Genomic DNA, 57,190 nt, shown 5'->3' with positions numbered 1-57,190 from the left:
CCCTTTGAACCTGATTTGGTTAATACCAGCGTAGGGAAGTGAAAAATTAGAGAGATTCTTTATCTTATCTATATTTAAGCCACTTTCCATAGAGGAAAGTGGCTTTATTTATTTTGAAAGGGTGATATGAAGTGGCGACTAAAAAAGTTTTTCTGGCAGGGCCTTTTAAAAGTTTAGTAGATGAGAAAACTGGATTGATGAGTGCGTATGAGAGGGGAAAGCTGGAATCATTAATTTCCTTTTTTGAGAATGAAGGATGGCTGGTTCATAATGCTCACAAGCGGGAAGGGTGGGGGAAAGATTTCATGACACCCCTTCAATGCACTAAAATTGATTTTGATGAAATAAGTACTTGCGACCTTTTTGCAGCATTTCCCGGATCACCCGCTTCTCCTGGAACACATATAGAAATTGGATGGGCTTCCGCCTTGAAAAAAAAGATCGTGCTATTTCTAGAAAAGGACAAGGATTATGCTTTCTTAATTCAAGGGTTACATGCAGTGGCGGATGTTGAGTACATCAGCTATAAAGATACAGATGATTTATTAGAGAACATTAAAAATACCTTTGCAGCATATAAGGCGGAATCTCAATGAGAAAGAGAACTTTTCATGAAGCATATACGGAAACGCTGTATGACATCTATCACAACCCTGAATTTTTCAATTCACCGCGCGGACAAAAAAGCAGAGAACAATTGAACTACCATCTGACTCTGGAAAATCCAATAGAACGTGTCACTTATTTATCCTCAAGAAAAACTAATATCGTGTTTAATTTTGCTGAAGTGCTATGGTATTTATCGGGGAGTAACGACTTAGATTTTATCAGTTATTACAATAAAAAAATGCCTTCATACTCAATGAATAAAAAAACATTAACAGGCACTGCGTACGGGCCTAAAATATTTGAATTCGGAAATGCAAAACTAAATCAATGGAATAGAATAAAAAATCTTTTGACACAAGAAGATATTGATTCAAAAAGGGCATTTATTCAAATATTCGATGCTTCGGAACTCTTCGTTTTAGAAAATATAGATGTTTCCTGCACAATCGGTTTGCAGTTTTTTGTGAGGGAAGGCGAATTATACATGTCTTCTGTCATGCGTGCAAATGATGCTTTTCGCGGGATGATCAGTGATCTTTTCTCATTTACCTTCATGCAGGAATTAATGGCCAGAGAACTGCGTGTAGAAGTCGGAGAATATTTTCATAATGCGGGATCAATCCATATTTATGATTCAGATCATGAATGGGCGAAAACGGTGCTTGAAGAAGCTGAAAATCACCATGATATTCCGGAATTTGAATTTCCGAAAATGCCTGAGGGAAATAACTGGCCGTCCATTGAAACAGTCTTAAAGTACGAAGAATTACTTAGGAAAGATCAAATTTCTATGACAAAAAACGATATTGAAATGCTTGATTTACCTGATTACTGGAAACAGATTCTTTTCCTTTTCAGTATATACCAGCATATTGCATATAAACGTGATATGGATCATTCTCTATTTCAAAGTTTACTTCCTATATATCAATTTTTCGTCAGGAATAAGTGGTTTCATTATTTCTCAACTGAGCAAAAGGAGGAAATTCAATGAAAACTTCATGGAAAGAAGACAGTGTTGCTGGTAAATTCGATGCTTATAATGACGTTTTAGAACAAACGTTAGGTTTTGAGTTTGTTTTTCGTACTTTTGATAAAGCGGAGATTAAAAAGGTGCTCGATTTCGGATGCGGTCCAGGAAAGGTAGCTTATAGGCTGGCTGACAGAATAGGCTGCAATGTGATCGCAGTCGATGAATCAAGGAAGATGTTAGATATAGCAAAGGCAAAAAGACAACATCCTCATGTGGACTATCATTTAATTGAACACGATAATCTTTCCTTCTTACCAGATCACTCAGTTGATGCTGCAATGGCCTGTTATGTTTTTATTAATACGGATAGTGACCAGCGTATCAAAGGTATCATAAATGAAATTTTTCGTGTGTTAAAACCAGGAGCTTCATTTGTCATACTCGATACGAATCCTGATTCAACCGGAATTGAATTTTCAACCTTCCGCAATGGAATACCGGGGAAAGAATATTCTTACGGAGAAGAAAGAAATGAATGGCTCCATGTTCCCGGACAAGCAGATTTAATTTTAAATGATTTTCATTGGCCGAAGTCAATGTATTATAAACTATTAACTCATGCAGGTTTTGAAAATGTAACTTTATCAGAACCAACGTTAAACGATATTGACCAAGAGCATGTAAAAGCCATAGAGAAAGAGTTTCAATTTAATAATTGGAAATGTGAAAAGGAATATCCGCCTTTTGTCATTTTTAAAGCAGTGAAACCTGCCTGAAGGAGGAGTGTAAGTTGACGGATATTTATAAAGCGCTTTCGATTGCTGGGACTGATCCTTCCGGAGGGGCGGGAATTCACGCGGATTTAAAAACATTTCAGGAACAAAAGGTATATGGAATGGCAGTTATTACATCAGTTGTTGCACAAAATACACTTGGTGTGAAAAGTTTTGAGGAGATGTCTCTTCAGAATATATCTCAGCAAATAGACTGTGTCATGGATGATATAAAACCGGATGCTGTCAAAACCGGTATGCTTGCAAGTATAGGAATTATTGAATTGCTGGCAGAAAAGTTAAAAGACGCAAATATTCAATCGTATGTGATGGATCCGGTTATGATTGCTAAAAGCGGACATCATCTGCTCCATAAGGACGCCATTGATTATTTGAAGAAATTATTAATACCCCAAACAACTGTTATTACACCGAACATTCCGGAAGCGGAAGTAATCATCGGAAAATCAATCGAGACTGTACAGCAGATGCGTGATGCGGCGAAAGAAATAGTGGAGGTATACGGGGCAAAAAGTGCTGTCGTAAAAGGGGGGCACCTGAACGGAGAAGCCCGTGATATTTTGTACTTTGACGAGGACTTCGAGGAATTTGTTTCTCCCCGCTTTGATACAAAGCATACTCATGGAACAGGCTGTACGTTTTCAGCTGTGATAACTGCAGAGCTGGCAAAGCAGCACAGCATACCGGAATCAGTGGCAACTGGAAAGGAATTCATTTCAGCAGCCATTAAACATCCCTTAGGAATCGGGAAAGGACAAGGCCCTACAAATCATTTTGCGTATCGCTCAACTATTAACCAAGAGACAACCGCTTAAGGAGTGTTATGATGATCTCCAAGAATTATGATGTATTTTTATTTGATTTAGACGGAGTGATATATATAGGAGATAAAGCTTTACCAGGAGCTGTGGCCTCTTTAAAACGACTCCGTGAAGAAAAGAAAGCCATTCGCTTTTTAACGAATGATCCTTGTGTTACAAGAGAAACGATTGTGAAACGCCTTCATAAACTGGGGATTTCAGCAAGTATTGATGAAGTGTTTACTGCGGGGTGGGCAACAGCTGATTACCTTGTCAGTGAAGGAATAAAGAAGGCATATATATTGGGAAATGACCAACTTAAAAGTGAAATTCAAAAGGCCGGTATTGATCTTACGGAAGATCAGGCGGAGGCTGTCGTCATTGGATGGGATCAAAATATTACATTTCAGGATGTGCATAAGGCAGTAAACCTCATCCGCTGCGGGGCTTCATTTATCGCTGCAAACGGGGATAAAACATTTCCTGCCGCTAACGGACCAGCTCCCGCGACAGGCGCTATAGTCGCGGCTGTTAAAACAGCAGCTGCTAAAGAGCCGATTATAATTGGAAAACCGGCGTCTTCAATATTTGAAAAAGTACTCGAGTCTTTTGAAGATAAAGAGAGATGCGTTATGATTGGGGATACGCCTGAAACAGATATTGTCGGAGCAAACCAAATAGGCATAACTTCCGTATTAGTTTCTGAACAAAATACTTTATTTCCTGCAAAACATGATTTTAGAAATCCGGATGTTGTGATCCGCGATCTGAAAGACTTGTTCGATAATGAAATAAAGGCAGAAGTACGTAAAAAACCGGATTTCCAATGGACAGAACAAGTGAAAGCCGGAGTCGCTGGAATTATGATTAAAGAATCAAGTTCCGTTTTATTAATGAAGCGTGCTGATAATGGTTTATGGGGCATTCCTTCAGGACATGTGGAACCTGGTGAAACAGTTGAACAAGCAATTATAAGAGAAATAGAAGAGGAAACTGGATTAGTGGTGAAAGTCTCTAAAATGATAGGCGTCTATTCTGATCCGAGTTCACAAACCTTTATATACCCTGACGGCAGAGTCAGCCATTTTATTACCAATTGTTTTCAATGTGACGTCATCGGCGGTACTTTGAAAAAGTCCACTGAGGAAGCCATGGAAATCAGATATTTTGATATCCATGAATTACCTGAACATCTCTTGCCGATGCACCCGAGATGGCTGGATGATGCTTTGGAAATGAAAGAGAATGCTTTTATTCGATAAGGAACAGTATGTCAAAAATACTTTTTGGGGGTTATTTACAAGGATTAACGGTTTTCAACCCGTTTTTCTCGGCCGCGTTCCAAAAACACCAAGTGTCACAGACCCTTGGTGTTTTTTAATTCCGGCAGAACCATAATGCAAGAGCAGCAGAAAAGAAGGTATAATGGGCGGGGAAGAGGTGTCAGCCAATGAAAATAACCAGAGAGACATTAGAAAAACAGCAAATTTGGATATATGGTGTGACTCTTGTAATCGGCGGAATAGCGGGGATCGCCGGGAAAGATTCAGGACTCAGCTGGGGATGGACGATATCACCGCTTATCGCTGTTCTCATGTATGCCATGTTTGCCCAAATCCCATTCTTGAAGCTGAGGGAAGCCTTGTCAAACCTCAAGTTTATGGCGGCTTTATTGATCGGTAATTTCTTAGCTGTACCTTTCGTTGTATGGGTGTTAACCGCCATTTTTCCTCAATCTCCTCCTATATTATCAGGGGTTTGTTTGGTATTGCTTACACCTTGTATTGATTACGTCATCGTCTTTACTCAGCTCGGCAAAGGAAATGAGAGATTAATACTGGCTTCCACGCCAGTTTTGTTCGCCGTTCAGATGGTATTGCTTCCGTTATACTTGTGGCTGTTTATCGGGAAAGAAGTGATAGGGGCTGTTCATGCGGGGCCGTTTCTGGAAGCATTCTTATGTTTAATAGCGGGACCGCTGCTGGCGGCAGTGATGACACAATTGTGGGCTGATAAGAAGCCGGCGGGAGAAAAGGTGTTGGAGTGGACGGCGTGGCTGCCTGTTCCTTTTATGGCTCTGGTCTTACTGGCGGTCGTCGCCACACAAATCGGAAAGGTCATCAGTGATGCTGGCATCATTATACGTGTGATTCCGATCTATCTGTTATTCCTGCTCATTATGCCGTTTGTCTCCCGGTTTATTGCATATGCGTTCCGTCTGGATACAGGTGAAGGAAGAGCATTGATCTTCAGCACGGGCACAAGAAATTCTCTCGCAGTCCTTCCGTTAGCGCTGGCTCTGCCGGATGCTTGGGCCTCATTAGCCGCCGCTGTTATCGTCACACAGACGATTGTTGAATTGATAGGCGAATTGGTTTATATAAAAGCGGTGCCCGGATGGCTGCTGAAATAAAAAATAATTTGAACTGAAAAAAACATACCAACAAATATTGGTATGTTTTTTTATGTCGATTATAAAGTTGAAATATCAATGACGAAACGGTAGCGGACATCGCTTTGGAGAACCCGTTCGTACGCTTCGTCAACTTGATTGGCCGGTATCACTTCAATTTTAGGAGCAATGCCGTGCTCGGCGGCGAAATCAAGCATCTCCTGAGTCTGCGGAATACCGCCGACGAGTGAACCCGCAATGCTGCGGCGGCCCGTGATTAAGGAGAACACACTGTATGAGTCCGGCTTAGCGGGCGCTCCCACATTTACCAATGTACCGTCAATGCGAAGCAGGGATAAGTAGGCATCTACGTCAAGGTTCGCGGATACTGTATTTAAAATAAGATCAAATCGTCCGGCCAGCTCAGTAAATGTATCCGGATCGCTTGTTGCAAAGTAATGATCGGCTCCAAATTCAAGCGCTTCGTCTTTTTTGTTCATTGAGCGGCTGAGGACGGTGACCTCTGCGCCTAAAGCGTGCGCGAATTGAACGGCTAAATGTCCGAGCCCGCCCATTCCGACAATCGCCACTTTTTTGCCGGGGCCGGCATTCCAGTGTTTCAGCGGAGAATAGGTGGTAATGCCCGCGCACAATAGCGGGCTGGCAGCATCCAAATCCAGCTGATCCGGAATCCGGACAACGAATCTGTCAGTGACAACTATTTTTTGGCTGTAGCCGCCGTACGTAGGGTTTCCGTCGTAGTCCAGGTTATTATAAGTTTGAACAACGCCTTTTGTGCAATATTGTTCGTCTCCGTTCAGACAGTATTCACATTCCCCGCAGGAGTCTACAAAACAGCCGACACCCACACGGTCGCCGACGGCAAATGTGGTGACTTCTTCACCCACGGCTTCCACAACTCCGGCAATTTCGTGTCCGGGAACCATCGGAAAGATTCCGCCGCCCCATTCATCGAATGCACTGTGGATGTCTGAGTGACAAATCCCGCTGTACTTAATATCAATCAGGATATCGTGCGGCCGTAATGCTCTTCTCTCAATCGTTGTCCGCTCAAATTTAGCTTTTGCATGCGGAGCGCTTAATACACGAGTCGGATGATTATTGCACATGGTTATCTTCCTTTCCAAGATAAAGTGATGAATCCTCTGTTCGATTTTACTTTAAATGTTAAAGCGGACTTTAAGTCAAGGAGTTTGGTTTATTTTTTTATGAAATGATATTCTATAATGGCACGCTTATGAAAGGTATGAAGGACGGGTGGTAAAAATATGAAGATTGCGCAGGCTGCAAAGCAGGTTGAGTTATCAGCCGCAACGCTTAGGTATTATGAAAGTATAGGACTGATTCCTCCGGTAAAACGCGATGAAAGCGGCATCCGCGATTATGACGAAGATGATGTGAATTGGATTCAATTTATAAAATGCATGAGAAGTGCCGGGCTGTCGATTGAGGCGCTGATTGAATATACCGCTTTATTTATTGAAGGAGCCGATCATACGATCGAACCCCGAAAAAACATCCTTATAAATGAAAGGAAAAGGCTGACGGAGAAACAGAGGGAAATTGATGAAACCATAAAACGATTAAACAGGAAGATTGAGGATTACGAAGATATCCTTGAAAATGAAGCGAAACTTAAAAACAGATTGAAAGCTGAATGTATTTCTGAATGAAGAGAAGGTGTCCCGGACGCGGGGCCGCATGAAATGTACCAAGGGAAACGAGCCTTGGTTTTTTTATTTTCTAAAGAGTGGAAACAAAACAGCTTTTTCTATCTTATCAATCATTACTTATCCTTTTTTCAGCTTGACTTTTTTACTGCAGACTTTTAAAGTGTGAAATGTTGCTTAGACTGTGATTAGCGACTTTAATGCTGAAAAGAGGTGGTTTACCCAGATGAACAATAAAAAGAACCCTTGGGCGTTATTGCCTTTAGTCTTATTCGTAGGGCTTTTTGTCGGCTCTGGTCTGGTGACCGGAGATTTTTATAAATTGCCGATCTTGATTGCCGCGATCATTGCGTCAGCTTTTGCGCTGTTATTTAACCGGAAGAAATCGCTCAATCAAAAAATAGAATGGTTCGCTTCCGGTGCGGGACATCCTGATATTATCATTATGGTAATGATTTTTATATTGGCAGGTGCCTTTGCTTCGGCGGCTGAAGCGATGGGAGCGGTGCATTCAACTGTCAATCTTGCTTTGAGCGTTATTCCGCAGCAGTTTTTGCTGCCGGGGCTGTTTATCATTGCTTGTTTCATTTCTATATCGATGGGAACATCAATGGGAACGATTGCGGCGGTTGCGCCGATCAGCGCCGGTTTGAGCGGCGAGCTTGGCATCTCCAGCGCGATACCGATTGCGGCTGTGGTCGGCGGAGCTATGTTTGGAGATAATCTTTCTTTTATTTCCGATACGACCATCGCGTCAGTCCGGACGCAAAAAACACAAATGATGGATAAATTCAAAACGAACTTTCTGATTGTTTTGCCTGCTGCCATTGTGACTGTTATTATCTTATTTTTTATTCCGGCAGGCCACGCCGGCCATACGGGTGCTGAATCTTACAACTGGATTAAGGTGCTTCCTTATGTCGCCGTGTTGGTTTTTGCGTTAATCGGTATTAATGTGATGGCTGTCATATTCGGCGGATTGGTTTTGACGGGAATCATCGGATTAGCGGGCGGCAGCCTGACGCTTGACTCTTATTTTAAGGCGATTACGGATGGAATTGCCGGAATGAGCGATCTGATCATCCTGTCCATGCTGATTGGCGGGATGGTCGGCGTGATGAAACAAAACGGCGGGATCGACTTTTTACTGGAGTTCATCACGAAACGAATCCGTTCGAAAAAAGGCGCCGAAGCCGGCATTGCCGGACTGGTCAGCGTGACGAATCTGGCTGCTGCCAATAATACGATCTCCATTATCGCAGCCGGGCCGATTGCAAAGAATATCGCTGATAAATTCAACATCGACAACAGAAAATCGGCAAGTATTCTGGATATCTTTTCGTGTATGATACAAGGATTGATTCCTTACGGCGCGCAGCTGTTATCAGCCGGGAAATTCGGGAATATTTCACCCGTCAGCATCCTGCCATACTCTTTCTATCCCGTTTTAATCGGAATCTGCGGCATCGCCGCCATTATATTTGGACTGCCGAAATTCACAAGAAATACGAAATAAAAGATAACAAAAGGCGCCGTTCGGCGCCTTTTTTCTTTCATGACAGCCAAGCATTTCTCAAAAGCTGTACGCCCTGTGTGATCTGATCCGTATCGAGATGGGCGAAACCTAACTTTATGATCGGCGGTTCAGGCTTTCCGGCAACGAAATAAACGGCGGTAGGATATACCTTCACTCCGTACTGAAAAGCGCGTTCGATTAATGTTTCTTCTGTATAGTTCAGGTGAACTCTCATCAATATATACAAACCCGACTGGTCGCCGATGATCGTCACATGACCGCCGAACTGCTGCTTTACATATGAAATCAAGTGCTGCATTTTTCGCCTGTAAACAATGCGCATGCGCTTAATATGGCGGGTCCATTCACCGGCCTTCATCAATTCAGCCATGGTCAGCTGGTTAAGCGAAGAAGCGGTGCTTTCGAAATGAATAAACCGTTCTTTATACCGGTGCAAAAGGCGCTGCGGCAAAACCATATAGCTTATGCGGATGCCCGGAAGAAAGGATTTTGAGAAATTCCCTAAATAAATCACCCGGTCTGATTGAATGGAAGCAAGAGCGGGAAACGGCTGCTGCGTGTAACGGAATTCACTGTCATAATCATCCTCAAGAATATAACCCTCTCTATGATTCACCCAATTGATCAGAGTTTGGCGCTGCTGAATGGACATGCTTACGCCGTAAGGGCTGTGATGGGATGGGGTCACATAGATTAATTTTTCTTTCATTGCATGTAATTGAGAAAAATCAGCTCCGTTTTCATAGACAGGCATCGTTTCCAGAGATAGCCCGTGAAATTGAAATGCCGCTCTGGCACCGTCAAATCCCGGGTCTTCAACGATCATTCCCGAAAAATCCTCTTTCAGAATCCGGCTGAGATATATCAGCATCTGCTGCGTGCTGCTGCCGATGATAATGGAATCCGCATCTGTTTTCACTCCGCGGGATTCCAAGAGATAAGCGGCAATTTGTTCACGCAGGTCTCTCTCGCCGAACGGTTCGCCGTACAGGAAGCTTTTCTCTGATGTCAAAACTTGATTGTATAATTTTCTCCATGTTTTCAGAGGAAAATGCTTTTGATCGACGGCTCCGGCGCGAAAATCAATCAGGGCCGGCTGAGTTGATTCGGTTTTCTCAGCGTGGACAACATCGTTTTCTTTTTGAAATAAAGAAGGTTCTACTTCATTTGCAAAATAACCTTTGCGTGTTTCTCCGCGAATGTATCCCTCCGCTAAAAGAAGATCATAAGCCATCAGCGTTGTATTGCGGCTTACCCGCAGGGAATCCGCCAGCTCCCGAATCGAAGGCAGCCGTTCATCTGCCTGAATATTTCCCTGCTCAATCAATGCTTTAAATTGCTCGTAAATTTGTTTGTATTTCGGGGTGTCGCTTCCGAAAGCGAAAATCATATTTTTCATCAGATGTTCTCCTCTGACATGTGTATTTATTTGAAACTGTATCTTTTTAAATGTCAGTTGATATCTTATTATAGCGGAAAGCGCTTTATCAATCCATTTCAGAGAGGAGAGTTTTGTATGTATATTCCGGCTCCATTTCAGCTGAGTGAAGCTGAAGCGTGCGATGTCATCAAAGAGTATGGTTTCGCAGCATTGTTTTCAACGGCGGGAGGCATGCCGTATGCAACCCACCTGCCATTGATGATGAGTAAGGATAACGAATGCTTATACGGTCATTTTGCATTGCCGAACCCCCAATGGAAAGAGATTGATGGCCAAAACGTGTTAGCCGTTTTTCAAGGGCCTCATTGTTATATCTCGCCTAAATGGTATGAGACGAATCAGGCTGTTCCCACATGGAATTATGTGGCGGTTCATGTTTACGGAGAGGCGGAGCTTTTGGATGAGGAAGAAACCGTGCAGTCGATGAGTGATCTCGTATTGAAATACGAAAGCCCCGACAGCCCGTACAAATTAGAGGATGTCGATGCGAAATTGCTGGCAGGCATGAACAAAGGGGTAAAAGGCTTTAAAATCAAAATCAGCAAAATAGAGGGGAAAGCAAAGCTGAGTCAAAATCATTCAGCTGCAAGACAAGGGCTGGTCGTACAACAGCTCAAACAGATTCCTCATACAAACGAACAGCTCATTTCCGGCTTGATGGAAGAAAACATCAAACGGATCACTGCGAACAACTGACAAGCATGTTAAAAACATACCGGCAGCATGCGCAGGTTATGAAGCTTTTCTCAGGATGAATAACGACTCAAACAGCACATAAATCAATGGCGCCATTAAAATGAAGAAAGAATGAAAAATAGCATACGGTATGAGTTAGTAAACGATAAGTTTCAATAGAATGGTAGACGGTTTATTGAATGTCCAGCGGTTCTTCAAGATATCAGTCATACAAGCTAAAACAAGGCCGACCGTCAAATATCCGGCTGCGATGTAAAGATAAATAAAAAGGTAAAACGGGTAAGAAGACAACGGCGGTGTGTCTTCCTGTGTCATTTTTAAACCCACATAAAAGACCAATAAAAAGCAAACGGACGAAACGAGAGCTAACAAAAGGTGTTTATATAAATACTTCTTCATGTGTTCACCTGCTTATGGCGCAATTATTTCTTAACATATTATGACATGGTTTTACCGCTGCTGAAAGAATCGGCAGCGGGCACGCGCCCGTCTATATGAGCGGGGCGTAAAGAATCAATATCATCTTTTCATGAATCGGGATTTTTTGTTCGGATGGATGTAAAGAAGAATACACCCCAAAAAAAGCTGTCAGCTTGGTCCTGACGGCTTATTTTTGGTGAAAGGCTTATTTCTCCGTGGTGAAATAAAGCAATGCGATGACCGGAAAAGCGATTCCAATCCATAATGTGATACTCCACCCGCCTGAGGCGTATGCCCATCCTCCGATTGATGATCCTATAGCACCGCCCAGAAAGAAGATGGCCATAAATAATCCGTTTAATCGGCTGCGAAATTCAGGTGCCAACGAAAAAATGGCACGCTGACTGAGTACGAGATTGGCAGATACACCCATATCCAACAGGATAGCTGCGGCCACCAGAACTGCTATGCCGACGTGAGGGCTGCTTTGAATCATGAGCGGGAGTAATAAAGAAACGATGACAACACCGAGAGCGATTCCGGTGGCAAGCCGGGTCAAGCCGCGATCAGCCAGACGGCCGCCTATCGGTGCAGCCGCTGCACCTGCAATGCCCGCTAATGCATACAGCGCGATTGCCTTTTGAGAAAAATGAAAAGCAGGACCGGACAATAATAAAGGTACAGTCGTCCAGAACAAGCTGAAAGCGCCAAATACAAACGCATGATAAATGGCACGGCGGCGTAAGACCGGAGTCGTGCGCAGCAGCTTCCACATTGAACCGAGTAAGACGGTGTAGCTTGTGTTTGCTGTTGGTTTTCTGGCAGGAAGCACTTTTGATAAGACGATTGCCAGGACAACACTTAACGCGGCGGATAAAGCAAATATGGCATTCCACCCCCATATATCAGCGACCAGACTGGATATCGGACGGGAAAGCATAATACCGAGCAGCAGGCCGCTCATCACATTGCCGACAACCCGGCCGCGTGCGGCGTCCGGTGCAAGGTATGATGCGAACGGAACTAGCACTTGGGCTGCAATTGATCCCAGTCCGATGAAAAACGCAGCGGCTAAAAACAGTGTTCCATGCTTCGCAAATGCTGTCAGTGTCAAAGCGGCTGCGCTTAGAAGGAGCGATACAACGACAAGTTTTTTGTTTTCGATAATGTCTCCCAAAGGGACGAGAAACAGTAAGCCGGCAACGTATCCGATTTGAGTCAGTGTGACAATCAATCCTGCGCTGCTTGGAGAAAGCCCGATTGCCGCACTAATGAATCCTGCCAAGGGCTGTGCATAATAAAGATTAGCGACAATGATACCGCATGCCGTTGCGAGAAGAAGGGTTAAACCAGGTGAAATTCCCTGATCTGCTGTTTGTTTGTTTTCTTTAGCCATATGAATGAACTCCTTTTTAAGTGGTTTTTATGATGCTTTGATAAATGATTTGCTGATTCATCTCCTTTACGCAGAGGCTTTGGGAGTCTATGTTTCATCAAGATTTCCCTCAAGTTATTTTATAAACTGAACGTTTAGTTTCATTATAAGCAAATGATATACTAAACGTTCAGTTTTGTAAATAGGTTTCTGTTTTCTTTTTTTATACAGGTTAAGTATACTGAACGTATCGTTTATAATTCGGGAAGGAATGATTCATGTGCAGAGTAAACGAGGACGGCCGCGCGATGAAGGAACACATAAGGCGATTCTTTCTGCAGCCTATGATCTATTGTTGGAAAATGGCTTTGACGCGGTGACAGTCGATAAAATTGCTGAGCGTGCCAAAGTAAGTAAGGCAACGATTTATAAATGGTGGTCAAACAAGGCTGCCGTTATCATGGACAGCTTTCTTTCGACCGCTACGGACAGACTGCCTGTGCCCGATACAGGATCAACAGTGCAAGATATATTGACCCACGCCACGAATTTAGCAAGGTTTTTGACGAGCCGGGAAGGAACCGTTATTAAGGAATTAATCGGTGCGGGGCAGCTGGATGCAAAATTGGCGGAAGAATATCGCACGAGATTTTTCAAGCCCCGCCGCCTCCAAGCGAAAGGCCTTCTGGAAAAGGGAATTCAAAAAGGTGAATTAAGAGAGAATCTTGATATTGACGTAAGCATCGATCTCATTTACGGACCGATTTTCTATCGTCTGCTTATTACAGGTGATGAGGTGAATGATTCCTATGTGCATGATCTAGTGATGAGTGCGTTTAAGGGAGTTCAGCCTGCCTGAAAAATAGCCGGATCATGTGAAAGAGATACAGACTTCTGCTGCCTACGGGCGGAATATAATGAAAAGGCCGAACAAGTTCATTGTTCGGCCTTTTCTGATTGATTTGCGAACTGCCGGGCGGCCGCCACGCAAGCGATAACGCCGGCATTCACCGCCGCAAGTTCCCATCCTGCTTTTTCATGGAGAATCATGGCGGCCAGTAACAGTCCGAAGAAAGGTTGCAGAAGCTGCAGCTGTCCGACCGCGGCGATGCCTCCCTGGGCGAGTCCGCGATACCAGAATACGAAGCCGATCAGCATGCTGAATATTGAGACATATGCAAGACTGAGCAGTGCGGGCGCGCCGATGTTTGACCATGAGTCCGGCATGAAGCAGAAAGACAGGATGAACATAAGGGGAAGCGATAAAACGAGTGCCCAAGAGATCACCTGCCAGTTGCCAAGCCGCCGGGAGAGGCGGGCGCCTTCGGCATAACCGAGACCGCACACGATAATCGAAGCGATCATGTACGTATCACCGAGCGGAGAGGATTCTCCTCCTTGCAGCAGAGCATATCCGGCTACGAGGATGCTGCCGGCAGCCGAGAAAATCCAAAAGACCGGCCTGGGCCGTTCGCCTCCTCGCAGTACGCCGAAGATCGCCGTCGCAAGCGGGAGAAGCCCGATGTAGACAATGGCATGAGCGGATGTGACATGCTGAAGCGCTAAGGCTGTAAGCAGCGGGAAACCGATCACGACGCCGAGCGCTACTGTTATTAGTGAAATGATGTCGCTTTTGGCAGGGCGTTTCTCCTGAAAAATGAGGAGCAGAGCGCCTGCCAATATACCGGCTATCGCGGCGCGGCATACGGTGAGAAATACCGGGTCAAAGTCCGCTACAGCCAAGCGGGTCGCAGGAAGCGAGCCGCTGAAAATGAGCACGCCGATAAATCCGTTAATCCAGCCGTTTGCGGCTTTCTTCATTCCAATCACTCCAATATATATTTCTAAACCCATTTTCAAAGTTTATAATGACTATAAACTGAAATTGGCCTTATACAAATGGCCAGTTTTTATAAAAAGAAGAATGCCAGTTTGGAGGGAGCAAAAATGGATATCACGCCATTTTTAAATAGAGATCTGGATATTCCGCTTTATCAGCAGCTTTATCGGCATTTTAAGGAAAATATGCATCAGGGCCGTCTTCCTAAAGGACTGAAGCTTCCTTCAAAAAGGCTTTTGTCAAGTCAGCTTTCCATCAGTCAGACGACTGTGGAGCGGGCCTATGAACAGCTTGCCGCCGAAGGCTATATTGTCAGTAAGCCGAGAAGCGGATGGTTTGCCGATTATGACTCGGACGCCGTCTATGTGAAAAAGCCGGGCGCTTCGCCTGTTCAAACAAAGGCGAAGGAAGACCGCCAATGGATTGATTTTCACTACGGCACTGTGGATGCCGCTCATTTTCCGTTTTCAGCATGGCGCAAAAGTATGGTTGCAAGCTTAGATCAATACGGGCATGAGCTGTATCGGCCCGGGGATGATTTGGGCGAGCTTGAATTGAGAACGCTCATTTCGGAGTACTTATATCAGTCGCGCGGGGTGAATTGCCGTCCTGAACAAGTGATAGTCGGCGCCGGGAACCCTGCTCTTTTGCAAATGCTGTGCAAAATATTTGAAGCAAATCTATCCATCGGATATGAAGATCCGGGTTATCCGAGAGCGAGGGAGATTTTTAAAGCCAATCACATGAAGATCATTCCGATACCCGTCGATGATGAAGGAGTCTGTATCCGGAAGCTGAATGAAGAGCGGCCGCGTCTTGTATATGTCACGCCTTCTCATCAATTTACATTAGGAACGATTATGCCGGTAAACAGAAGGATTCAGCTGCTGAAATGGGCGGCGGAACATCAATCGTTCATTATAGAAGATGATTATGACGGTGAATTCCGATACACCGGCCAGCCGATCCCATCATTGCAGGGGCTTGATCAGCATCACCGTGTCATTTATATGGGGACGTTTTCCCAATCTCTGCTTCCTTCGCTGCGCATCAGCTATATGATTCTTCCTTTGCCGCTTATCGAAAAAGGCAGGGAAATCGCTTCTTTATATAAACAGACCGTCTCCTGCCACAGTCAGCTGACGCTGGCTCAATTTATCAAAAGCGGAGAGTGGCAGAAACATATTAACAGAATGAGAAAGCTGTACCGGAAAAAAAGAGCGGTATTATTAGAGGCCGTGCGGCGCGAGCTGGGACAATACGTCAGGATTCGCGGAGAAAATTCCGGGCTGCGGATTTTACTTGACGTTCAGCTGCCTTTCAGCGAAAAAGAGCTGATTGAAAAGGCGGAGGAACAAGGCGTCAAAATCTATCCCGTGTCTCTCACCTATCAAAAACAGCTCCCTGAAAAAACAGTTTCTCTCGGTTTCGCGGGGGTTTCTGAAACCGATATACAAGAAGGCATAAAAAAACTGAGAGCCGCCTGGGCGCTGTAAAAGGCAGCTCACAGTTTAAAATACTGAAGCTTGAGTCAGGGGTGCAGTCTCAGCAGCAAAACGATTTATAGGACGGGCAGGCGGAGCGCCGTATCAATATTTTGCAAATTGAGCCGGACTTGTTCATTTGTGTTCCACGGGTGATACCAGCCTTTTTCCATCATATAGCGTGAGATTTGCTCGTGCATGTCAAGGGCTTCTTCTAAGTGCCGGGTGAGGATCGCTTTCACTTCAGGCGTTCCGGCTTCCGTCGCCGCCATCGCATAGTTTCTGACACCGCTTTTTGCCGAATTCAATAAATCCATTGCGACAATTTGGTCTGTCAGTGCATTCATTCCCGTCAAGTATTCAATAATCGGATTCATTCGTCATTCATCTCCTCATTCATGCTGTGCATCAGATAAAATCGAGGCAAACTCCTGCAATTGCCTTGTTGATGTATCCGCATCCTGCTGCATGATTTCTTTCAGCTGCGGATCGGATACGAGCGCTTTCATGGTTTTGGATTTCGTCAGACAAAGTGACTTAAAAGAAGCCATCTCCTGAATTTCGAGTAATTCATGTAAGGCGCTGGCCATTTCTGTAGCCTCCGTTCTCTAAGGTTTGAGTACAACTTTTATGCAATCATCTGTTTTCGTGTCAAACATCTCATAGCCGTGCTTCGCTTCACTAAGCGGAATGACATGGCTTACAACATCGCCCGGATCAATTTTGCCGGTTGACACCAGTTCAAACATATACGGCATATAATGGATAACCGGAGCTTGTCCTGATCGGATATTGACGTTTCGCTGCATGATATCGCCAAGAGGAAAACCGTTATATCTGCCGCCGTACACGCCCGTAATCTGGATCGTTCCGCCTTTTCGCACCGCTTGGGACGCGATGACCAATGCGCTCATCGCCCCGCCCTGAAGTTTTAATCCGCTGGCGAGGAACTCAAGGTCTGTCATTTTCCCGTCCATGCCGACGGCGTCAATGACAACGTCGGCGCCGCCTTTGGTGATTTCCTTCAGGTAGCTGCCCGTATTTTCGTGGTCTTCGAAGTTCACGAGTTCCACTTTATTCGTCCGTTTCGCATGCTGGAGACGGTAGTTGACATAGTCTACGGCTATTACGCGTTTCGCTCCCTTTAACCAGCAGAATTTTTGAGCGAACAGACCCACAGGCCCGCAGCCGAGAACGATGACCGTATCGCCTGCTTTTACGCCGGCATTGTCAACGCTCCAAAAGCCGGTTGTCATCGCATCGGCAATAACACTCAATTTCTCATCCGGTTCTTCACATGTTTCGGGGACTTTAAAATGAGTAAAGTTCGCAAAAGGGACGCGTAAATATTCGGCCTGGCCGCCCGGATAGCCGCCGGTACTCCCTGAATAGCCGAAATAAGCGCCCATATCGCCGTTTTCATTTGATTGGTCACATTGGCTTTCCAGGTGATTTTTACAATAAGTGCATTCTCCGCAGGCGATATTAAAAGGAATAATGACACGGTCCCCTTTTTTGACTTTCGTCACGCCGGGGCCGACTTCTTCCACGATGCCCATCGGTTCATGCCCGATGATGTAGTCTTCCTGCAAGTTCGGGATGAGTCCGTGGATTAAATGTAAATCAGACCCGCAAATTGCCGTACTTGTGACTTTTATAATCATGTCATCGTGTTTTTCAATCTTCGGGTCAGGCACGTCTTTGACGACGACGTTTTTAACTCCTTGATACGTTACGGCCTTCATGCTGTAATACCTCCAGTGTTAGTGTTCATCAGGTGTGCGGTCAAACATCCCTTTTCTGTTCGTTTCAACGGGAAACAGGTTCATGTTTCCGACCATGAGGGTATTTTTCGCAGAGAGCTGATCCAGTTTATACTGTTCGCTCAGATCATGCGGGTGAAACCACTTTTTGCTGACCATCAAGTCTGTAATTTCCTGATGCATCGCGATTCCTTGCATGAGCTGTTTGCGCAGCAAAGCTCTTACATCAGGTGAAGCGGTTTCTGTTAAAGCGACGGCGGTATTTCTGATGCCTTCTTTGGCGCGTATGAGAAAATCCATTGCGAATGTCATGTCCGCAAGTTCAGGGACATGTAATGAATTGATCGGATCTAAATGGTCATGATTCAATGATGCTTACCTTCCTTTCAATTGATGATCGAAGTCGGCCGGTTTTGAGGAACGGGAGCCTGAAACGTTGCCCGTTCATAAACCGCCTGCAGATCAGCCAGGTCTTGAGAGGCTTGCTGAACGTCTTTTTCCATTAACGTTTTCAGATCCTGATCAAACACAAGCCCTTGCATGAGCTTGGATTTCGCTACACAAAGCGTCTTGAAGTTAATGATTTCATGTAAGTCAAGCGACTCGTGAGCCGCTAATTCACGCTTTTCCATAATTATCTTTAAACCTCCTCTTCTCAATTACGTAATTAATTTCCCCTGAGAAAAGAGGTCTAGTCTTACAAATTTTGTTTATCAGAAAAAGCGGAGAGTCAAAAAAAAGAGGAAGCACAATCGCTTCCTCTTGTTCACATGGAATGGCTGTTGGTGTCATGAACGTTTTTCTGATGCGCGGGCGGTTTTGCCGCGCGGGAGACGAGACCGCTGAAACCCGGGAAAGGTCATAAAAAAGATATGAACAAAAAAGCAGCTTGCGAACAATCCCGCAGGCTGTTTTTTCTTTCACCCGTCATGCAGGAACAGAAGGGGAAGGTGAGAAGAAGGCACTTATGGTATGATGACAAATAGAATAAAACCTCGTGAGGCCGGTCGGCTAAAAGGAAGTGGACAGAGATTGTTTGGTACAAAACATCAAGAAGACTATGTCTCCCGTGACAGACGCTCATTGCATATGCTTGCGCTTCGGGTGCCCGGTCTGGCGTTTATTTTTATGGTATATGCCGCATCAGTCTCTTTGCAGTACATTTATGAAAGCTGGACGGTTTTTTTGCTGCTGTTATTCACGATATTGATCGTCATTTTTACCGTGCTGCACTGGCATTCCCATCGCTGGGTGAAGAAAAAGACGTTTCTTTATTTCATCATACAGGGATTTATCATATATACATCGGCTAACTTGATGACCGGCGGCTATATCGCGGTTGTCGTCGGTCTCTATGCCTTTTTAATCGGGCAGATTATCGGAATGGCGGATAAGGGAAAAACGCTGCTCATACTCTATCTTTTCATTTTAATGTCCATAACAGCCCTGCACCAGGAGCATCCGCATCATCTGCTACGTTTCATCGTTATCGCCGCTCCCATCATGATCGTGATTATCACGTATGCGGCCACATTTTTCGCGCAAGTTGATGAAAAAATAAAAACACAGATGACGCTTGAAAAATTAGAGCTCGCTCACCGGCAAGTGAAACAGCTGACGCTTCAGAATGAAAGACAGCGGATGGCGAGAGACTTGCACGATACGCTTGCTCAAGGATTGGTCAGCTTGCATATGCAGCTTGAAGCGGTGCATGTTCATCTTTCAAAGGGTAACACTGACAGAGCGAAAGACATCATCAGCCAGTCAATGGACAGAGTGAAAGGCACATTGGCTGATGCGCGCTCGGCCATTGACAACCTTCGCAGCACATCAGAAAAGATCGGGTTCTTAAAAGAAAGCATCACTGAACAAATCAACCATTTTACAGAAGCCTCCGGGCTGTCTTGTTTTTTAGATTACAGCGTGCATCATGTGCTTGACGTTCATACGGCGGAGAATTGCCATTACATGATCGGAGAAGGCCTGACAAACGCCGCCAAGCATGCAGAAGCAAAGAATGTCTGGGTATCCGTTCAAGAAGAAGAGGGACAGATCCGCATAACCGTCAAAGATGACGGGAAAGGCTTTGATGCCGGAACAGAAATGAGAAAAAGCGGACATTACGGGCTGCTTGGGATACAAGAACGCGTCAATATGATGAACGGCACTTGCCGTATAACAAGCGCCAAATCAGCGGGAACTCAAATTGAGATCATCATACCAATTAGAGGAGAGGCGGAACATGTATAAAGTGTTAATAGCAGATGACCATCTTGTCGTCAGAGAAGGTCTGAAGCTTTTGATAGAAACAAATGACCATTACACCATAACGGGAGAGGCGGAAAACGGGAAAACCGCCGTCCGCCTCGCAGAGGAACTAAAGCCCGATGTCATTCTCATGGATCTGTACATGCCGGAAATGAGCGGGCTGGAAGCCATTAAACAGATAAAAGAGCAATCTGATGTGCCGATCATTATTTTGACGACCTATAATGAAGATCATCTGATGATAGAAGGCATTGAATCAGGCGCGAACGGTTATCTGCTGAAAGACACAAGCTCAGAAACCTTATTTCATACGATGGATGCGGCGGTCAGGGGAGAAGTGCTTCTGCAGCCGGATATCTTGCGGCGTTTCCGGGAAATGAAAATGGAACGGGCAAATGCCAATGAAACACAGCTGACGGACAAGGAAATCATAGTTCTGCAAGCCGTTGCGCAAGGACATAAAAGCAAAGCGATCGCCTTCGATTTAGGAATCTCAGAGCGGACGGTAAAAGCGAGATTAACATCGATTTATAACAAATTAGGCGCTGATTCGCGGACGGAAGCCGTCACCATTGCCATGCAAAAAGGCATTCTGAAACTGAATATATAATGAAAAACTGCCCAAACGTACATGCCCCTATGTACGTTTTTTTTATGTGAATGTGAACTACAATTAGGCAGAAAGTAATGATTGGAGAGGAGTATTCGATGTCTGGTTTTTTATATAAATTAGGGGGATGGTCTGCCCGCAACCGATTAAAAATGATCAGTGCGTGGCTCGTGATACTGATCGCTTCGATTGTGATCGCCATCTCGTTAAAACCTGCTTTTTCTGAGGATATGTCAATTCCCGACACACCTTCTGAAAAGGCGATGGATATCATTCAAAAAGAATTTTCAAAGGGTCCCGATAAAGGAAGCATACGGGTTATTTTCGGAGCTGAAGACGGGAAGAAATTGACGTCAAAACCGGAAAAACAAGCGATTGAAGAGACATTAAAGAAGATCAAAACAGATCATTCAGTCGCTTCGATTGCAAGTCCTTTTGAGACAGGAACCATTTCTAAAGACGGATCAGTGGCATATGCCGATATTACGTACAAAAAAGCGGCGGATGACATTACGGATGCGTCTGTTTCACATATTAAACACAGTCTGTCCGCCGCAGGAGACAAGGGTCTGCAGACGGAGCTCAGCGGCGATGTGCCGGGGGCCGGTGTTGAAATCGGCGGTGTATCTGAAATTGTCGGCGTTGTGCTGGCATTCGTCGTTCTGGCCATTACGTTTGGTTCATTAGTCATCGCGGCGCTGCCGATTGTCACGGCCCTGATCGGGTTAGGTGTAAGCGTCGCGCTGACGTTAATTGGGACACAGTTCTTTACGATAGCCTCGGTCAGTCTCTCATTATCCGGAATGATCGGACTGGCCGTCGGAATTGATTATGCGCTGTTTATCTTTACGAAGCATCGTCAGTTTTTGGGCGAAGGTGTACAAAAAAATGAATCGATCGCGAAAGCCGCGGGAACGGCAGGCAGCGCCGTCGTTTTTGCGGGACTGACCGTGATCGTCGCGCTTTGCGGATTGACCGTTGTCGGCATTCCGTTCATGTCTGCCATGGGATTGACTGCGGCACTCAGTGTGCTGATGGCTGTATTGGCATCAGTAACGCTGGTGCCTGCGGTGTTGTCAATCGCAGGAAAACGGATGATTCCGAAATCATACAAGAAGAAAGAAAAGAAAAGCACCGGCACGAATGCCTGGGGGCGCTTCGTTACAAAGAAGCCCATTCTGTTAAGCATTTTCAGCATCATTCTTTTAGCCGTCATCAGTCTGCCGGCCATGCATTTAGAGCTGGGGCTGCCTGATGCGGGAATGAAAGCGAAAGACAGCCCGGATCGCCGCGCCTATGATCTGTTGTCTAAAGGATTCGGAGAAGGCTTTAACGGCAAGCTGACAATTGTTGCCGATGCAAAAGGGGTCAAGGGGAACAAAAGTGAAGCATTTCAAGACGCCGTGAAAAAAGTGAAGGACTTGCACAATGTGGCGAGCGTCACACCGGCCATGCCGAACGAAAAAGGGGACTATGCCATCATTACGGCAGTGCCTGAAACCGGGCCGAATGATAAGGCAACGAAAGAGTTAGTGCAGGATATACGGAAACGATCAGACAAAAACGGCATCCGTCTGCTCGTCACCGGGTCAACCGCGGTGAACATTGATATTTCAGATCGGTTAAACGATGCCATTCCGGAATTCGCCATTCTTATTGTCGGGTTTGCATTTGTATTGCTGACCGTCGTTTTCCGTTCTCTTCTCGTGCCGCTTGCGGCCGTTCTTGGCTTTTTGCTGACAATGACCGCAACACTCGGGTTATCGGTATTCGTCCTGCAGGATGGACATTTCACCGGCTTGCTGAGCATTCCGGAAAAAGGCCCGATTCTTGCCTTCCTGCCTATTTTAGCAATCGGTATTCTTTTCGGGCTGGCGATGGATTATCAAGTATTCCTTGTCAGCAGAATGAGAGAAGAATATGTCAAAACAAAAAATCCGGTACAAGCCATTCATGCCGGATTGAAACATAGCGGACCTGTCGTAACAGCGGCGGGACTGATCATGATTTTCGTCTTTGCGGGATTCATCTTTGCGGGAGAAGCTACGATCAAATCCATGGGCTTGGCAATGACCTTCGGTGTACTTTTTGATGCGTTCATTGTAAGAATGACCATTATTCCGAGTGTCATGAAGCTGATGGGACATGCGGCCTGGTACTTGCCGAAGTGGCTGGATAAAATCATTCCGAACGTGGATATCGAAGGCCATAAGCTGACACAAGGCAAAACACCGGAGAAACCGGAAGAATAAAATGAAAAAGCAGATCGTTATGATCTGCTTTTTTTATGTGCTGACCGCATCCATGAAAAGAGAAAAAAGCTTTTTCATGTCTTCATGTTTTTTTGTCAGCATTTCGGGATGCCATTGCACGCCGACGACAAATAATTCACCCGTCCGTTCAATTGCTTCAATGGCCCCGTCTTTCGCATAAGCCGAGGCTTTAAACGAAGGCGCCGTCTCTTTTATGATCTGGTGATGGAATGAATTCACCCGCGCTGAATCGCCAAACAAGGTATGGAGACGTGTCCCTTTTTCAAAAGAAACATGATGGGTTTTTAGCGGCGGATCTTTTTCTTGATCATGCTTAATGTCAGCAAACGAAGCGTGTGTCAGGTCTTGATATAAAGTTCCCCCGTAAGTGACGTTTAACATATGCATCCCCCGGCAGATGGCCAGAATCGGCTTTTCTAAAGCAACCGCCGTGAGAATCAGCTCCTTCTCGTAGGCGTCCCGATCAGGAAAGGTCTTTCTTAAAGCCTGTAAAGGTTCTTCGCCGTAAAACAGCGGGTCTATATCCTGACCGCCGGACAGAATGATCCCGTCAACATGAGAGACCTGTTCCTTTAAAAGCGCCGTCTCTTGAATCACCGGCAATATAAACGGCACACCGCCGGCCTCAGAAACAGACTGAATATAATCATTATTGACATATGCCCGATTATAACCCGGGAAAGGGCCGGATTGATCAGCCATAATGTTTCCCGTAATTCCGATGCGTTTGGCCATTCTTCGCCCCCCTGAACCATGCTCATAATTAATCTGAACGTAGGTTGTACAAATCAGTTTGAAATTATTCTTCATGATACGTGAGCTTTCCAAAACAAAACCCGTGACAATCACGGGTTTTTACATTCATTTCAATTTCTTTATTTCTTCCGTCAGCTCTTTGAATTTTTGATCAAGCTCACGATATTGTTTATCAGCCGGAGTCATGAAGCTGAGTTTTCCGAGGACTTCCTGCCGTTCGGTCTCAAGCTTTAATCGCAGTTCTTCAGCATCGTCCCTGACGGAGGGAGATTCTTTCCATTGTTTTCGGACGCTGCCGTTTGAGATATCAAGCCGGATGTCCGTCGTCTTTTCGACAAAGTAACGATCATGAGATACGATGATGAGCGTTCCGTCGTATCGGGCCAAAGTGTCTTCAAGCTGCTCGCGTGACGGCAGATCAAGGTGGTTTGTCGGCTCATCCAGAATCAGCACATCTTTCTCCTCCAGAATAAACGCCATCAGTTTGCATTTGACCCGCTCTCCCATGCTCATCTTGCCGATGGGTTCCGTCCATTGCGCTGCGGTAAATCCTAAATGCTTCATGAGGGATTGAACATTTCCCCTTGCTTCGAACGTTTCTTTGTAAAAAAGCTGTTCGGGGGTTTTATCAAGCGGAAGGTCGAATACTTCCTGGGTTAAATATCCGACGTTTGCAGACGGAGAAATCCATATGCTGCCCTGCGCTTTTTCCTGCCCGAGGATGACCTTCAATAATGTTGTTTTCCCGCTGCCGTTCGGGCCTGTAATCGCGATCTTTTCACCGTGCATCACAGTGAAATTCACGTTTTTAAAAAGCGTTCGTCCGTCATATGACTTTGCGGCATCCCTTACTTCTAAAAAACGCTTTCCCGCTTTTTTGCGGTGCTCAATGGAAAAACGGACTTCATACTCCGCTTCAACCGGTTCTGCTTTCGCTTTTTCAAGCTCTTTTTCAAGACGCTTCTGCTTTGATTTAATCTGGGCGTCCGTGCGTTTTGCTTTGACGCGATGGTATTCTTTAAAGCCTTCTATTTTCGTTGATTGGGCGTGGGCTTTTTTTGACCAGGCGCTCAGCTCGTTCATTTGAGCTTCAATCCGTCTGATCATATGCTGCTGATTCTCATATTCGCGCTGCTGTGTCAGTCTTCTCTGTTTGCGGACCTCCATATAGCTTGAATAATTCCCTTTATGTTCAATGAGTTTCTTTCCTTCGATGGCCCAGATTTTTGTCGCCGCTGCATCTATAAAAGCACGATCATGCGAAACAAAAATAATGGTGCCTTTGTAATTCTTGATCTGATTTAGCAGTATTTCTAAACTGTGCTGATCGAGGTGGTTCGTCGGCTCATCTAATAACAAAAGGCTGCTTGAGGAGGAGAAACCTTTGGCAAGACGGGCTTTCAATTTTTCTCCGCCGCTTAATTGCGAAAAGGCGCGTGCGGGCACGTTCCACTTTTCCAACAAGGCTGCCTCCGCAGGCTCCGGATGGCCGGAATCATAAGCTTCCGTTTCTTGTTCCACCATATATATGTTCACATCTTGCATCATCTGGATCTGTCCTTGTGACGGCGCTTTTTGATTGCAGATCAATTGCAGCAATAACGATTTGCCGGCGCCGTTTTTACCGATAACGCCGATGATGTCACCTTGCTGAACGCTCGCGCTGATCTGTTCAAAAAGGGGAACACTGTTGATTTCATAACTGATGCCGCTTATTTTTAACATTTCTTTCATATGTCAATCCCTCGCTTTAAAGGGAGGACCAAAAAAATCCTCCCAATTGATTTGGAAGGATTAGCCGTACCTGTGCATGATCAAATAAGCTATTTTTACATAGCTTTCGTATCGTATAGAAAATGGGCAGACTAATCCTATTTTTTCTGATTTGAAATATTTGATTTCAAACGGTCAAAATAAGATTAGTTAATCATTGTCCACCCATCATCCCTTCGTATTTGTTACAAACAGTGTAGCACACACTTATCTGTAAAAGCAAAGGGTATAAGCCTTTTTATTCCAGATTGGAGACTTCCCATTCTTCTTCTAAAACGGCATAATAATATTCGTCCCACCATTCATTATCATGGGGGATGCATTTTTTGAAAAAGCCTTCCCGTCTCATCCCGATCTTTTCCATCACCCGGTGCGAAGCCATGTTTTCCGGCTGACATGTCGCAATGATCCGGTGTAATTTCATCTTGTTAAACCCGAATGCCAGCACGGCGCGCGCCGCCTCTGAAGCATATCCTTTGCCCTGGTATTCCGGGTGAAACACCCAGCCGATTTCATACGTATGATCGCCAAAATACTGAAAAAAAGCAATGTGGCCAATGACCGTTTTCTCATCCTTCAATAAAACGGGAAACTTCCCGGCATGTTCGCCGCTGTTTTCAGTAACGAATTTCCTAACATCTTCTTCAGTAAAGACACCCTCTGGTATATATTTCATGACATTTGGATTTGAGGTGTACGCATAGACATCCTGCCAATCTTCCGGTTCAAATGTCCGAATTATGAGCCTGTCAGTTTTGATATTCATTTTTTATGTTCCTCCATCAAAAAGATTTCATCTACTACTTCGATTGAAAAATGTAAAAACCTTTGAGCGGGGAAGAGCCGAATAAAAAAAGCCTGCAGCTATACACTGCAGGCGGTTATTTTTCATTTGCGGCGGCGGGCAGGTTTGTAAACCCGAATTGCCCTCCGACAGCTTCTTTTACTTCATGAATAACGATAAATGATTTCGGATCAATTTTTTGAACATGTTTTTTGATTTTCAGCAATTCGTTCTTTTTAATGACAACATAGATAATGCGCTTGTCTTTGCTGCCGTAATAGCCGTATCCGTAAAAAATCGTCGCCGCGTTGCCGTACTCGGAGGTGATGGCTTTGGCGATTTCTTCGTATTGGTCAGACATAATGGTGAGAGCTTTTTTATTATGGAAACCCTCAATGACAATATCGACGATTTTGGCGCACAGATATACGAATATAAACGTATACAGCATATGATTGATGCCGATCGCTAAAACGGATGCGAAAATGATGACACAATCCATATAAAACATGCTTTTCGAGATGTTAAAGCCCTTTGTGTAATTTAATAAATACGCCAACAGCGTGGTCCCGCCGGTAGATCCGTCAGCGATAAAGATCAATGCCAGCCCCGCTCCCATCAGCAGAGCGCCGAATACAATCCCGAGCACCATATCGTGCACGCCGAACGGAATAAAGCTGACGATGCTGAGAAAAACAGAAGTCATTCCCGTACCGAGTATCGTGTATAAAATCGTTTTTTTCGTTAAAAATTTATAAGCCAGCCCGATAAAAATCAAATTTACAACCAGAGTCGTAATACTTGCAGGTATATGGAAAAGATAATATAACACGAGAGCGATTCCCACGGTGCTGCCGTCCCCTAAATGATTCGGGATGACGAAAAATTCCACGGACGCCGCAATAAGAAAGGCTCCGGCCATAATCATCAGTATATCCTTGCAAATGTTCTTCATGTGCAAACCTCCTCTGCAGTCAAAAATATATAAAAAACAAAAACGCCTCAAAAATTATCCAGCAGAACTAAATAATTTTTAAGACGAATCATTCACAATCTCGTTTGTTCATTCAGTAAAGAATGATCAGCTTCAATATCGAAGATTATATAGACACCTTCACATCTTGTCAATGCCGTGAAAATTGATTTTTCTGCAGTGTATATGAGGTTTAAATCAATTTAAAACGAGGAATGATATCAGAAGAGTTTTCATTTCTGCTCTATCAATAAGAGAAATGTAATGAGAGACAACGAAGAAGGGATGATGACATTGGAACGAATTTTTATCAGTCCGGCCAAATACGTGCAGGGAAAAAACGCCATTGAAACGATCGGCGGACATCTGGAGGGCGTTGGTGAAAAAGCCGTCGTCATCGCGGACAAAACCGTATGGGATATCGCGGGCCACAAGGTGACGGCTGAATTAAAGAAAAGCAATATCTCTTCTGAAGAGGCGGTTTTCAACGGCGAAGCCTCCCAGGAAGAAATGAAAAGAATTGCCGGCATCGCAGAAAAAGCAGGCGCGACTATTGTCATCGGAGTCGGCGGCGGTAAAACGCTTGATACGGCCAAAGCCGTATCAGATGAAATAAACGGCTATACCGTTATCGTGCCGACGGCCGCTTCAACGGATGCTCCGACAAGCGGGCTGTCTGTCGTGTATTCTGAACAAGGCGCGTTCGAAAACTATCGTTTCTATCATAAGAATCCTGACCTGGTTCTGGTCGATACGAAAATCGTCGCGGAAGCTCCGCCGCGCTTTTTAGCATCAGGGATTGCCGATGCAATGGCGACGTGGATAGAGGCGCGCAGTGTCATCGCCAATGGCGGTAAAACGATGGCAGGCGGAATTCCGACAATCGCCGGAGAGGCTATCGCGGAAAAATGTGAAGCGGTATTATTCAAATACGGCCATCTCGCTTATGAGTCTGTGAAAGCGAAAGCCGTTACGCCCGCATTGGAAGCGGTGGTTGAAGCCAATACACTTCTGAGCGGACTGGGATTTGAAAGCGGCGGCTTAGCTGCGGCACATGCCATTCACAACGGCTTCACCGCGCTTGAAGGTGAAATCCATCACTTGACCCACGGTGAAAAAGTGGCATTCGGCACGCTCGTTCAATTGGCGCTGGAAAAACGTTCGCTTGAGGAAATTGAGCGGTATATCGCGTTTTATATCAGCTTGGGGCTGCCTGTCACACTTGAAGACATCAAATTGAAAGACGCATCTAAAGAGGACATTATGAAAGTGGCAGAAGCCGCGACGATTGAAGAAGAAACAATTCATGCCGCTTTTGACGTGACGGCTGACGACGTGGCGGATGCCATTATAGCGGCTGATCAATATGCAAAAGCATTTAAAGAAAAACACGCGTAAAACCTTTTACCGCGTGACCCGGACCCAAGGGCTGTTACAGCCCTTGGTTTTTTTATGCCCTTTGAAAACTTTTAAAAATAAAGAAAAAATTATGATACAATATACAAATGTTTTGAGAGATTGACAAAGGAAAGGTGGGAACGATATGTTGCATAATCCGACCGGTAAGGAGCGGCTTGCGCTGGCTTTTCTTCTCGGAATGCTTGCGATACTGGGGCCGCTCAATATAGATATGTATCTGCCGAGTTTCCCTGAAATCGCTGAAGATTTAAGCGCCCGCGCATCGCTTGTCCAGCTCAGTTTAACCGCATGTCTGATCGGACTGACAATCGGACAGGTTGTTGTCGGCCCGTTAAGTGACGCGAAGGGAAGAAGAAAACCGTTATTACTATGTATTTTTTTATTTGCGTTGTTTTCTCTGTTTTGCGCACTTGCACCGAACATTACTACATTAGTGATTGCCCGTTTTCTTCAAGGATTCACCGCTTCGGCAGGACTCGTTTTATCCCGTGCAATCGTCAGAGATGTGTTTTCGGGAAGAGAGCTTTCTAAATTTTTCTCGCTGCTGATGGTCATTACCGCCGTCGCGCCGATGGTGGCGCCGATGACGGGAGGCGCGATTTTACTGCTTCCGTTTGCATCATGGCATACGATTTTTCTCTTTTTAACCTTTATCGGGTTTTTGCTTGTTCTCATCATTGCGCTCAAGCTGACAGAAACCCTGCCGCCGGAAAAGCGGACTCCGAGCTCCATCGGAAATTCCGTGCGGACAATGGGAAGCCTGCTGAAGGATCGGTCATTTATCGGCTATGCGCTGACGGTCGGTTTTATTCACGGCGGGAGCTTTGCGTATGTCTCCGGAACGCCTTTCGTGTATCAGGATATTTACGGAGTCTCGCCTCAGGTATTCAGTGTTTTATTCGGCATAAACGGTCTGGCGATCATTACCGGAAGCTTTATCATCGGGCGTTTCGGCGGGATCATTCACGAAAAAAGCCTGTTGAGAATCGGCGTGATTACAGCGATGACGGCGACTGCCGTTCTGCTCGTCATGACGATCATTCACGGGCCGCTGGCGGCACTGGTGATTTCAATTTTTATTTATATGATTACGATCGGCATGACGCTGACAAGCACCTTTACATTGGCGATGGAAAAGCAGGGACACCGCGCGGGAAGCGCAAGCGCACTGCTCGGCATGCTTCCGCTTCTTCTCGGTTCCATCGTGTCGCCGCTTGTGGGGATGAATGAAGCGACGGCCGTCCCGATGGGGGCAATTATGTTCACGACATCCGTTATCGGTTCCATCGCTTTTTTCGCCTTAACAACAAAACCGGAGAAAGCAAAAAAGGAGTGAAATGATTCACTCCTTTTTTTGATGCCCGTTATTCATATTTCTTCAGCACGATCGCCGAATTATGCCCGCCAAAGCCGAATGAGTTGGAAAGGCCGATCGTTAACGATTGCTGGCGGGGCCCGTCTGCTACATAGTCCAAATCACACGCCGAATCAGGGTTTTGCAGATTGATTGTCGGCGGGATGATGCCGTGTCTCAAGCTCTCTGTCAAAGCGATGGCTTCAACTCCGCCTGCCGCGCCAAGCATGTGGCCGAGCATTGATTTGTTGGCCGTAACCGGAATATCATACGCAAGCTCCCCGAATAATGTCTTGATGGCCAATGTTTCAGAAAGATCTCCGGCTTTTGTGCTTGTCGCATGAGCGCTTACGACATCAATGTCTTCCGCTGAAACGTTCGCCTTTTTCAAAGCGTTTTTCATCGCCAGGTATGCGCCCGTTCCTTCCGGATGGGAGGCCACCATATGATAGGCGTCAGAGCTCGCACCGTAGCCGAGCACCTCACAAAGGATCGGGGCATTTCTGCCGATTGCGCTATCCAATGATTCCAATACTAAGATGCCCGCGCCTTCACTCATGACAAATCCATCGCGATCCGCGTCAAACGGCCGGCTTGCCGCGGCGGGGTCTTCGTTTCTCGCTGACAGCGCGTGGGCATTGCCGAAGCTGGCTAATGACAAATTCGTAATCGCCGCTTCCGCTCCCCCGGCAAACATGATATCTGCGTCATCATTCCGAATGGCGTTGAATGCTTCCCCGATCGACGTATTGCCGATGGAACACGCGGTGACGGGAGAAAGTGAGGGGCCGAGCGCGCCTAATCTGATGCTGATTTGAGCGGCGGCCGCATTTGAGATCATCATGGGGACAAGGCTTGGGCTCACTTTTCGCGCTCCCCGTTCATTTAAAGTATGAACGTTATCAATCAAAGTCGTGATGCCGCCGATTCCCGAGCCGACGTACACGCCGAGGCGTTCACGGTCAATCTGATCGAGCTGAATCCCGGAGCTTTCAAGCGCCTGTTCCGCTGCCGCTAAAGCAAACTGGCTGAAACGGTCAAGCCGTCTCGCTTCTTTTCTGCCCCATCTTTCTTCTGCGTCAAAATCACGGACGGTGCCGGCTATTTTTGTCTTGGAGCCGGAGACATCAAACGAATCGATGAAAGAGATTCCCGATTTTCCTTCCGTCAGGTGTTTCCAAAATGTATGCACATCATTGCCGAGAGGTGAAATCACTCCCATTCCGGTGATCACAACTCTTTTCATGGTCATTCCTCCTTCGGTATGTATTTATTGTAACTCGCAATTATCCTATTACAAGTTGTTGATTATCCTAGTATAATAAATACCAGGGTAAGAGAGGAGAGATTCGGTATGATACCAGAAGGAAGATTGCAGGCGCTCTCAGAGTTTTTAAAAACGCAGCGGGCCAAAATTTCTCCGCAGATGGCCGGGCTGCCGATGGGCACAAGGAGAAGAACGCCCGGACTCCGAAGAGAAGAGGTCGCGCAATTAGCCGGCGTAAGCACCACGTGGTATACGTGGCTGGAGCAGGGCAGAGACATTAAAGTGTCCGCAGCCGTATTGGACGCCGTTTCCGATGCGCTGCAGCTGAACAAAGATGAGAGAAATTATTTATACGCGCTTGCCATTGAGGAGGGCGTGAAGCAGCCGTTTGCTGCGGAGGAAGAAGCGGTTATCAGCCCGTCCCTTTCAAAAATCCTGCAGGAGCTCCGTTATTGTCCCACCATTATCTCGGACAGGCGGTGTCATATCGTAGGGTGGAACCAGGCTGCGGCGCACGTGTTTTTAGATTTTGAACAAATTCCTCCTGAAAAGCGGAATCTCATAGAGCTATTGTTTTCCAGAAAAGAATTAAGAAGTTTAGCCGTGAACTGGGAGCACTTTGTGAAAGGATTCATCGCTATTTTCAGAACGTATTACGGCCAGTATGTAGCTGATACGTGGTATTCTCAGTTTATAGAAGAAATGGAGAAAACGTATTCGGAATTTCATACGCTGTGGAATGAGAGCGAAGTCAGCTCGGCACCCGAAGTATTAATTGAGTTCCGCCACGCGAAGGCGGGAAAAATGGTCTTTAACCTGACTTCATTTCAGGTTCAGGGCAACAGTGATCTGCGTTGCAGTGTGTATACGCCGGTAGATCATACCGAAACGGAAGCAAAGCTGAAAAAGCTCTTCGAAAACAGATGAAGAACAGAACAAAACGGGAGGCGGCCGCCTCCCGTTTCAGTTTAAAATAAAAGCATGAGACCGGCGATGGCCGGTGTTAAAAAGATGGCTGATTTCAGAATGACTTTCGGTACGAGGTTGGTGAATTTCGCTCCGACATATGCGCCGCACATCGTTCCGATCAGCACTTTGACCAACAGCATATAATCGACAAATCCTTCCGTCACATAACCGAGTCCTCCGCCGACCGCAAGCGGGATAATGACAAGCATGGTGGTGCCGACCGACTGGCGGATGGATAAGCGCAAAAGAATCATTAAGCCGATTTGGATGAAAGGGGCAGAGCCGATCCCGAACGTTCCGGACAAGATTCCTGCGATGACACCGAGTACAACGGCTTTCACCCAGATGTTCAGATTGCTTTGCTGTCCGGAATTTTCTTGTGTTTCTTTTACAATAAATAACCGGACTAAAATAAGCAGAGCAGATAAAAACAGCATGCCCGCCGTCAAGTAATGCAGCAAATCTGCGGGGATAAGGGAAGTAAGCCTTGCCCCGAAAAACGAACCGAATGCCGCAAAAACGCCGACGATGAGACCGATTTTCATCTGAATATTGCCTTCACGGTAGTGGCTGAATGCCCCCGATAAACTTGTGAAAGCCATTCCGGCAAGGGAGGTGCCTAAAGCCGTATGAATCGGTACGTGAAACAGTATAGTTAAAAGTGCAATGACAAAACCGGCTCCCCCGGCGCCGATAAACCCGAGAATAATCCCGAGAAGAAACATAACGAGTATAATAAGCACAATCTTCTCCTCCATTTAGATGCCTGATCACCATGTTCCGCTCCGCTGTATCAGGTTTTAATAATCGACCGTAGTCCGTCGACCGTCGTCTAATATCTTTATGTTACCTCAAATTTAAGGTATTGGCAAGAAGCCGAATTGCTTTTATACAGAGGGTTTACAGCTCTTTCACCATCACTTTTTCCCCGTTTGAGTCCAGCTCTCCATTGAATAAGAAGCCGAATTTTTGATAAAGCCGCAATGCGTGCACATTATCTTCAAACAGGCTTAAATAAATCCGTCTGCAATCATATATTTGAGTGAGATGACGGATTAGGGCATCAAGCAACAGCTTGCCCAATCCCCGTCCCTGATAGCGTTCATCAATAAAAAAACGGTCAAGCCACACTCTGCCGTTTTCATTTTCCTCATCATATTCCGGAAACCATCCGTACATGGCAAAGCCGACCAATTCCCCGTTAACATAAAGACCGGCCGGCTGATAATGCCGGCAATCCTCAGCATCTTGTAAGCACTCTTCCGCGGTTTCAATAAATGAAGTCTGGCTTTCACTTACATGAAGCGCCAGTATATCGGCACGGTTTTCTTCCGTGACTGTTCTGATTTCAATCGTCATACTTGATACTCCTCTTCCGCTTTTTTTGAGACGGTAAAGCTTTCATTGCGTAAGCCATTTGTGAATCAGCCTTCTCTCGGATACAATGATCATCATAAAGGATATGGTTACCGTATAGTCAAGGAGGCATTATGAGCGAAGACGTCAGAAAATACTTCACAACGGGTGAATTTGCAAAACTGTGCCACGTAAAAAAACAAACCCTGTTCCATTATGACGAGATCGGCCTGCTTTCTCCGGAAATCAAAAAAGCGAACGGATACAGATACTATTCCTATCATCAATTCGAACTGTTCCAGGTCATCGGTCTGTTTAAGGAGGTCGGCGTGCCCTTGAAGCAGATCAAACCGCTCTTAACAGACAAAACCCCTGAGGGTATCATCGCGCTTTTAAAAGAGAAATCTTCAGAAATCGAAAGCAAAATCAAAAAGCTGGAGCACCTGCAAAGGATGATTCGGACGAAGGTGAAGCTGACCGAACAAGCCTTGGAGACAGACTTTTCCTCCGTCTCATTGCAGCGATTAGATGAAGAGACACTTATGATAGGACGGCCCGTACTCCATTTGCCAGAACGGCAATATACTGCCGCCATTTCCGAATTGATCCGCTATATGCGGGTACATGAACTCGATCAGGGGCATCCGGTCGGCGGACTGTTTGCGCGGGAGCAGATTCTGAAAAAAGAATTCTACAACTACACCCATTTTTATATGAAGACAGAAGAAGGCATAGAGAATAGAGACCTCCATATCAAGCCGAAAGGGCTTTATGCCGTCGGGTACCAAATAGGGGATGAAGCGGAAGCGGCTTACCGCAGCATCATGCAGTTTACTGAAGAGTATGGGCTGGAAATGGGCGATTATGCATATGAAGAATATATGCTTGATGAGGTTGTGGCGGACGGGTTTGACAATCAGATCACAAGAATCCAGCTGCAAGTCCGCAATCCATAAAGCCGATGCCGCCGTTCATTTACGTCTTTTAACAAACCTTGTATAATGAGAAAAATCAGATTGCAATTGAGGTGAAAAACGATATGTTTCTAGCGCCCTTATTTGAACATGATGTACCGGCAGCACTTCTCCGCCCTTAATGGAGGAAGGTGACTGCGCTTCTCTCCGTTAGGGCATATGACGTGACCTAATATGATAACGGAGGGTGCATCAAATTGAAAAATACATTGTTCGGTTCGATTTATTTGGCATTGGCCGCCAGTATCTGGGGCGGTATGTATGTCGTTGTAAAAGTTGTGGTAGCGGTCATTCCGCCGCTTGAACTGGTATGGCTGAGATATGCGGTGGCGCTTCTTTCGCTTTTGATTCTCAGTTTATTTACACGCCAATCCTGGAAAGTTCATAAACGTGATTTATTACTGATCGCTGCGATCGGATTGATCGGCAACACGGTTTCGATCGTCACGCAGGAAATCGGCACGAAATTATCAACCGCGCAGATGGGTGCGATTATTACGGCATCCACTCCCGCATTTATGGTTGTATTTGCCCGGCTGATGTTGAAAGAACGGTTAACGCTGAAAAAAGGAATATCGACAGGGCTGGCGACGATCGGAGTATTGCTCATTGTGGGGAACGGAGATCTCAATATGTCGAGCCAGCTCGGCGGTCTCTCGCTTCTGGCTGCGGCGCTGACATGGGCTTTGATGTCCGTGCTGATGAAACGGGTTCCCGGCCATTACTCACCGCTTGTCGTCACAACGTATTCCATTTGCGTCGCATTTGTCATCCTGACCCCGTTTACAGCGGGCCCGCTTCGGGAGATTCCTTTGTCTCAGCTTGCCGGCCTGAGATATGGGGCGGACTTTTATATCTGGGTGTGATCTCAACCGCCTGCGCGTTCATGCTTTGGAATCGCGGATTGCAATTACTGAATGCGGCAAGCGGCGGTCTGTTTTTCTTCTTTCAGCCGCTTTCCGGGACTTTGCTCGGCTGGCTGCTGCTGGGAGAGACGATCGGAGGAACCTTCTGGATCGGGGCGGCTCTTATTGTTTCAGGCGTCGTTCTCGTCATGAAAGAAAAATAGAAAATGAAAAAAAGCCATTCAGCAAATGAATGGCTTTTTTCTGTTTTTCCGGCAGGATTCGCCCCTCCATAAACAGAAAACAAGGAGCAGAAACGGATCATGGGCACCGGTACTCTCAAGGTGCAATATCCTGACTCTTGGGGTTTCGTCAATTAACATAACGGGCGGTGAAAAAATGGAGCCAAAATGGCTTGAATGGGCAAAACAGCTTCAATCCGCGGCGCAAGCGGGGCTGGCTTATTCCAAAGACATATATGATATTGAGAGATTTGAAGAAATAAGAAAAATAAGCGTGGATATCATGGCGCATCATACCGGCACCGACAAAAGGATCATCAAAGACGTATTCGCCGGTGACACGGGCTATCCCACTCCGAAAGTTGATATCAGAGCGGCAGTTTTTAAAGATCAGAGCATATTAATGGTAAGAGAGAAAAGCGACGGCAGATGGGCGCTGCCGGGCGGATGGGCTGATATCGGGATTTCTCCGGGCGAGACCGCTGTCAAAGAAGTAAAAGAGGAATCGGGAATCGAAGTAAAGCCCGTTAAACTGTTAGCTGTAATGGATAAGAAATGCCATTCCCATCCGCCGTCCGCCGCCCACGTTTACAAAGTGTTTATCAAATGCGAGATCATCGGCGGCCGGATCAGGGAGGGAACAGAAACAAGCGCCGCCGGTTTTTTTGCGGAAACGGAACTGCCGCCGCTATCTGAAGCCCGCAATACAGAAAGTCAGATTGAAAAGATGTTTGCGTATCTCAAACATCCGGACGAACCCGTTTATTTTGATTAAGGCAGCAATCAGAAAGAAAAGGGGGCCCGAGTATAATGGAGGATTCAATTAAACAGCAGGCGCAGCGGCAATTTGCCAAAAACGCCGCGAAATATGTGACTAGTCCAGGACACGCCGCAGGAGAGGATTTGGCGTATCTCGTTTCAGCCTCCGGTGCCGAAAAGCATATGGACGTGCTGGATATCGCGACGGGAGGCGGACATACGGCTAACGCTCTCGCTCCTCTCGTACGCTCTGTTATCGCCTATGACCTCACGGAAGAAATGTTAGCAGCCGCTGAAGCATTTATAACCGGAAACGGATGGACGAACGTGTCATTCGAAAAAGGCGATGCTGAAAAGATGCCGTTTTCCGATGCTGCTTTCAATATCGTCACATGCAGAATCGCAGCGCATCATTTTCCCGATGTCAGAGCCTTTGTTCATGAAGCGTTTCGGGTTGTCAAACCGGGCGGCAGACTGCTTCTCATTGACAATACCGCACCTGAAAAGGATGAATATGACCATTTTTATAATGACATTGAAAAGAAACGGGATCAGAGCCACTTTCGAGCGTGGAAAAAAACAGAATGGCTCCGTTTTCTGGAGACAGCCGGCTTCCGGATTGAATCCGCTGTCTGCTTTTTGAAACCATTTCAATTTACCGTCTGGTGTGAACGGGCAGGCCTGACTGAAGAGAAAGCCGCATTACTGGAAAAACAGATGCTGGATGCTCCTCGTGATATACAGCGGTTTTTTTCTGTAGAAAAGGATCAATCAGGCCGTATTGCGGGCTTCACAGGTGAATCGGCCTGTTTCTGCGTGATCCGTCCCGTCTGAGACGAAAAAAACCGCTGTGCAGTTTTCCTGCCCGCGGTTTTTTTCGTATTATCTGTTCTTGATTTGAGAAATAATAGCGGAAGTGACATCTTCCGTTGAATGTTTTCCGCCGACATCAGGAGTCAGAATGCCGCTGTTTGTGACCGTTTCAATAGATTGTAAGAGGAGATGACCCAGTTCCTCTTCTCCGAATGAATCGAGCATTAATTTCGCCGTCCATATTTGGCCTATAGGATTGGCAATTCCTTTCCCGACAATATCCGGGGCGGAGCCGTGAACAGGCTCAAACATGGAAGGATATTTGCCGTTTACATTGATGTTGGCTGCGGGAGCGATTCCGATGCTTCCCATAATCGCCGCGCCGATATCTGTCAGCACATCTCCGAACAGATTCGAAGCGACAATGACATCAAAGCGTTCCGGCTGCGTGACGAAGAAGGCCGCCAGTGCATCGATGTGCTGGGAATCCGTCTCAATCCCGGCGTACTCCCGGCTGACCTCTTTAAAGATGTCAGCCCAGAACGGCATCGAGTGAACAATACCGTTTGATTTCGTCGCGCTTGTGACGTGTTTCCGCCAATTGAAACAAGTTTGTTTGAATGCTGACTGAGTGAGTCAACTCCTTAATCCTCCCTGCAATCCGGATGCCGTTGACTCACGCTAGAAACGCATCATCACACAGGCTCCCTGACATGCAGATCGATTTCCACTTCAGTTTTCCTTTTTCATTTTGCACATTTCTCCTGTAATAAAAAAAGCAGGCCATCGCCTGCTCATTATGTATTACTTAGTCTTATCTATATTTATATTTTACTCCAGATACCTTAGTAGATGCATTTGACCACTTATAAACGGTAACCGTGTAAGAAATCTCTAAACCCTTTTTCTTAGAATTAGCAGTTTTAAAAGGCTTAATCATATTATTAGCTCCTACTTGATACATTAAAACACTTAAACCAGTAGAAGGGTGTACCAACCCAATAATATAACCGAGAATAAGCCCTTTATTAGACCCCATGCTGTTATATCTAGAAACAACTTTTTTTACCTGATTTTTTGTGTAATAAACCTTTACCCTTTTTTTAAGAAGAACATCATTATCACACTGAGTCCCAAGATTTGTCCGTCGACAAGCTGCTTCAGAACTTGGAGCGAAAGCAGACAACACAGTAGCGAGAATACACCCCGCTATAAATAATTTAGTAACCTTCTTTAACACTTTTTTCTCTCATCACCTTTACTCCGTTTCGCAATGCTATAAATCACTAATGCACCAACGAATATAGCAAACAAAACAGTTAATAATACATTACTTAAGTCAAATACAGAATTAAGTAATAATACTATAATTATATATAATATCAAAAAAAAGTAAAATGTTTTTTTCATATTTTTTACCTCTCTAACTTTATTGTGTAAAGACATATTTGTGGATGTAACTTTTAATGTGAAGATGCCATTAGACCGTCTTCAATCGTCCTGTCTTGTACGTATATCCTCTTTTTTCACCACATTTAAAGGAGTGGTTACCGTTTCCTTGCAGTCCCCTGCTGCGATTTGTCATACAATTTTCTCTCTCTATCTCTTAAAAAAATTGTATCATTTCTTTGGCAAAACCCCAGCCGAACGCTTCCGGTTCCTAAACAGATCACTCTGTCCGTACCCCGTCGGGAAAAGACCGCATTTTGTATGGCGATTTCGTCCTCACCCTGATAGATTCTGCCGCCGACAGAGCTGTACTCGCCCTCACTGTTTTCGCGGACGACTATCAGATCAAAATCTTTCGGGTTAACGAGGGGGGAAGTGATTCCCGGCAGGAGCTTCGCCGGCCGCACATTAATCACCTGTTCAAATTCCCGGCGTATCTTGATGAGCAGCCCCCGCAGCGAAACATGATCGGGGACGAGATTTTGATTCCCCGCCGCTCCCAAAAACAAAGCATCAAAGTGCTGTAACGTTTCTCATCCATCATCCGGCATCATAGTCCCGTGCTCTAAGTAATACTCGCAGCTCCGCGGAAAAGAAGTGAACTCAAAGGCAATGCCTCCATGTAATTCGGCGATCGCGTTCAACACCCGTTCCGCTTGCGGAACTGCTTCTTTCCCCACACCGTCCCCCGGTATGCTGGCAATCTAGTATGTCTTCATGTTTCCGTCACCTCCGAATGAATTGTTTTCGGTTTACGGAATACCCTCGACCAACTATACTTCCATATTACGGCACCTCAGATATGCTGACAAGCTCGGGAATGTTGCTTCCATAGATAAACTGTTATATGATCTTGGTAACAATAAGGCCTAAATTGTATGAAGAGGTAGGAAAGATGGATAATTTTAAATTAGATAAGCCAATCCCGTATTATCTGCAATTTTATTCCCAATTGAAAAAAATGATATTTGACGGGATTTTTAAACCGGGTGAACGGCTGAATGAGACTCAGCTGGCCAAGGATTTCGGAGTCAGCCGGTCGCCGGTCAGAGAAGCCATGCGGCTCCTTGAAAAGGACGGGCTTCTGACGGCAGACGATCGAAACGGCTTTGTCATTTATTCTTTGTCCGTTAAGGATGTTGAAGAGATTTATAAAATCAGAATGTCACTTGAATCACTGGCGGTCGAACTGGTTATTGATGAAGCGGCTGAGAGTGAAATTGACCTCATTGAAAAACAGCTGCGGGAGACGGAAGAAGCCATCAATAAAGGCGTCAAAGAGACTGAGATTATTTCCTTAAACGAGTCGTTTCATCGGCTCCTTGTGGATTTCAGCCGCAACAGCCGGCTGGCCATGCTGCTTGAGCATGTCAATGTGCTGATTCATTTTTGCAGAGTTCTTAATTTTAAAGGCGATGAACGTGCGGAAGTTATTCTGCATGAGCACCGGAAAGTCTTTGAAGAAATAAAAAAGGGCGACAAAACAAAAGCCGTGCAATATATGACGGAGCATCTCAAGCATGATGAAGAACATCTGAAAGGCGTGCTGAGAGCGGAAGAAACAGACGAATCATCACGATAGACAAGGCGAAATGCCTTGTCTTTTTTTGCCGATGTCATCGAACCGTCATAAAGACCTGACGGATGTTCCTTGCATGATTTTTTCCGCGTCATTTATGATGGATATGGAAGAGACGCAAAACAAGCAAAGGAGATTGAAAAATGGCGAAACATATTCTGATGATCAATTTTCCCGCAGAAGGACACGTAAACCCGACTTTGGGTATGACAAAGGCCTTCAGCGAACGGGGCGATCACGTTCATTATATCTCAACGGAAAAATACAAAAGCAGACTGGAAGGAGTAGGAGCGAAAGTTCATCTTCACAGCGATCTGCTCAGAATGACACCCATTGATCCCGGCAGTCCGTCCGGCATACTTGCATTTTTAAAGGTTCATATCAAAACGTCACTGGAGATTTTACATATTGTGCAGCGGCTTGCAGAGGACATTCAATTCGACGCCGTCTATTATGATAAATTCGGTGCGGGAGAGCTGGTGCGGGACTATCTCAACATTCCCGGCATCTCTTCTTCAGCATCCTTCCTGTTCAATGAAGACCGTCTGAAAATACTGCCGCTCCACCCGGAATCGGGCGTGCCGTTTCAGCCGGACAGGGAATGTGAAGAGCTGTTGGCCGAGATGAAAGACAAATACGGTGTCGCCCCTGACAGCATGGTTCAATTTATGAACAACACAGGTGAATTGAACGTCGTCTATACAAGCAGATATTTTCAGCCCGAAAGTGAGACATTCGGAGATGAGTATTTATTTATCGGTCCGAGTTTTCCGAAGAGAAAAGGGCGCGTCGACTTCCCGATTGACGCATTAAAGAATGAAAAAGTCATTTATATCTCAATGGGAACGGTGCTCGGGGACACGGAAGCGTTTTTCAATCTGTGCATAGACGCGTTCTCAGATTTTGAAGGAAAAGTAGTCATTGCCGCCGGGGAAAAAGCCGATCTGTCGAAAATCAAACAGGCGCCGGAAAACTTTATCATCGCCCCGTACGTGCCGCAGCTTGAAGTGCTGGAGCAGGCCGACGTGTTTGTCACGCATGGCGGAATGAACAGTGTAAATGAAGGCATTCATTATCAAGTGCCGCTGGTCGTCATCCCGCACGATAAAGACCAGCCGATGGTTGCGCGCCGCCTGACTGAATTGGATGCAGGCTATACAGTGCAAAAAGATGAAGTAAGCGCTGAAAAGGTAAAGCTTGCCGCGGAAGAAGTGCTGCATAACGGAAAATACAAACAAGGCATTCAAGCCATTAATGAAAGCTTTAAAGAATGTACGGACATGAAGGATGTTCTCGCCCGGATCGACCGGTTTATTGAACAAAAACATGCTCAATAATACATGGAAAAAGCCTGTTTCCTCTGTCAAAGGGAAACAGGCTTTTTATAATGGCTTTTAGATGATGTGATGTTCTGCATTTGCAAGTTTCACAAGAGTCAAAAGAGATTCTGCCTCACGTGCGTCGAGTGTTTTTGCCAGACGGTCTTTTTCAAAGATCTGCTGGCCGAAGACATTCACTGACGCCTGGTCAACCGCTGTGTGCCAGTTCTTTTGTGAATGATTCTCAGAAAAAGAGAAAACGAACACGGTGAAGACCGCTATAAGCATCGCCATGACCCAAAATTTTTGCCGATTTCCTGCTGCTGACATAGGCCGCCTCCTAAACATTTTACTGGTATTAGATCATATATGAGCTGTTTTTAACAGAGTAAAGAAGTCATTATTTCATGTAGTCCAAATGAAACGGAGCACAGCCGAAAGCCCGCCGGTCAGGCCGATGAGCCAATTCATATTTTGTTCATATTTTATTAAAAGTTTATCCAAGTCTGTCCTTTACAGTAGATATAACCACAAAATGCTGCTGAAAGGAGCCTTTAAAAAATGCATATTCATATGATCAACAAAAACCAGTTTGAGAGTGACTTGGAGGCGGCCGGCTTCAGCCGTCAGGCAGATGATATTATCGGCAAAATGAAAGAGTACGTAACGGAATACGCGGCTTCATCCGAACGGTTCCTGATTGAAATTCAAACCGTCATGAACGAATACAAAGCCGTCGTCTGCGCGATGTTTTCGACTATGGAAATTGCCGGTGCAAATAAAGACGAGAAGCATGTTGAATTTGAAGCCTGCACAGTATTGTGTGAATAAAAGACATTCATCAAACCTCCGCGGCTGCCTGAACGGCAGTATACTGACTGTGTTTCGAGAAGGGAAAATATTGAAACTTCTAAAGCGGCCGTTCGTATAAAAGAGTAAATCAGCTTGTATATGGAGGTTCGTGAAATGAACGAAAAGAAAAAACAAGCGTTTGAACAGCTTTTCAGCACTTTAGACGAAAGACATGAAATAAACGGCGCTGTATTGGCAGCGGAAAACGGCCGCATCTTATACCAGGGTTCATTCGGCGCTGCAGAACTGAAAACAAAGAGGATGCTGAATGACCAATCGGTCTTTGAATTGGCCTCAGTATCGAAGCCGTTTACAGCTTTAGGCGTTATCATTTTAGAGCAGCAAGGGAAGCTGCGTTATGACGATATGATAGAGCGGTGGCTTCCTGATTTTCCTTATCCGGGCATTACCATTCGGCATTTACTCCATCATACGTCAGGATTGCCGGACTATATGGAGTTGTTCTTAACACATTGGGACCGGGACAGAATTGCCGTTAATCAAGATGTGATCAATATGCTCAAGCAGCATAAGCCGGATGCTTATTTCCCGCCGGGCAAGGAGTGGCTTTACAGTAATACGGGGTATGTGGTGTTAGCGGTTATTATAGAAATTGTATCAGGCATGAGTTTTGCTGAATTTATGAAACAAGCCGTATTTCATCCGCTTCGTATGCACGATACGCGGATTTATAACAGAAGGCTGAGTAAAGAAAACATTCCGAACTATGCATATGGCTATGTGTATGATGTTCATTCCGGAGAATATGTGCTGCCGGATGAACTTGAGGAAACTGATTATGTCGTCTTTCTTGACGGAATTCAAGGTGACGGAACCGTTAACTCCGCTATTAGAGATTTATATCTGTTTGATCAGGCTCTTTATACGGAAGAAATCATCGGCAAAGAGTCTAAAGATCAAGCGTTTACACCGGGCTATTGGAATGAAGAAGAGCAATTCGGATACGGATTTGGCTGGATGATTCAAAACAGCCCCCAAAAAGGGAAGGTTATCAGTCACGACGGAGGCTGGCCGGGCTATTCAACTCTGATGATCCGGTATATTGACCAGAATAAAACATTGATTTATCTCAGCAATATGGAACAATCGTATCAATTTGAACAAGCTGTGATTGCCGCGGCTGTAAACATCTTATTTGATCAGCCATACGTGATTCCGAAACGTCCGGCAGATCAGAAAAAAGCAGATATCGATCCTGCGATTTACAGCAGATTTACCGGCAATTACTCATTTCAGGATGACACACATGCATCGGTGGCGGTAAAAGAAAACCGATTGTATCTTACAATAGACGGGCAGACTCCATTCGAATTATTCCCAATGACGGAAACCCGTTATTTTGTCAGGGCGCTGCCGCTTGAAATTGAATTTGCAGGTGATAAAGCACAAACAGCCCCGCATTTCGTTTTATATCAGGACGGCACAGAAGAAACGGCTGTGCGGATAGACTGAGTGACATGCAAAACAAAACCGCCGTCCTGAGAAGACGGCGGTAATAGAAAAGTCAAACCCCTTTGATGACGCGAAATTTTCTTTTCGGCTCTGACATAAATATAGAAGAAAAAATCATAGCTCCGAGCATTGTGATGTATTCCATATAAAGCGAAACTTCTGCCAAAACCAACCCCGCAATCATTAAAACAGCGCCCAATACCACCGCAAAAACCTTCGTTTTCATGATGAGTTCCCCCTATTATCTGATAATTGAATTATACTGCATCTCCATTAATGTGTACATTTTGTGAACAATTTCACCTGATGAAAGGCAATAAAGAGAGAGTTGAAGAATTAGGAGAAATGACAGGCCATCTTTTTGTTTTACTGAAGAAACGAAAGGGAAAGTGAAAAATCAAAAAGGCAAAGGAGTTCTTGAAATGAAAGCGAGACTATTTTTATTCAGCATGTTTCTCCTGATCCCCGTTCTGGCGCTTGCCGGATGCAACAGCCAATCTTCAGGAGGAAGCGAAAAAGCGAAAGACAAAGAAACGCACTCTCACGAAGACATGAATCACTCAGGTTCATCCGAGGTGCCGAAAGGTTTAAAGAAGGCCGAAAATCCGACTTATAAAGTCGGCAGTGACGTTATGATTTTAGCTTCTCATATGAAAGGCATGAAAAATGCGCAAGGAACCGTAAAAGGTGCTTATGATACAACGGTTTACAGTGTATCTTACACTCCGGAAACGGGAGGAAAGCGCGTCGAAGATCATAAATGGGTCATTCAGGAAGAGCTGAAGGGCGCCGGTAATAAAACGTTAAAACCGGGTGACAAGGCCGTGATCGAGGCATCCCATATGAAAGGCATGAAGGGCGCCGAAGCCGTTATTGATTCAGCCAAAAAGACAACCGTTTATATGGTCGACTATACACCGACTGACGGCGGCCAAAAAGTAACCAATCATAAATGGGTGACAGAAGACGAGCTTGCTGCCGCAAAATAAAAAGACCGCAAAAGCCGAAGGAACTCCTTTGGCTTTTTTGCGGTCTCACATTTATGCGGATTTTCTTTTCAAAGCGGGTCTCGTTAAAGAGAATACAGCTAACGCGACAGCGATAATGACAATCAAACCGCCGCACCAGGCTGTTGCTGTGACTGAACCGGTTTGTCCGATCACGCCGCCGCCGATGGCTGACCCGAGCGCGATGCCGATCTGCAAAGCGGACGTGTTGAAGCTTTGCTGAATATCGGAAGACTCAGGCGCAATTTTGATTAAATAGCTTTGCTGCGCCGGCGCAAGGCTCCAGCTGAGCAATCCCCAGATCACCATCGCAGGCAGGAAAATGATTAAAGAAACCGTTGTCAGCGGAAGAATAAACAGGATCAGAGCGAAAGAAACGGTCACAAGCATGATGCTTTTAAATGCTCCTAAACGGTCATACAGCCAGCCTCCGAACGGGCCGCCGCATACCGCTGACAGACCGAACAAAAAGTAGCATACACTGACCCAAACGGAACTCAAATGAAGCGTTCTTTCCAAAAAAGGCGCAAAGTAGGCATAGAGTGTGTAATGCCCCGCCAATGTAAACAAGGTGACAAGATGTGCGCTGGCAATTTTGGCGGTCCCGATCGTCTTGATCTGCTCACGAAACGGAATCATTTTTTCGGCAGGTATTTTTTCAAAAAAGACGCTGATAATCAGCATGGAAACGAGAGATAATACGCCGATTCCCAAGAACAGAACGCGCCATCCGAAGGCATTGCTGATGATAATACCGACAGGCACGCCTAAAGCGATTGCGGAGCTGAACCCCATGAAAATGATGCCGATCGCCCGCGCTCTGTATTCAGGCGCCACGATTTTAGGAGCAATCGTTAAAGAAAGGACGACAATCAGCCCTGTGCTCATGGAAGCGAGCACCCGTGACACCATAAGTACGGCGAAATTGGGACTGAAATAAGCCACCAGATTACTTAGGAAGAAAATAAACAGTGCGATTAAATAAAGCCGCTTTCGTTCAGCCTTTGCCGTCACCGCCAAAAGCAGCGGGCCGGATACCGCGTAACCGAGCGCAAACACGCTGATCAGCTGCCCCGCGCTGACGATAGATATATCTAAGTCGGAAGCGATTTGCGGAAGAATACCGCCCACAATTAATTCAACCAATCCGACTGCGATGGTAGATGCTGCAAGCAGAAATACTTTGAAATTCATGTACAGATACTCCTTTTTTTATTTTTTAGAAAATAAAAAATCCTGATTACAAAAAGTGTACGGGACAATTTTTGTAATCAGGATTTTACGGTTCCTGGTAGACACCCTCAAACCATATCATTGAGGTTATACAATGTATGCAATATTCGGTTGTGTCCGTTTCTGCAAAAAATTCTACCATAATAGTGAGAGAGATTCCATAGAAAATTCGAGGAAATCCTTTCAATTTCAATATCGGCGGCTGTAACGTCATTGATGAAGCAGGGAAAAAAATTTATGATAACCGTAAGGAGTCTATACAGATCAAACATTATACAGCCGGAGGAAACCGATGAATAAGTACGAAAAAATCGCCAACGAAATGAGAAAGAGGATTAAAAGCAGTGTATATGACATAGATCAGCCGATCCCGGATGAAAAGACGCTCGCTGCGGAGTTCGGGTGCAGCCGGATGACGATGAAGCGGGCGCTTGATACACTTGCGGCTGAAGGGATGCTTTTCAGAAAAAGAGGGCACGGCACGTTTATCATTCAATCAGCCATGCAGGATGAGCACGTTCACGTAGTCAGCAACGAAATTCTCGGCCTGAGCAATTTGTTAAAAGACAAAGATATCAAGAGCAAGGTCATCCGGTTTGAAGTGCAGTTTCCGTCTCAAGATGTCGCCGCGCATTTGGCCATCGATGAAAAGACTCCCGTCTATTATGTAGTGAGGCTCAGAATTGTTGAAGGCGAACCGTACGTTCTTGAAAAAACGTACATGCCGGCGAGCCTTATACCCGGCATTAATGACGAGGTGCTCAACCATTCCATCTACGATCATATTACGCGGGAACTCCAGCTCAAAATCGCAGGCTCACACAGAAAAATCAGAGCGTGCAAGTCGGATGATATGGATCAGCAATATCTCGGCTGCCGGTCGGATGACCCGATACTTGAAGTCGAGCATGTAGGCTTTTTGGACAACGGCACTCCCTTTGAATATTCATTTTCCCGCCACCGTCATGACAAGTTTGTCGTCACCTCAGTCAATATAAAACGTTCATAAAAACGCCGAAGAGTGAGAGAAAAACTCACTCTTTTTTTGTTGCCGCTGATTTACATCTTCGCTTCTTTTATGTTATATTACCCAATGATAGAATCATCCTACAAATTTCAGAGGTGTTTTGATGGAGATATCCAAAACAAGCAGACTGTCGCTCGTAGAACAAGTGGTGGCGCAAATTGAATGGTTAATTCAATCGGATAAATGGCCGGTCGGGACGCGCATTCCCCCTGAGCTGGATTTAATGAAGCAATTTGATGTGAGCCGAAACACATTGCGTGAGGCCATTCGGGCGCTCGTACATGCCGGCCTGCTTCAGACAAGGCAGGGGAGCGGTACGTATGTCAGCTCATCCAGTGTTCTCGGCGCGGCATTTTACCGCCATATTAAAAAATCAAATTTGCTTGAAACATTAGAAGTCAGATACGCACTCGAAAGAGAAGCTGCGCGATTGGCGGCGGAAAGGCGTAATGACGAAGACCTGAAAGCACTGAAGGCATGCTTGGATGAATGTGAAGCGGCCTTGCAAAATGAAGATCGAAAACGATATGCCGAGGCTGACATTAAACTGCACAAAACCATTGTACAGGCAGCCCATAACAACATGCTTTCTGATCTTTACGAGCATATGACGGAGGCGCTTTGTGCGTCAGTCCACAACCTGTTGGAAATCACCCCTGCTATACGGATCCACACCCAGCTTGCCGCCGCGATTATTGGACAGAAGCCGGATCAGGCCATGGAGGCCGTCAACCAATACATCACAGTATTTAAAGATACAATACACATGGAGGATGAACATGAAAATTAAAGACGAACATCAAATTCTGCAAGCAAGTCAGCGTAAAAAACTGATATTGCTGGTCATCGGAGTCATATTGATAGGGGCCAACCTCAGAGCGCCTCTGACATCGGTCGGGCCGCTCGTTTCCTCAATTCGGGACAGCCTCGGCATGACCAATGCGGCTGCCGGCACCATTACGACAGTGCCGCTTTTGGCCTTTGCATGTCTGTCGCCGTTTGTTCCTTTATTGTCGCGGCGCTTCGGGACCGAGATTGTGTTACTGTCATCATTAATTGTCCTGACAGCCGGAACTCTGCTGCGCTCCATCGCCGGAATCGGCACTCTCTTTTTCGGAACGATTCTGTTGGGATTGTCGATCGCCGTATGCAACGTCCTGCTGCCGAGTCTCATTAAACATAAGTTTCCTGGAAATTTAGGCATCATGACCGGCGTCTACTCGGTTTCTATGAATCTGTGCGGCGCGATTGCATCCGGCATCAGCGTGCCGATCGCCTCTTCAGCGGGGTTAGGCTGGAAAGGCGCGCTCGGCTGCTGGGCTATCCTTTCTTTCATTGCGTTTGTCATGTGGATTCCGCAAATGCGAGGACGCGAACTGCCTATCCGCACGACTGGGACAAACGGAGAGAAGAAAAGCAGTCTGCTGCGGTCTCCGCTGGCTTGGAAGGTGACGATGTTCATGGGGCTGCAATCCCTTATTTTTTACACCGTCATCGCTTGGCTGCCGGAAATTCTTCAGCAGAATGGTCTCAGCTCAAGTAAGGCGGGATGGATGCTTTCATTAATGCAATTCTCAGTCCTGCCGATTACTTTTATCGTGCCGATCGCTGCCGCTAAAATGAAAAATCAGCGCGCACTCGCCGGACTGACAGCTTTATTTTTCCTTATCGGCATTGCCGGCGTTCTTTTCGGAAGCCCGGCTCTCACTCCGCTATGGGTCATTTTGATCGGAATTGCGGGAGGATGTGCGTTCAGCTTGGCGATGATGTTCTTCAGCCTGCGGACACGGCATGTTCATGAAGCCGCGGCGCTTTCCGGCATGGCTCAGTCATTCGGATACCTGCTTGCCGCGTTCGGGCCGCTCGTATTCGGTTTGCTGCATGACATCACGCACGGCTGGACGGTTCCGTTATTCATGCTGATCGCAGTCTCCGTTCTGATTTTTATTTTCGGAGTCGGAGCGGGAAAAGCAGAACAGATCAAAACAGCATAAAAAAACAAAGGGCCCGTTTAGGGTCCTTTGTTTTTTATTTGAAAAGCTGTCTCAGGCCGTCACGCTGTCAGTTTTAAGCCGATGACACCGATGAGGATAAGCCCCAGAGACACCAATTGTGACAGGTTGAATTTTTCTTTAAACCAAAGTATGCCCACGGCCGAAACGCCGATGCTTCCCATGCCGGTCCAAGCGGCATACGCGACACCTGTGGGAAGAACCTGCATCGCTCCGGAAAGGCAAAAGAATGAAAGCATAAAGCCTGTTACCATGACAATCAGCGGCCACTTTTTTTTAAAACCGTCAATATGTTTCATGGCAACGGCCGCTACAACTTCCTCCGCTCCGGCAATAAATAACAGCAGCCATGCCATTAATGTTCACCCCTTGTTTCAGTTTCTTTCGTAAATACCTTCATTCCTAAAATGCCGGACAACAGCAAAGCCAAAAAGAATATTTGCCCGATTGAAAACGATTCGCCTAAAATGACGCCCGTTACATATGTGCCGACGGTGCCTATTCCGACAAAAACGGTATATGCGGCAGCCATCGGAATTTTTTTATAAGAGCGGATCAGCATCAGAAAGCTGACGGCAATCAGAAGGAAAATACCAATCCAATCAAAGAGCGAATCCGCATGCTTCAGGGCGGACGCCCAAACTACTTCTAACAGTCCGGCTATCAATACAAGCAGCCAATACATGATACAGTCACCTCAGTTATGAATGAATGTCAGTCATTTTTACGGCGGTCAAAAATGATCGGTCTCCGCCAATCATTTCTGCAAGCTTCTTTTGAGAAAGCTGAATATTTCTTTTTTATATACTTCGAGATCGACATCCTGTTCACAGCCGATATAAAACCGTTCAGCCGCGTTCTCGACAACGTTGATAATCGTTCTGGCCGTCCATCTGACATGAATGCCGCTGTGGACCTCACCCTGTTCAATGGCCGTATTGATCACGCCTTCCAGCCAGGAATAATAAGGCTGATAAATGGCTTCCCATTTCTCCATCGAATGATCGATGGCAAGACCGGAATAACAGAGAACGATAATATCTTTATGAAGCCGGGTGATGTGAAATGTCTCATCTACCAAAATGTCCAGCAACGTCCAAAAATCTTCAGAACCGTCCGTTTTCCCTTTTATTCTGTCCAGCGTAGTGTCGAGCAGGTTTTCTGCAATCGCGGATATCAGTGCGTTTTTAGAAGAAAAATATAAGTAAAACGTCCCTTGGGCCGTTCCGGCTTTTTTGACGATTTCTGAAATGGATGCTTTGTCTAATCCTTTTTCAGAAATGACTTCAATCGCGGCTTGCAGGATCTTTTCGTATTTTCCCGAGCTTTGTTTTGCCAATAGAGGGGTTCCTCCTTTTATGAATGACTGTCATTCATTTTATCGCATGTTCGCTTTTTTGTCATCCCTTAAAATAAAAATACCGGAAAGAAGACCATACTTCTTTCCGGTATTCGTCATTTATCACTGTCGATCATAGCCTTCGGCAGACCCGTATATTTTGCCCAGTAATAAATACCGAGCGAACCGATGGCGATCAGAATCAGGTCAAGCGGATTGTTGATAATGCCCAATCCGTGGCCGAACGAGCCGAGATAGGAGAAAATCAGCATCATGACATAAAAGCCGACGATCCACCATGCTGATTTCAGCTGCTGCCGTATGCTGACATCATCTTTGGGAGCATATTTACTGAAACAGAGATAGATCAGAAACATGACAATTTGAGAACCGAGAAGCCAGGATACGGTGCGCCATCCGGACCAATATACAATATAAGAGGTAAAAATAAACGACAGCGGCCCGATGATGCTCATCCCTTTTAAATAAAACGGTCTGTTAATATTCTTCGCGTTGACTCTCAGCGCCGCAGAAGAAATCGGCGCAATCGCATAAGACAGAATCAATGCGACGGAGCATACGTTGACAAGAGCGTTCCAAGAAGGGAACGGAAGCGTCCAAAAAACAGCCAGACCGAACGAAAGCCAAAGGGAGGCGCGCGGTGTCCCGGTTTCTTTATTGACTTTAGAAAAAATGCTGAATAATGTTCCGTTTCTGGCCCAGGCATAGACGAGACGTGAAGTCGTATTCATAAAGATATTTCCGTTACCGCCCGGTGATAAAATCGCATCTAAAATGACCAATGTCGCCAGCCACCCCAAACCTAGCAAAACGGCGATATCTTTGAACGGAAGGGAGAATTCAGTCCCGATAGCCGGCCATCCGTGCTTCAGGGTATCCGCCGGGATCGCCCCTATAAAAGTGAGCTGCAGCACGGTGTAAATAATAGTAGACACGATAATACAGACAATCAATGCGATCGGAATGTTCCGCTTGGGGTTCTGCACTTCACTCGCGACAGCTACAATCGGATGCAGCCCAAGATATGCAAACATGACGCCGCCTGTGGAAATCGCGGCCTGAATTCCGGTGAAGCCAAAAGGCGCGAATCCGTGAACGGTCATATTGCCCGGGTGAAAATGAAAAATCAGTACCACAATTACCGTAATCGGTACGACATATTTAAAAATCGAAATAATGAAGTTTGCTTTCGCAAAGGTTTTGACACTCCAGTAATTGAGGAGGAAGAACAGGCAGAGCAGCGCAAATTGCAATATCCACCCGGCAATTGTCGGAGAATCGGAGCCTTTTACGGTCAAACCGGGAAACCAATACGCCACGTATTGGCGGACTGCCGTGACTTCTATAGAAATAAGGCTCGTGTATGCCACAATGGTGACAAAGGAAATTAAATATCCGACGAGGTGTCCGTGTGAATATACGGGATACCGGATAATTCCCCCGGTCCGCGGCAGCGCGGCGCCCAGTTCCGCATAAACCAAGCCGATCAATAAGATGATTCCCCCGCCGATCAGCCAGGAAAAAACGCCTGATGGGCCCGCTTTAGAGGCGACGTTACTGACGGCAAACAGCCATGCCGAACCGAATATGGCTCCCATGCCGATTAAAATAAGATCAAAAAGTGACATAGTTTTCTGGAAGTTTCCTTGCTTAGACATTCGCTGCCTCCTTAGAAAAGACATTGTTCTCTTTACATAATTCCCATTATCATTCAAACATACCCAGCGGCCGGCTGGAAAATTAGGACAACTTTCGAAACGAAGTATGTACAGCAATGTGCTCACATTATAATAACGGCCGTATGGCAAGATCTCCCGGCTTATATTCCCCGTTTTAAACACATTCAAACCTCATATTCAGAAAAACAAAAAACGCCCGAAACAGGCGTTTTTTGTTACAAGTTCATATCTTTCAGTCCGGGGCTGTGCTCATTCGGAAGTTCAGGAAGTTCCGGCACGGGGAAACCTTTAGGAGGCTCGGACACACTTAAGTCTCCGCCGTTTCGGCTCGGCGTCGTTCCCTGCAGAATTTCTCCGATCCGTGTCGGATCCAGTCTGAAATTAAATTGGGTATTATGATAACCCATCTCAACGAATTTCCGGCATTCCGGGTATTTTTCAATATCATAATTCGGCACGGGAAATAATTTGCCCCATTCAACACCCAGTGTTTCCAACGCTTTTGTAAATGCATTTTGATGGGCGTTGTCACGGACGATCAGAAAACCGAGTGTTTCTCTGAACGTCTGATTTGAACTCATTTCATAAATGCGTGTCTTTTGCAGCACGCCGGTTGATTCCAGCACGACATTGTCCAATAAATCGGAAATCAGATTCCCGTGGTTGTATACCCAAGACCCGTTCCATGGATTGCCGCCGGCGTCTACAGGAAGAGAACTTTGCGCTCCGATGATAAAATGGTGCGGATTGGCGTGTTTAACTGCTTCGTCAAGCGGCGCCTGATCTGCCGCCTGATTTCCGGGGCCCTCAGCGCCGCTTTCGTCGAGCAGCGCATTAATCGTATGCTGGACAAGCTCAACGTGTGCGATCTCTTCTAAAAATACACCGCGAAGCAGGTCACGGAACTGTTTTTCTTTTCCTCTGAAATTAGAGCTTTGGAAAAAGTATTGCATCATCGTCCGCATTTCTCCGTAGTGCCCGCCTAAAATTTCCTGAAGCACCTTGGCCGCGGCCGGGTCCGGCTTGTCCGGTTTAATGATATTGATCAGCTCTTCTTTGTAATAATACATAAACAGCGCCCCCTGAAAGAAGTTTTCGGTTCTTCTGTTAGTGTCTTTGCAAAGTCAGTTTTTATGTATCGGCATCAAAAAAAGGACGGGAAGCGTGTCCGTCCTTTTGTGTTAAGCCTCAACCGCCCCGCGAAGTTTCGTGTTGACAAGCCCGTTCCATCCTTGATCCATCGTACTGTGAATCTCGGAGCTTTTCCGATTGACTTTATTGATGACGGCTTCCGGCTCTTTCCATCCGCCGTGAATGAGAGTGAATTCCGTATCTCCGCTTTCCGTTTCCTTTAAGACAAAAGAAACGATCCAGCCTTCCGTATCCCACGAAAAAGAAAGGCGGTACGGCGCTTCAATATCCAGCAGCTTGCACGGAGACGGACCGAACGGAGATTCCAGCTGAAACTCACTGTCTTCTTGAGGTGTGAAATCATTCGGCATAAACCAGAGAGACAGGCCGTCCGCAGTGGAGACCGTATCCCAGACAACTTGTATCGGCGCCTTGAAAACGGCGGTATGAATAATGTCCGGTAATGGCTGATTGCTGCTGTTGTTGTTTTTGTTATCTTTGTTTTGTTTATCAGACATGATGCGTAACCACTCTTTCGCTGTTTTTACTTTTGATCATACTACACGGGGCAGGACATTTGAAAACAAATCAAACTTATTTTATGCTTTTCCAAAGCCATTCAATTCATTTTAAGGAGACGTAGTGATGACAGATCAATTTAAAGCGTTAGTAGTCGATCAACGTGAAGACCGGTTTTCAGTCAGCGTACGGGAGCTGGCGGTTCAGGACCTTCCCGAGGGTGAAGTGCTGATTAAGGTTTGCTACTCAGGGGTGAATTATAAAGACAGCTTGGCTGCCATTCCTGACGGCAAGATCGTAACGTCGTACCCTTTCGTGCCGGGAATTGATTTAGCAGGAATCGTCGTTTCCTCAGATGACGCCCGTTTCAAAGAGGGGGATAGGGTCATTGCGACAAGCTACGGCATAGGTGTTTCCCGCTTTGGCGGTTATAGCGGGATGGCCCGCATTCCGGCAGATTGGATCGTGCCGCTGCCTGAAGGTCTGACACTTAAAGAAGCCATGACGATCGGAACCGCCGGCTTCACTGCCGCATTGTCCGTCCAGCGTCTTGAAGAAAACCATGCCGCTCCTGAAAAAGGGAAGGTGCTGGTGACAGGAGCGACAGGCGGCGTCGGAAGCTTTGCCGTCTCCATTCTTTCAACTTTAGGTTACGAGGTCGAGGCCAGTACGGGAAAAGAAGACGAAAGCGGCTATTTGAAGAGCCTCGGAGCAAAGACGGTCATTCACCGTGACGAAGTGTATAACGGCACGTTAAAACCAATGCAAAAACAAAAATGGGCAGCGGCCGTCGATCCGGTCGGAGGTGAGCCGCTTGCTTCAGTTCTCAGCCAGATTCAGTACGGCGGATCAGTTGCTGTGAGCGGACTGACAGCGGGAACGAAACTCCCGGCTACAGTCTTTCCGTTTATATTGCGCGGCGTCAGTCTCTTGGGAATCGATTCCGTATTCTGTCCGATGGAGACAAGAAAGAAAACATGGCAGCGTTTAGCTGATGACTTCAAGCCTGCAGATCTGGAGGCCTTTATTCAAAAGGAAATTACACTTGAAGAGCTGCCGGATACGCTTCCTGCTCTTTTAAAAGGAGAAGCGAGAGGAAGAACGATCGTTACAATAAACGAAGAATAAATCAAAAACCCCCAACTGCTGATTGGGGGTTTTCACTATATAATCAATTATTTATCAAAAAGAGATTAAATATTGATCATATAGTGAAAATTAGTTGATTAAAAACATAAATTGATTACATATAGGTAATATAAAGGTAAGTTATAAAATTTTCTGAAATATTCATTGACTGAAAGCGCTTTTAAAATTATGATAATAACATAAGTGCCAATAATATCATTATAACTTCACTATAAAGTAACTATAAAATAACAATTTGACGAGAGGGGAGAGCGGATAATCACTATAAATGATAACGCTTTCAGATTATTTTCTTCTTATATAACTGTTTTGGACGGTCAGAACTTGTATGCAGACGTTATAGGTGTAAATATTGATAACTGAATATTCCGATATTATCTCTGTGTAAAACTAGGAGGATTTGAAGATGAATAAAAATAGCAGCCAGCATTCATTTTTGAGAACCATCATTTTAGTATCGACGTTCGGGGGTCTACTTTTCGGCTACGATACAGGTGTAATTAATGGGGCGCTGCCGTTCATGGCGGAAGCTGACCAGCTTAATCTTACCGCTTTGACTGAAGGGATGGTGGCGAGCTCCCTGCTCTTGGGTGCTGCGATCGGCGCAGTTTTCGGAGGGAGATTGTCGGACTATAACGGCAGACGTAAAAATATCCTTATCCTTGCCGTTTTGTTCTTTGCAGCGACGCTTGGATGTACACTGGCGCCTAACGTATCTGTTATGATCATCTCCCGTTTTCTGCTGGGGCTTGCCGTCGGGGGAGCATCCGTAACCGTTCCGGCGTATTTGGCTGAAATGTCGCCGGCGGAAAGCCGAGGGAGAATGGTTACCCAAAATGAATTGATGATTGTAACAGGCCAGCTGCTTGCCTTTACGTGTAATGCTATCATCGGCAATGTGCTTGGTGATACCTCTCACGCCTGGCGTTATATGCTCGTTATCGCGGCCCTTCCGGCGGTATTCTTGTTTTTCGGTATGCTGAAAGTTCCTGAAAGTCCGCGCTGGCTGGTTTCTAAAGGGAGAAAAGAAGATGCTCTGCACGTTCTCCGGCGAATAAGGAATGAAGAGAAAGCGAAGTCTGAGCTCACTGAGATTGAATCTGCCTTTCATAAGGAAGCTGAGATGGAGCAGGCCGCCTTTAAGGATCTTGCCGTTCCGTGGGTGCGCCGCATTGTGTTTATCGGGATCGGAATTGCGGTAGTGCAGCAGCTCACCGGCGTGAATTCAATTATGTATTATGGAACTCAAATTTTAAAAGATGCCGGTTTCGAGACAAAAGCCGCATTAATCGGCAATATCGCTAACGGTGTGATTTCGGTGCTCGCGACTTTTGTAGGAATATGGCTTCTCGGCAAAGTCGGCCGCCGCCCGATGCTGATGACGGGGCTGATCGGAACGACTGCGGTGCTGCTTTTGATCGGAGTTCTGTCTGTCGTGCTGAAAGGATCGCCTGCTCTTCCTTATGTGGTTCTTTCATTAACAGTCACTTTCCTTGCGTTTCAGCAGGGGGCTGTCTCTCCGGTGACCTGGCTGATGCTGTCGGAGATATTCCCGCTTCGATTGCGGGGACTTGGTATGGGGGTCACTGTCTTCTGCCTCTGGATCGTGAACTTCCTTGTTGGTTTCACTTTTCCGGTCCTGCTCGCAAACATCGGATTGTCTGCAACCTTCTTCATTTTTGTCCTGTTAGGGATAGCGTCCGTTATATTTGTGAAAAGGTTCCTTCCGGAAACGAAAGGTCTGTCGCTCGAACAGCTTGAACAAAACTTCCGTACTTATGAAAAAACAGATCGTAATAGCGCAGAAGCCAAGGTGAGCGGGTAATCTGGATAGACGCGGGGTTCCTAGGAATCCTGCTTTTTTATTTATTATATAGAAGGGAATAATAAGTGAGAAAAAAGTTTCGTAAAAGTGTTGACCTAATTTAAAGTGCATGGTATATTATTAAACGTCGCTGATGAACAAAGCGATAACGACAAATGAGAAAATGATCTTTTAAAAAAAGACTTTACAAATTCTCAAAAGCGTGTATAATGAATGAGGTCGAGAAAAAGACTTCGAAAAGAAATAAAAAACACTTGACATCATAACTGATTGGTAGTATGATAGTTAAGTCGCCTGATAAGCGCCCGTAGCTCAATTGGATAGAG

The 57,190-nt window shown here is 45.8% G+C and carries 56 protein-coding genes, 4 pseudogenes and 2 riboswitches (1 of these 62 cut by a window edge); of the genes and pseudogenes, 31 read left to right on the top strand and 29 right to left on the bottom strand.

The annotated features are described in order from the left end of the window. Positions 1–54, top strand: a riboswitch (TPP riboswitch); it begins 50 nt to the left of the window's first position. A gap of 77 nt (positions 55–131) precedes the next feature. From D5S11_RS17405 to D5S11_RS17380, 6 genes are all read left to right on the top strand, one after another. Further along, the gene (locus tag D5S11_RS17405) at positions 132–596 is read left to right on the top strand and encodes a TIR domain-containing protein (protein WP_032866832.1); all 465 of its coding nucleotides are present in this window, start codon (positions 132–134) and stop codon (positions 594–596) included. Then, on the top strand, positions 593–1,603 hold the full coding sequence (locus D5S11_RS17400) for a thymidylate synthase (protein ID WP_032870385.1): 1,011 nt from the start codon (positions 593–595) through the stop codon (positions 1,601–1,603). The genes D5S11_RS17405 and D5S11_RS17400 overlap by 4 nt, the downstream gene beginning before the upstream one ends. After that, entirely contained in the window at positions 1,600–2,358 is a 759-nt protein-coding gene (locus tag D5S11_RS17395; protein ID WP_014417013.1) for a class I SAM-dependent methyltransferase, read from the top strand. Before D5S11_RS17400 ends, D5S11_RS17395 begins: the two co-directional genes overlap by 4 nt. A gap of 14 nt (positions 2,359–2,372) precedes the next feature. Further along, entirely contained in the window at positions 2,373–3,191 is an 819-nt protein-coding gene (gene thiD / locus D5S11_RS17390; protein ID WP_007409544.1) for a bifunctional hydroxymethylpyrimidine kinase/phosphomethylpyrimidine kinase, read from the top strand. A gap of 8 nt (positions 3,192–3,199) precedes the next feature. Beyond that, positions 3,200–4,438, top strand: coding sequence for an HAD-IIA family hydrolase (locus D5S11_RS17385; RefSeq protein ID WP_108725152.1), 1,239 nt, complete (start codon positions 3,200–3,202; stop codon positions 4,436–4,438). Positions 4,439–4,626: 188 nt separating this feature from the next. Further along, positions 4,627–5,589, top strand: a complete 963-nt coding sequence (locus D5S11_RS17380) for an arsenic resistance protein (RefSeq protein ID WP_032870392.1) — start codon at positions 4,627–4,629, stop codon at positions 5,587–5,589. 59 nt (positions 5,590–5,648) lie between these two features. Here D5S11_RS17380 and D5S11_RS17375 read toward each other — a convergent pair whose 3' ends face one another. Beyond that, a complete protein-coding gene (locus D5S11_RS17375; RefSeq protein WP_007609682.1) occupies positions 5,649–6,698 on the bottom strand; it encodes an NAD(P)-dependent alcohol dehydrogenase in 1,050 nt (349 codons plus the stop codon). 159 nt (positions 6,699–6,857) lie between these two features. Between D5S11_RS17375 and D5S11_RS17370 the strand changes: the two genes are divergently transcribed. Then, a complete protein-coding gene (locus tag D5S11_RS17370) occupies positions 6,858–7,262 on the top strand; it encodes a MerR family transcriptional regulator (RefSeq protein WP_007409338.1) in 405 nt (134 codons plus the stop codon). Positions 7,263–7,485: 223 nt separating this feature from the next. After that, positions 7,486–8,775: a Na+/H+ antiporter NhaC family protein gene (locus D5S11_RS17365; protein ID WP_108725151.1), complete on the top strand. Its 1,290-nt coding sequence runs from the start codon at positions 7,486–7,488 to the stop codon at positions 8,773–8,775. Positions 8,776–8,812: 37 nt separating this feature from the next. Here D5S11_RS17365 and pdxR (D5S11_RS17360) read toward each other — a convergent pair whose 3' ends face one another. Continuing rightward, positions 8,813–10,195 (bottom strand): MocR-like pyridoxine biosynthesis transcription factor PdxR, encoded by a 1,383-nt coding sequence (pdxR, locus tag D5S11_RS17360; RefSeq protein WP_020955397.1) that lies wholly within the window; start codon positions 10,193–10,195, stop codon positions 8,813–8,815. Positions 10,196–10,312: 117 nt separating this feature from the next. Between pdxR (D5S11_RS17360) and D5S11_RS17355 the strand changes: the two genes are divergently transcribed. Further along, positions 10,313–10,933 (top strand): FMN-binding negative transcriptional regulator, encoded by a 621-nt coding sequence (locus D5S11_RS17355; protein WP_020955398.1) that lies wholly within the window; start codon positions 10,313–10,315, stop codon positions 10,931–10,933. A gap of 36 nt (positions 10,934–10,969) precedes the next feature. On the opposite strand, the pseudogene D5S11_RS17350 reads toward D5S11_RS17355, so the two are convergent. Then, positions 10,970–11,332, bottom strand: a pseudogene (locus D5S11_RS17350) (hypothetical protein). A gap of 226 nt (positions 11,333–11,558) precedes the next feature. Continuing rightward, on the bottom strand, positions 11,559–12,749 hold the full coding sequence (locus tag D5S11_RS17345) for an MFS transporter (protein WP_053104551.1): 1,191 nt from the start codon (positions 12,747–12,749) through the stop codon (positions 11,559–11,561). 259 nt (positions 12,750–13,008) lie between these two features. Between D5S11_RS17345 and D5S11_RS17340 the strand changes: the two genes are divergently transcribed. Then, the gene (locus tag D5S11_RS17340; protein ID WP_007409331.1) at positions 13,009–13,587 is read left to right on the top strand and encodes a TetR/AcrR family transcriptional regulator; all 579 of its coding nucleotides are present in this window, start codon (positions 13,009–13,011) and stop codon (positions 13,585–13,587) included. 77 nt (positions 13,588–13,664) lie between these two features. Here D5S11_RS17340 and D5S11_RS17335 read toward each other — a convergent pair whose 3' ends face one another. Next, positions 13,665–14,549, bottom strand: a complete 885-nt coding sequence (locus D5S11_RS17335) for a DMT family transporter (RefSeq protein WP_007409330.1) — start codon at positions 14,547–14,549, stop codon at positions 13,665–13,667. Between the two features lie 126 nt (positions 14,550–14,675). Here D5S11_RS17335 and pdxR (D5S11_RS17330) point away from each other — a divergent pair, with 126 nt between their 5' ends. Next, positions 14,676–16,064 carry a MocR-like pyridoxine biosynthesis transcription factor PdxR gene (gene pdxR / locus D5S11_RS17330; RefSeq protein WP_108725150.1) on the top strand — a complete coding sequence of 463 codons (1,389 nt, stop codon included), beginning with the start codon at positions 14,676–14,678 and terminating at the stop codon, positions 16,062–16,064. Between the two features lie 65 nt (positions 16,065–16,129). On the opposite strand, the gene D5S11_RS17325 is transcribed toward pdxR (D5S11_RS17330), so the two are convergent. Genes D5S11_RS17325 through D5S11_RS17305 form a run of 5 tightly spaced genes read right to left on the bottom strand, consistent with a single transcriptional unit; the run spans position 16,130 to position 18,447 of the window. After that, positions 16,130–16,429, bottom strand: coding sequence for a spore coat protein (locus D5S11_RS17325; RefSeq protein ID WP_014417026.1), 300 nt, complete (start codon positions 16,427–16,429; stop codon positions 16,130–16,132). A gap of 15 nt (positions 16,430–16,444) precedes the next feature. Next, positions 16,445–16,642, bottom strand: a complete 198-nt coding sequence (locus D5S11_RS17320) for a hypothetical protein (RefSeq protein ID WP_007409327.1) — start codon at positions 16,640–16,642, stop codon at positions 16,445–16,447. An 18-nt stretch (positions 16,643–16,660) separates the two neighbouring features. After that, positions 16,661–17,797 (bottom strand): zinc-dependent alcohol dehydrogenase, encoded by a 1,137-nt coding sequence (locus D5S11_RS17315; RefSeq protein ID WP_042634887.1) that lies wholly within the window; start codon positions 17,795–17,797, stop codon positions 16,661–16,663. 18 nt (positions 17,798–17,815) lie between these two features. Further along, positions 17,816–18,184 (bottom strand): spore coat protein, encoded by a 369-nt coding sequence (locus D5S11_RS17310; RefSeq protein WP_007409325.1) that lies wholly within the window; start codon positions 18,182–18,184, stop codon positions 17,816–17,818. A 17-nt stretch (positions 18,185–18,201) separates the two neighbouring features. Beyond that, positions 18,202–18,447, bottom strand: a complete 246-nt coding sequence (locus D5S11_RS17305; RefSeq protein ID WP_007409324.1) for a hypothetical protein — start codon at positions 18,445–18,447, stop codon at positions 18,202–18,204. A gap of 457 nt (positions 18,448–18,904) precedes the next feature. On the opposite strand from D5S11_RS17305, the gene D5S11_RS17300 reads away from it, so the two are divergent. From D5S11_RS17300 to D5S11_RS17290, 3 genes are all read left to right on the top strand, one after another. Further along, positions 18,905–20,065, top strand: a complete 1,161-nt coding sequence (locus D5S11_RS17300) for a sensor histidine kinase (protein ID WP_199910874.1) — start codon at positions 18,905–18,907, stop codon at positions 20,063–20,065. Continuing rightward, a complete protein-coding gene (ydfI, locus tag D5S11_RS17295; RefSeq protein WP_085341772.1) occupies positions 20,058–20,693 on the top strand; it encodes a two-component system response regulator YdfI in 636 nt (211 codons plus the stop codon). Before D5S11_RS17300 ends, ydfI begins: the two co-directional genes overlap by 8 nt. A gap of 98 nt (positions 20,694–20,791) precedes the next feature. Next, complete coding sequence (locus D5S11_RS17290) at positions 20,792–22,945, top strand: MMPL family transporter (RefSeq protein ID WP_108725148.1); 2,154 nt, start codon at positions 20,792–20,794, stop codon at positions 22,943–22,945. 33 nt (positions 22,946–22,978) lie between these two features. On the opposite strand, the gene D5S11_RS17285 is transcribed toward D5S11_RS17290, so the two are convergent. From D5S11_RS17285 to D5S11_RS17270, 4 genes are all read right to left on the bottom strand, one after another. Next, on the bottom strand, positions 22,979–23,701 hold the full coding sequence (locus D5S11_RS17285) for a gamma-glutamyl-gamma-aminobutyrate hydrolase family protein (protein WP_015239265.1): 723 nt from the start codon (positions 23,699–23,701) through the stop codon (positions 22,979–22,981). Positions 23,702–23,827: 126 nt separating this feature from the next. Next, on the bottom strand, positions 23,828–25,456 hold the full coding sequence (gene abc-f, locus D5S11_RS17280; protein WP_007409318.1) for a ribosomal protection-like ABC-F family protein: 1,629 nt from the start codon (positions 25,454–25,456) through the stop codon (positions 23,828–23,830). Positions 25,457–25,733: 277 nt separating this feature from the next. Further along, on the bottom strand, positions 25,734–26,261 hold the full coding sequence (locus tag D5S11_RS17275) for a GNAT family N-acetyltransferase (RefSeq protein WP_007409317.1): 528 nt from the start codon (positions 26,259–26,261) through the stop codon (positions 25,734–25,736). 115 nt (positions 26,262–26,376) lie between these two features. After that, complete coding sequence (locus D5S11_RS17270; protein ID WP_003156057.1) at positions 26,377–27,234, bottom strand: YitT family protein; 858 nt, start codon at positions 27,232–27,234, stop codon at positions 26,377–26,379. A 282-nt stretch (positions 27,235–27,516) separates the two neighbouring features. Here D5S11_RS17270 and D5S11_RS17265 point away from each other — a divergent pair, with 282 nt between their 5' ends. Then, the gene (locus D5S11_RS17265; protein WP_003156056.1) at positions 27,517–28,650 is read left to right on the top strand and encodes a glycerol dehydrogenase; all 1,134 of its coding nucleotides are present in this window, start codon (positions 27,517–27,519) and stop codon (positions 28,648–28,650) included. Between the two features lie 145 nt (positions 28,651–28,795). Further along, complete coding sequence (locus tag D5S11_RS17260; RefSeq protein WP_007409316.1) at positions 28,796–30,007, top strand: Bcr/CflA family efflux MFS transporter; 1,212 nt, start codon at positions 28,796–28,798, stop codon at positions 30,005–30,007. A 28-nt stretch (positions 30,008–30,035) separates the two neighbouring features. Here D5S11_RS17260 and fabF read toward each other — a convergent pair whose 3' ends face one another. Continuing rightward, positions 30,036–31,271 carry a beta-ketoacyl-ACP synthase II gene (fabF, locus tag D5S11_RS17255; RefSeq protein ID WP_033575020.1) on the bottom strand — a complete coding sequence of 412 codons (1,236 nt, stop codon included), beginning with the start codon at positions 31,269–31,271 and terminating at the stop codon, positions 30,036–30,038. A gap of 108 nt (positions 31,272–31,379) precedes the next feature. Here fabF and D5S11_RS17250 point away from each other — a divergent pair, with 108 nt between their 5' ends. Next, entirely contained in the window at positions 31,380–32,219 is an 840-nt protein-coding gene (locus tag D5S11_RS17250; RefSeq protein WP_007409314.1) for a helix-turn-helix transcriptional regulator, read from the top strand. A gap of 41 nt (positions 32,220–32,260) precedes the next feature. Here the strand turns inward: D5S11_RS17250 and D5S11_RS17245 are convergent, their stop codons facing one another. Both D5S11_RS17245 and D5S11_RS17240 read right to left on the bottom strand, forming a co-directional pair. After that, positions 32,261–33,004: a sulfite exporter TauE/SafE family protein gene (locus D5S11_RS17245; RefSeq protein ID WP_015239271.1), complete on the bottom strand. Its 744-nt coding sequence runs from the start codon at positions 33,002–33,004 to the stop codon at positions 32,261–32,263. A gap of 157 nt (positions 33,005–33,161) precedes the next feature. Continuing rightward, a complete protein-coding gene (locus D5S11_RS17240) occupies positions 33,162–33,620 on the bottom strand; it encodes a GNAT family N-acetyltransferase (RefSeq protein WP_015239272.1) in 459 nt (152 codons plus the stop codon). Positions 33,621–33,751: 131 nt separating this feature from the next. On the opposite strand from D5S11_RS17240, the gene D5S11_RS17235 reads away from it, so the two are divergent. From D5S11_RS17235 to D5S11_RS17220, 4 genes and pseudogenes are all read left to right on the top strand, one after another. Continuing rightward, positions 33,752–34,573 (top strand): MerR family transcriptional regulator, encoded by an 822-nt coding sequence (locus D5S11_RS17235; RefSeq protein ID WP_015239273.1) that lies wholly within the window; start codon positions 33,752–33,754, stop codon positions 34,571–34,573. 215 nt (positions 34,574–34,788) lie between these two features. Next, positions 34,789–35,660, top strand: a pseudogene (locus D5S11_RS17230) (DMT family transporter). A 175-nt stretch (positions 35,661–35,835) separates the two neighbouring features. After that, positions 35,836–36,453, top strand: a complete 618-nt coding sequence (locus D5S11_RS17225) for an NUDIX hydrolase (protein WP_007409309.1) — start codon at positions 35,836–35,838, stop codon at positions 36,451–36,453. Between the two features lie 35 nt (positions 36,454–36,488). Continuing rightward, entirely contained in the window at positions 36,489–37,271 is a 783-nt protein-coding gene (locus D5S11_RS17220) for a class I SAM-dependent methyltransferase (RefSeq protein WP_108725147.1), read from the top strand. Positions 37,272–37,319: 48 nt separating this feature from the next. On the opposite strand, the pseudogene D5S11_RS17215 reads toward D5S11_RS17220, so the two are convergent. From D5S11_RS17215 to D5S11_RS17205, 3 genes and pseudogenes are all read right to left on the bottom strand, one after another. Further along, positions 37,320–37,847: pseudogene (locus D5S11_RS17215) on the bottom strand (isocitrate/isopropylmalate family dehydrogenase); the annotation flags it as partial. Positions 37,848–38,064: 217 nt separating this feature from the next. After that, positions 38,065–38,490 carry a hypothetical protein gene (locus D5S11_RS17210; protein WP_020955408.1) on the bottom strand — a complete coding sequence of 142 codons (426 nt, stop codon included), beginning with the start codon at positions 38,488–38,490 and terminating at the stop codon, positions 38,065–38,067. A gap of 427 nt (positions 38,491–38,917) precedes the next feature. Beyond that, positions 38,918–39,403, bottom strand: a pseudogene (locus D5S11_RS17205) (isocitrate/isopropylmalate family dehydrogenase); the annotation flags it as partial. Between the two features lie 191 nt (positions 39,404–39,594). On the opposite strand from D5S11_RS17205, the gene D5S11_RS17200 reads away from it, so the two are divergent. Both D5S11_RS17200 and D5S11_RS17195 read left to right on the top strand, forming a co-directional pair. Then, the gene (locus D5S11_RS17200) at positions 39,595–40,281 is read left to right on the top strand and encodes a GntR family transcriptional regulator (protein WP_020955411.1); all 687 of its coding nucleotides are present in this window, start codon (positions 39,595–39,597) and stop codon (positions 40,279–40,281) included. Positions 40,282–40,421: 140 nt separating this feature from the next. After that, the gene (locus D5S11_RS17195) at positions 40,422–41,615 is read left to right on the top strand and encodes a macrolide family glycosyltransferase (protein WP_007409305.1); all 1,194 of its coding nucleotides are present in this window, start codon (positions 40,422–40,424) and stop codon (positions 41,613–41,615) included. Positions 41,616–41,672: 57 nt separating this feature from the next. Here the strand turns inward: D5S11_RS17195 and D5S11_RS17190 are convergent, their stop codons facing one another. Further along, positions 41,673–41,927: a hypothetical protein gene (locus tag D5S11_RS17190; RefSeq protein ID WP_007409304.1), complete on the bottom strand. Its 255-nt coding sequence runs from the start codon at positions 41,925–41,927 to the stop codon at positions 41,673–41,675. A 231-nt stretch (positions 41,928–42,158) separates the two neighbouring features. On the opposite strand from D5S11_RS17190, the gene D5S11_RS17185 reads away from it, so the two are divergent. Beyond that, the gene (locus D5S11_RS17185) at positions 42,159–42,428 is read left to right on the top strand and encodes a hypothetical protein (RefSeq protein WP_007409303.1); all 270 of its coding nucleotides are present in this window, start codon (positions 42,159–42,161) and stop codon (positions 42,426–42,428) included. A 135-nt stretch (positions 42,429–42,563) separates the two neighbouring features. Then, positions 42,564–43,922 carry a serine hydrolase gene (locus tag D5S11_RS17180; protein ID WP_007409302.1) on the top strand — a complete coding sequence of 453 codons (1,359 nt, stop codon included), beginning with the start codon at positions 42,564–42,566 and terminating at the stop codon, positions 43,920–43,922. 52 nt (positions 43,923–43,974) lie between these two features. Here D5S11_RS17180 and D5S11_RS19935 read toward each other — a convergent pair whose 3' ends face one another. Continuing rightward, on the bottom strand, positions 43,975–44,148 hold the full coding sequence (locus D5S11_RS19935; protein WP_007409301.1) for a hypothetical protein: 174 nt from the start codon (positions 44,146–44,148) through the stop codon (positions 43,975–43,977). A 196-nt stretch (positions 44,149–44,344) separates the two neighbouring features. Here D5S11_RS19935 and D5S11_RS17175 point away from each other — a divergent pair, with 196 nt between their 5' ends. Continuing rightward, positions 44,345–44,911: a YdhK family protein gene (locus D5S11_RS17175; protein ID WP_014417056.1), complete on the top strand. Its 567-nt coding sequence runs from the start codon at positions 44,345–44,347 to the stop codon at positions 44,909–44,911. A gap of 51 nt (positions 44,912–44,962) precedes the next feature. Here the strand turns inward: D5S11_RS17175 and D5S11_RS17170 are convergent, their stop codons facing one another. Beyond that, a complete protein-coding gene (locus tag D5S11_RS17170) occupies positions 44,963–46,123 on the bottom strand; it encodes an MFS transporter (RefSeq protein ID WP_007409299.1) in 1,161 nt (386 codons plus the stop codon). Between the two features lie 54 nt (positions 46,124–46,177). Further along, positions 46,178–46,277: riboswitch (purine riboswitch) on the bottom strand. Between the two features lie 177 nt (positions 46,278–46,454). Between D5S11_RS17170 and D5S11_RS17165 the strand changes: the two genes are divergently transcribed. The 3 genes from D5S11_RS17165 (at position 46,455) to D5S11_RS17155 (ending at position 49,183) form a co-directional block, all read left to right on the top strand. Continuing rightward, positions 46,455–47,171, top strand: a complete 717-nt coding sequence (locus D5S11_RS17165; protein WP_040238468.1) for a GntR family transcriptional regulator — start codon at positions 46,455–46,457, stop codon at positions 47,169–47,171. A gap of 121 nt (positions 47,172–47,292) precedes the next feature. Then, a complete protein-coding gene (locus D5S11_RS17160) occupies positions 47,293–47,979 on the top strand; it encodes a FadR/GntR family transcriptional regulator (RefSeq protein WP_040238466.1) in 687 nt (228 codons plus the stop codon). Beyond that, the gene (locus D5S11_RS17155) at positions 47,969–49,183 is read left to right on the top strand and encodes a CynX/NimT family MFS transporter (protein ID WP_040238464.1); all 1,215 of its coding nucleotides are present in this window, start codon (positions 47,969–47,971) and stop codon (positions 49,181–49,183) included. The genes D5S11_RS17160 and D5S11_RS17155 overlap by 11 nt, the downstream gene beginning before the upstream one ends. Positions 49,184–49,242: 59 nt before the next feature. Here D5S11_RS17155 and D5S11_RS17150 read toward each other — a convergent pair whose 3' ends face one another. From D5S11_RS17150 to D5S11_RS17125, 6 genes are all read right to left on the bottom strand, one after another. After that, positions 49,243–49,557 (bottom strand): DMT family transporter, encoded by a 315-nt coding sequence (locus tag D5S11_RS17150; RefSeq protein WP_003156024.1) that lies wholly within the window; start codon positions 49,555–49,557, stop codon positions 49,243–49,245. Next, positions 49,557–49,886, bottom strand: a complete 330-nt coding sequence (locus D5S11_RS17145) for a DMT family transporter (RefSeq protein ID WP_003156023.1) — start codon at positions 49,884–49,886, stop codon at positions 49,557–49,559. Before D5S11_RS17145 ends, D5S11_RS17150 begins: the two co-directional genes overlap by 1 nt. Positions 49,887–49,958: 72 nt before the next feature. Further along, positions 49,959–50,540 (bottom strand): TetR/AcrR family transcriptional regulator, encoded by a 582-nt coding sequence (locus D5S11_RS17140; RefSeq protein WP_007409294.1) that lies wholly within the window; start codon positions 50,538–50,540, stop codon positions 49,959–49,961. Between the two features lie 116 nt (positions 50,541–50,656). Next, positions 50,657–52,219: an APC family permease gene (locus tag D5S11_RS17135; RefSeq protein ID WP_020955412.1), complete on the bottom strand. Its 1,563-nt coding sequence runs from the start codon at positions 52,217–52,219 to the stop codon at positions 50,657–50,659. A gap of 236 nt (positions 52,220–52,455) precedes the next feature. Beyond that, on the bottom strand, positions 52,456–53,310 hold the full coding sequence (locus D5S11_RS17130) for a manganese catalase family protein (RefSeq protein WP_020955413.1): 855 nt from the start codon (positions 53,308–53,310) through the stop codon (positions 52,456–52,458). A gap of 111 nt (positions 53,311–53,421) precedes the next feature. Continuing rightward, entirely contained in the window at positions 53,422–53,889 is a 468-nt protein-coding gene (locus D5S11_RS17125; RefSeq protein ID WP_020955414.1) for an SRPBCC family protein, read from the bottom strand. Positions 53,890–54,016: 127 nt separating this feature from the next. Here D5S11_RS17125 and D5S11_RS17120 point away from each other — a divergent pair, with 127 nt between their 5' ends. Both D5S11_RS17120 and D5S11_RS17115 read left to right on the top strand, forming a co-directional pair. After that, positions 54,017–55,018: an NADPH:quinone oxidoreductase family protein gene (locus D5S11_RS17120; protein ID WP_020955415.1), complete on the top strand. Its 1,002-nt coding sequence runs from the start codon at positions 54,017–54,019 to the stop codon at positions 55,016–55,018. A gap of 427 nt (positions 55,019–55,445) precedes the next feature. Further along, positions 55,446–56,864, top strand: coding sequence for a sugar porter family MFS transporter (locus D5S11_RS17115; RefSeq protein WP_108725146.1), 1,419 nt, complete (start codon positions 55,446–55,448; stop codon positions 56,862–56,864). The last annotated feature ends 326 nt before the right edge of the window (positions 56,865–57,190 follow it).

The organism is Bacillus sp. L75 (assembly GCF_003676355.1).
Classification (GTDB): domain Bacteria; phylum Bacillota; class Bacilli; order Bacillales; family Bacillaceae; genus Bacillus; species Bacillus velezensis.
The sequence above is the reverse complement of the archived record's forward strand: the minus strand, read 5'-3'. Positions and strand labels throughout refer to the sequence as shown.

Coding starts and splice junctions, on each gene's coding strand:
- D5S11_RS17380 (WP_032870392.1), top strand. CDS start 4,627: ATGAAAATAACCAGAGAGACATTAGAAAAACAGCAAATTTGGATATAT.
- D5S11_RS17370 (WP_007409338.1), top strand. CDS start 6,858: ATGAAGATTGCGCAGGCTGCAAAGCAGGTTGAGTTATCAGCCGCAACG.
- D5S11_RS17120 (WP_020955415.1), top strand. CDS start 54,017: ATGACAGATCAATTTAAAGCGTTAGTAGTCGATCAACGTGAAGACCGG.
- D5S11_RS17270 (WP_003156057.1), bottom strand. CDS start 27,234: ATGAAGAACATTTGCAAGGATATACTGATGATTATGGCCGGAGCCTTT.
- D5S11_RS17160 (WP_040238466.1), top strand. CDS start 47,293: ATGGAGATATCCAAAACAAGCAGACTGTCGCTCGTAGAACAAGTGGTG.
- D5S11_RS17155 (WP_040238464.1), top strand. CDS start 47,969: ATGAAAATTAAAGACGAACATCAAATTCTGCAAGCAAGTCAGCGTAAA.
- pdxR (WP_020955397.1), bottom strand. CDS start 10,195: ATGAAAAATATGATTTTCGCTTTCGGAAGCGACACCCCGAAATACAAA.
- D5S11_RS17265 (WP_003156056.1), top strand. CDS start 27,517: ATGAGAGACAACGAAGAAGGGATGATGACATTGGAACGAATTTTTATC.
- D5S11_RS17275 (WP_007409317.1), bottom strand. CDS start 26,261: ATGAATATCAAAACTGACAGGCTCATAATTCGGACATTTGAACCGGAA.
- D5S11_RS17170 (WP_007409299.1), bottom strand. CDS start 46,123: ATGAATTTCAAAGTATTTCTGCTTGCAGCATCTACCATCGCAGTCGGA.
- D5S11_RS17365 (WP_108725151.1), top strand. CDS start 7,486: ATGAACAATAAAAAGAACCCTTGGGCGTTATTGCCTTTAGTCTTATTC.
- D5S11_RS17250 (WP_007409314.1), top strand. CDS start 31,380: ATGATACCAGAAGGAAGATTGCAGGCGCTCTCAGAGTTTTTAAAAACG.
- ydfI (WP_085341772.1), top strand. CDS start 20,058: ATGTATAAAGTGTTAATAGCAGATGACCATCTTGTCGTCAGAGAAGGT.
- D5S11_RS17260 (WP_007409316.1), top strand. CDS start 28,796: ATGTTGCATAATCCGACCGGTAAGGAGCGGCTTGCGCTGGCTTTTCTT.
- D5S11_RS17305 (WP_007409324.1), bottom strand. CDS start 18,447: ATGGAAAAGCGTGAATTAGCGGCTCACGAGTCGCTTGACTTACATGAA.
- D5S11_RS17395 (WP_014417013.1), top strand. CDS start 1,600: ATGAAAACTTCATGGAAAGAAGACAGTGTTGCTGGTAAATTCGATGCT.
- D5S11_RS17235 (WP_015239273.1), top strand. CDS start 33,752: ATGAGCGAAGACGTCAGAAAATACTTCACAACGGGTGAATTTGCAAAA.
- D5S11_RS17240 (WP_015239272.1), bottom strand. CDS start 33,620: ATGACGATTGAAATCAGAACAGTCACGGAAGAAAACCGTGCCGATATA.
- D5S11_RS17355 (WP_020955398.1), top strand. CDS start 10,313: ATGTATATTCCGGCTCCATTTCAGCTGAGTGAAGCTGAAGCGTGCGAT.
- D5S11_RS17115 (WP_108725146.1), top strand. CDS start 55,446: ATGAATAAAAATAGCAGCCAGCATTCATTTTTGAGAACCATCATTTTA.
- D5S11_RS17190 (WP_007409304.1), bottom strand. CDS start 41,927: ATGTCAGCAGCAGGAAATCGGCAAAAATTTTGGGTCATGGCGATGCTT.
- D5S11_RS17165 (WP_040238468.1), top strand. CDS start 46,455: ATGAATAAGTACGAAAAAATCGCCAACGAAATGAGAAAGAGGATTAAA.
- D5S11_RS17200 (WP_020955411.1), top strand. CDS start 39,595: ATGGATAATTTTAAATTAGATAAGCCAATCCCGTATTATCTGCAATTT.
- D5S11_RS17300 (WP_199910874.1), top strand. CDS start 18,905: ATGCTTGCGCTTCGGGTGCCCGGTCTGGCGTTTATTTTTATGGTATAT.
- D5S11_RS17220 (WP_108725147.1), top strand. CDS start 36,489: ATGGAGGATTCAATTAAACAGCAGGCGCAGCGGCAATTTGCCAAAAAC.
- abc-f (WP_007409318.1), bottom strand. CDS start 25,456: ATGAAAGAAATGTTAAAAATAAGCGGCATCAGTTATGAAATCAACAGT.
- D5S11_RS17125 (WP_020955414.1), bottom strand. CDS start 53,889: ATGTCTGATAAACAAAACAAAGATAACAAAAACAACAACAGCAGCAAT.
- D5S11_RS17135 (WP_020955412.1), bottom strand. CDS start 52,219: ATGTCTAAGCAAGGAAACTTCCAGAAAACTATGTCACTTTTTGATCTT.
- D5S11_RS17320 (WP_007409327.1), bottom strand. CDS start 16,642: ATGGCCAGCGCCTTACATGAATTACTCGAAATTCAGGAGATGGCTTCT.
- D5S11_RS17195 (WP_007409305.1), top strand. CDS start 40,422: ATGGCGAAACATATTCTGATGATCAATTTTCCCGCAGAAGGACACGTA.
- pdxR (WP_108725150.1), top strand. CDS start 14,676: ATGGATATCACGCCATTTTTAAATAGAGATCTGGATATTCCGCTTTAT.
- fabF (WP_033575020.1), bottom strand. CDS start 31,271: ATGAAAAGAGTTGTGATCACCGGAATGGGAGTGATTTCACCTCTCGGC.
- D5S11_RS17145 (WP_003156023.1), bottom strand. CDS start 49,886: ATGTATTGGCTGCTTGTATTGATAGCCGGACTGTTAGAAGTAGTTTGG.
- D5S11_RS17400 (WP_032870385.1), top strand. CDS start 593: ATGAGAAAGAGAACTTTTCATGAAGCATATACGGAAACGCTGTATGAC.
- D5S11_RS17385 (WP_108725152.1), top strand. CDS start 3,200: ATGATGATCTCCAAGAATTATGATGTATTTTTATTTGATTTAGACGGA.
- D5S11_RS17185 (WP_007409303.1), top strand. CDS start 42,159: ATGCATATTCATATGATCAACAAAAACCAGTTTGAGAGTGACTTGGAG.
- D5S11_RS17175 (WP_014417056.1), top strand. CDS start 44,345: ATGAAAGCGAGACTATTTTTATTCAGCATGTTTCTCCTGATCCCCGTT.
- D5S11_RS17225 (WP_007409309.1), top strand. CDS start 35,836: ATGGAGCCAAAATGGCTTGAATGGGCAAAACAGCTTCAATCCGCGGCG.
- D5S11_RS17285 (WP_015239265.1), bottom strand. CDS start 23,701: ATGGCCAAACGCATCGGAATTACGGGAAACATTATGGCTGATCAATCC.
- D5S11_RS17335 (WP_007409330.1), bottom strand. CDS start 14,549: ATGAAGAAAGCCGCAAACGGCTGGATTAACGGATTTATCGGCGTGCTC.
- D5S11_RS19935 (WP_007409301.1), bottom strand. CDS start 44,148: ATGAAAACGAAGGTTTTTGCGGTGGTATTGGGCGCTGTTTTAATGATT.
- D5S11_RS17375 (WP_007609682.1), bottom strand. CDS start 6,698: ATGTGCAATAATCATCCGACTCGTGTATTAAGCGCTCCGCATGCAAAA.
- D5S11_RS17150 (WP_003156024.1), bottom strand. CDS start 49,557: ATGGCATGGCTGCTGTTATTTATTGCCGGAGCGGAGGAAGTTGTAGCG.
- D5S11_RS17345 (WP_053104551.1), bottom strand. CDS start 12,749: ATGGCTAAAGAAAACAAACAAACAGCAGATCAGGGAATTTCACCTGGT.
- D5S11_RS17325 (WP_014417026.1), bottom strand. CDS start 16,429: ATGAATCCGATTATTGAATACTTGACGGGAATGAATGCACTGACAGAC.
- D5S11_RS17130 (WP_020955413.1), bottom strand. CDS start 53,310: ATGTATTATTACAAAGAAGAGCTGATCAATATCATTAAACCGGACAAG.
- D5S11_RS17290 (WP_108725148.1), top strand. CDS start 20,792: ATGTCTGGTTTTTTATATAAATTAGGGGGATGGTCTGCCCGCAACCGA.
- D5S11_RS17315 (WP_042634887.1), bottom strand. CDS start 17,797: ATGAAGGCCGTAACGTATCAAGGAGTTAAAAACGTCGTCGTCAAAGAC.
- D5S11_RS17180 (WP_007409302.1), top strand. CDS start 42,564: ATGAACGAAAAGAAAAAACAAGCGTTTGAACAGCTTTTCAGCACTTTA.